The sequence below is a fragment of the Parviterribacter multiflagellatus genome, assembly GCF_056863265.1.
The window spans coordinates 163,557-209,833 of sequence record NZ_JBXPIZ010000013.1 but is presented as its reverse complement, the minus strand read 5'-3'; the positions used below and the strand labels follow the sequence as shown (position 1 = coordinate 209,833).

General features: G+C 74.5%; 42 protein-coding genes (1 of these 42 only partly in view). 18 read left to right on the top strand and 24 right to left on the bottom strand.

What is annotated here, in order from left to right; genetic code table 11:
- Both AC1UE5_RS26180 and AC1UE5_RS26175 read right to left on the bottom strand, forming a co-directional pair.
- Positions 1-1,142, bottom strand: a 1,142-nt coding sequence (locus AC1UE5_RS26180; RefSeq protein WP_482928885.1) for an AAA family ATPase, incomplete at its 3' end; no start/stop codon positions are given.
- A 27-nt stretch (positions 1,143-1,169) separates the two neighbouring features.
- Entirely contained in the window at positions 1,170-2,051 is an 882-nt protein-coding gene (locus AC1UE5_RS26175) for a hypothetical protein (protein WP_482928884.1), read from the bottom strand.
- Positions 2,052-2,152: 101 nt separating this feature from the next.
- Here AC1UE5_RS26175 and AC1UE5_RS26170 point away from each other — a divergent pair, with 101 nt between their 5' ends.
- Positions 2,153-3,343, top strand: coding sequence for an FG-GAP repeat domain-containing protein (locus AC1UE5_RS26170; protein ID WP_482928883.1), 1,191 nt, complete (start codon positions 2,153-2,155; stop codon positions 3,341-3,343).
- Here the strand turns inward: AC1UE5_RS26170 and AC1UE5_RS26165 are convergent, their stop codons facing one another.
- The 4 genes from AC1UE5_RS26165 to AC1UE5_RS26150 form a co-directional block, all read right to left on the bottom strand.
- Positions 3,344-4,240, bottom strand: a complete 897-nt coding sequence (locus tag AC1UE5_RS26165; RefSeq protein WP_482928882.1) for a peptidoglycan-binding domain-containing protein — start codon at positions 4,238-4,240, stop codon at positions 3,344-3,346.
- A 69-nt stretch (positions 4,241-4,309) separates the two neighbouring features.
- Positions 4,310-5,188: an SCO4651 family lipoprotein gene (locus AC1UE5_RS26160; protein WP_482928881.1), complete on the bottom strand. Its 879-nt coding sequence runs from the start codon at positions 5,186-5,188 to the stop codon at positions 4,310-4,312.
- Positions 5,189-5,244: 56 nt separating this feature from the next.
- Positions 5,245-5,631, bottom strand: coding sequence for a hypothetical protein (locus AC1UE5_RS26155; RefSeq protein WP_482928880.1), 387 nt, complete (start codon positions 5,629-5,631; stop codon positions 5,245-5,247).
- A 115-nt stretch (positions 5,632-5,746) separates the two neighbouring features.
- The gene (locus AC1UE5_RS26150; RefSeq protein WP_482928879.1) at positions 5,747-6,013 is read right to left on the bottom strand and encodes a hypothetical protein; all 267 of its coding nucleotides are present in this window, start codon (positions 6,011-6,013) and stop codon (positions 5,747-5,749) included.
- A 143-nt stretch (positions 6,014-6,156) separates the two neighbouring features.
- Between AC1UE5_RS26150 and AC1UE5_RS26145 the strand changes: the two genes are divergently transcribed.
- The 4 genes from AC1UE5_RS26145 to AC1UE5_RS26130 all read left to right on the top strand — a co-directional run bounded on the left by AC1UE5_RS26145 (position 6,157) and on the right by AC1UE5_RS26130 (position 10,870).
- A complete protein-coding gene (locus tag AC1UE5_RS26145) occupies positions 6,157-6,714 on the top strand; it encodes a hypothetical protein (protein ID WP_482928878.1) in 558 nt (185 codons plus the stop codon).
- An 82-nt stretch (positions 6,715-6,796) separates the two neighbouring features.
- Positions 6,797-8,680 carry a wax ester/triacylglycerol synthase domain-containing protein gene (locus tag AC1UE5_RS26140; RefSeq protein WP_482928877.1) on the top strand — a complete coding sequence of 628 codons (1,884 nt, stop codon included), beginning with the start codon at positions 6,797-6,799 and terminating at the stop codon, positions 8,678-8,680.
- A gap of 59 nt (positions 8,681-8,739) precedes the next feature.
- Positions 8,740-9,312 carry a hypothetical protein gene (locus AC1UE5_RS26135; protein ID WP_482928876.1) on the top strand — a complete coding sequence of 191 codons (573 nt, stop codon included), beginning with the start codon at positions 8,740-8,742 and terminating at the stop codon, positions 9,310-9,312.
- Between the two features lie 64 nt (positions 9,313-9,376).
- Positions 9,377-10,870, top strand: coding sequence for an RNA polymerase sigma factor (locus AC1UE5_RS26130; protein WP_482928875.1), 1,494 nt, complete (start codon positions 9,377-9,379; stop codon positions 10,868-10,870).
- Between the two features lie 2 nt (positions 10,871-10,872).
- Here AC1UE5_RS26130 and AC1UE5_RS26125 read toward each other — a convergent pair whose 3' ends face one another.
- From AC1UE5_RS26125 to AC1UE5_RS26075, 11 genes are all read right to left on the bottom strand, one after another.
- Positions 10,873-13,218: a putative bifunctional diguanylate cyclase/phosphodiesterase gene (locus tag AC1UE5_RS26125; protein WP_482928874.1), complete on the bottom strand. Its 2,346-nt coding sequence runs from the start codon at positions 13,216-13,218 to the stop codon at positions 10,873-10,875.
- A gap of 84 nt (positions 13,219-13,302) precedes the next feature.
- Positions 13,303-13,743, bottom strand: coding sequence for a hypothetical protein (locus tag AC1UE5_RS26120; protein ID WP_482928873.1), 441 nt, complete (start codon positions 13,741-13,743; stop codon positions 13,303-13,305).
- A complete protein-coding gene (locus tag AC1UE5_RS26115; protein WP_482928872.1) occupies positions 13,743-16,088 on the bottom strand; it encodes a putative bifunctional diguanylate cyclase/phosphodiesterase in 2,346 nt (781 codons plus the stop codon). Before AC1UE5_RS26115 ends, AC1UE5_RS26120 begins: the two co-directional genes overlap by 1 nt.
- A 108-nt stretch (positions 16,089-16,196) precedes the next feature.
- Positions 16,197-17,144, bottom strand: a complete 948-nt coding sequence (bla, locus tag AC1UE5_RS26110) for a class A beta-lactamase (protein WP_482928871.1) — start codon at positions 17,142-17,144, stop codon at positions 16,197-16,199.
- 45 nt (positions 17,145-17,189) lie between these two features.
- Positions 17,190-19,628, bottom strand: coding sequence for a M14 family metallopeptidase (locus tag AC1UE5_RS26105; protein ID WP_482928870.1), 2,439 nt, complete (start codon positions 19,626-19,628; stop codon positions 17,190-17,192).
- Positions 19,629-19,798: 170 nt separating this feature from the next.
- Entirely contained in the window at positions 19,799-20,182 is a 384-nt protein-coding gene (locus AC1UE5_RS26100) for a hypothetical protein (protein WP_482928869.1), read from the bottom strand.
- 39 nt (positions 20,183-20,221) lie between these two features.
- Positions 20,222-21,394 (bottom strand): serine hydrolase domain-containing protein, encoded by a 1,173-nt coding sequence (locus AC1UE5_RS26095; protein WP_482928868.1) that lies wholly within the window; start codon positions 21,392-21,394, stop codon positions 20,222-20,224.
- Positions 21,395-21,406: 12 nt separating this feature from the next.
- On the bottom strand, positions 21,407-22,528 hold the full coding sequence (locus AC1UE5_RS26090) for an ABC transporter ATP-binding protein (RefSeq protein WP_482928867.1): 1,122 nt from the start codon (positions 22,526-22,528) through the stop codon (positions 21,407-21,409).
- Entirely contained in the window at positions 22,521-24,023 is a 1,503-nt protein-coding gene (locus AC1UE5_RS26085; RefSeq protein ID WP_482928866.1) for an FGGY-family carbohydrate kinase, read from the bottom strand. Before AC1UE5_RS26085 ends, AC1UE5_RS26090 begins: the two co-directional genes overlap by 8 nt.
- On the bottom strand, positions 24,020-25,444 hold the full coding sequence (locus tag AC1UE5_RS26080; protein WP_482928865.1) for an L-fucose/L-arabinose isomerase family protein: 1,425 nt from the start codon (positions 25,442-25,444) through the stop codon (positions 24,020-24,022). The genes AC1UE5_RS26085 and AC1UE5_RS26080 overlap by 4 nt, the downstream gene beginning before the upstream one ends.
- A 13-nt stretch (positions 25,445-25,457) precedes the next feature.
- Positions 25,458-26,447 (bottom strand): LacI family DNA-binding transcriptional regulator, encoded by a 990-nt coding sequence (locus AC1UE5_RS26075; RefSeq protein WP_482928864.1) that lies wholly within the window; start codon positions 26,445-26,447, stop codon positions 25,458-25,460.
- A gap of 231 nt (positions 26,448-26,678) precedes the next feature.
- Here AC1UE5_RS26075 and AC1UE5_RS26070 point away from each other — a divergent pair, with 231 nt between their 5' ends.
- The 5 genes from AC1UE5_RS26070 to AC1UE5_RS26050 are packed head-to-tail and all read left to right on the top strand — an operon-like array spanning position 26,679 to position 32,951.
- On the top strand, positions 26,679-28,019 hold the full coding sequence (locus tag AC1UE5_RS26070) for an ABC transporter substrate-binding protein (protein WP_482928863.1): 1,341 nt from the start codon (positions 26,679-26,681) through the stop codon (positions 28,017-28,019).
- A 13-nt stretch (positions 28,020-28,032) separates the two neighbouring features.
- Positions 28,033-28,941: a carbohydrate ABC transporter permease gene (locus AC1UE5_RS26065; RefSeq protein WP_482928862.1), complete on the top strand. Its 909-nt coding sequence runs from the start codon at positions 28,033-28,035 to the stop codon at positions 28,939-28,941.
- On the top strand, positions 28,938-29,768 hold the full coding sequence (locus AC1UE5_RS26060; protein ID WP_482928861.1) for a carbohydrate ABC transporter permease: 831 nt from the start codon (positions 28,938-28,940) through the stop codon (positions 29,766-29,768). The genes AC1UE5_RS26065 and AC1UE5_RS26060 overlap by 4 nt, the downstream gene beginning before the upstream one ends.
- Complete coding sequence (locus AC1UE5_RS26055) at positions 29,765-30,427, top strand: hypothetical protein (protein ID WP_482928860.1); 663 nt, start codon at positions 29,765-29,767, stop codon at positions 30,425-30,427. The genes AC1UE5_RS26060 and AC1UE5_RS26055 overlap by 4 nt, the downstream gene beginning before the upstream one ends.
- Positions 30,411-32,951: a GH116 family glycosyl hydrolase gene (locus AC1UE5_RS26050; protein WP_482928859.1), complete on the top strand. Its 2,541-nt coding sequence runs from the start codon at positions 30,411-30,413 to the stop codon at positions 32,949-32,951. Before AC1UE5_RS26055 ends, AC1UE5_RS26050 begins: the two co-directional genes overlap by 17 nt.
- Before the next feature lie 7 nt (positions 32,952-32,958).
- On the opposite strand, the gene AC1UE5_RS26045 is transcribed toward AC1UE5_RS26050, so the two are convergent.
- Entirely contained in the window at positions 32,959-33,822 is an 864-nt protein-coding gene (locus tag AC1UE5_RS26045; RefSeq protein WP_482928858.1) for a sigma-70 family RNA polymerase sigma factor, read from the bottom strand.
- Between the two features lie 89 nt (positions 33,823-33,911).
- On the opposite strand from AC1UE5_RS26045, the gene AC1UE5_RS26040 reads away from it, so the two are divergent.
- Positions 33,912-34,382 carry a carboxymuconolactone decarboxylase family protein gene (locus AC1UE5_RS26040; protein WP_482928857.1) on the top strand — a complete coding sequence of 157 codons (471 nt, stop codon included), beginning with the start codon at positions 33,912-33,914 and terminating at the stop codon, positions 34,380-34,382.
- A 116-nt stretch (positions 34,383-34,498) separates the two neighbouring features.
- Here AC1UE5_RS26040 and AC1UE5_RS26035 read toward each other — a convergent pair whose 3' ends face one another.
- Positions 34,499-35,860 carry a dihydrolipoyl dehydrogenase family protein gene (locus AC1UE5_RS26035; RefSeq protein ID WP_482928856.1) on the bottom strand — a complete coding sequence of 454 codons (1,362 nt, stop codon included), beginning with the start codon at positions 35,858-35,860 and terminating at the stop codon, positions 34,499-34,501.
- A 165-nt stretch (positions 35,861-36,025) separates the two neighbouring features.
- On the opposite strand from AC1UE5_RS26035, the gene AC1UE5_RS26030 reads away from it, so the two are divergent.
- Positions 36,026-36,520, top strand: a complete 495-nt coding sequence (locus AC1UE5_RS26030; RefSeq protein WP_482928855.1) for a VOC family protein — start codon at positions 36,026-36,028, stop codon at positions 36,518-36,520.
- The gene (locus AC1UE5_RS26025; protein WP_482928854.1) at positions 36,517-36,726 is read left to right on the top strand and encodes a bleomycin resistance protein; all 210 of its coding nucleotides are present in this window, start codon (positions 36,517-36,519) and stop codon (positions 36,724-36,726) included. The genes AC1UE5_RS26030 and AC1UE5_RS26025 overlap by 4 nt, the downstream gene beginning before the upstream one ends.
- A 3-nt stretch (positions 36,727-36,729) precedes the next feature.
- Here AC1UE5_RS26025 and AC1UE5_RS26020 read toward each other — a convergent pair whose 3' ends face one another.
- Positions 36,730-37,770 carry a LacI family DNA-binding transcriptional regulator gene (locus tag AC1UE5_RS26020; protein ID WP_482928853.1) on the bottom strand — a complete coding sequence of 347 codons (1,041 nt, stop codon included), beginning with the start codon at positions 37,768-37,770 and terminating at the stop codon, positions 36,730-36,732.
- A 46-nt stretch (positions 37,771-37,816) separates the two neighbouring features.
- On the opposite strand from AC1UE5_RS26020, the gene AC1UE5_RS26015 reads away from it, so the two are divergent.
- On the top strand, positions 37,817-39,040 hold the full coding sequence (locus tag AC1UE5_RS26015; RefSeq protein ID WP_482928852.1) for an MFS transporter: 1,224 nt from the start codon (positions 37,817-37,819) through the stop codon (positions 39,038-39,040).
- 33 nt (positions 39,041-39,073) lie between these two features.
- Here AC1UE5_RS26015 and AC1UE5_RS26010 read toward each other — a convergent pair whose 3' ends face one another.
- Positions 39,074-39,595, bottom strand: a complete 522-nt coding sequence (locus AC1UE5_RS26010) for a MarR family winged helix-turn-helix transcriptional regulator (protein WP_482928851.1) — start codon at positions 39,593-39,595, stop codon at positions 39,074-39,076.
- A 101-nt stretch (positions 39,596-39,696) separates the two neighbouring features.
- Here AC1UE5_RS26010 and AC1UE5_RS26005 point away from each other — a divergent pair, with 101 nt between their 5' ends.
- Positions 39,697-40,644 carry an NADP-dependent oxidoreductase gene (locus tag AC1UE5_RS26005; RefSeq protein ID WP_482928850.1) on the top strand — a complete coding sequence of 316 codons (948 nt, stop codon included), beginning with the start codon at positions 39,697-39,699 and terminating at the stop codon, positions 40,642-40,644.
- Positions 40,645-40,666: 22 nt separating this feature from the next.
- On the opposite strand, the gene AC1UE5_RS26000 is transcribed toward AC1UE5_RS26005, so the two are convergent.
- Positions 40,667-41,134, bottom strand: coding sequence for a DUF8821 family protein (locus AC1UE5_RS26000; RefSeq protein ID WP_482928849.1), 468 nt, complete (start codon positions 41,132-41,134; stop codon positions 40,667-40,669).
- Here AC1UE5_RS26000 and AC1UE5_RS25995 point away from each other — a divergent pair.
- Complete coding sequence (locus tag AC1UE5_RS25995; RefSeq protein ID WP_482928848.1) at positions 41,133-41,507, top strand: hypothetical protein; 375 nt, start codon at positions 41,133-41,135, stop codon at positions 41,505-41,507. The genes AC1UE5_RS26000 and AC1UE5_RS25995 overlap by 2 nt on opposite strands.
- Here the strand turns inward: AC1UE5_RS25995 and AC1UE5_RS25990 are convergent.
- Entirely contained in the window at positions 41,504-42,400 is an 897-nt protein-coding gene (locus AC1UE5_RS25990) for a LysR family transcriptional regulator (protein WP_482928847.1), read from the bottom strand. The two genes, AC1UE5_RS25995 and AC1UE5_RS25990, sit on opposite strands and share 4 nt — an antisense overlap.
- Positions 42,401-42,474: 74 nt before the next feature.
- Here AC1UE5_RS25990 and AC1UE5_RS25985 point away from each other — a divergent pair, with 74 nt between their 5' ends.
- Together AC1UE5_RS25985 and AC1UE5_RS25980 are read left to right on the top strand one after the other, a co-directional pair.
- Positions 42,475-42,987: a cysteine dioxygenase family protein gene (locus AC1UE5_RS25985; protein WP_482928846.1), complete on the top strand. Its 513-nt coding sequence runs from the start codon at positions 42,475-42,477 to the stop codon at positions 42,985-42,987.
- A 12-nt stretch (positions 42,988-42,999) separates the two neighbouring features.
- Complete coding sequence (locus AC1UE5_RS25980) at positions 43,000-43,632, top strand: dihydrofolate reductase family protein (protein ID WP_482928845.1); 633 nt, start codon at positions 43,000-43,002, stop codon at positions 43,630-43,632.
- 83 nt (positions 43,633-43,715) lie between these two features.
- Here the strand turns inward: AC1UE5_RS25980 and AC1UE5_RS25975 are convergent, their stop codons facing one another.
- A protein-coding gene (locus AC1UE5_RS25975; RefSeq protein WP_482928844.1) for a vitamin B12-dependent ribonucleotide reductase crosses the window boundary here: on the bottom strand, positions 43,716-46,277 show its 3' portion. It continues 351 nt past the right edge of the window; 2,562 of the gene's 2,913 nt are visible here — the last part of the coding sequence; its start codon lies off the right edge, out of view; it ends in the stop codon at positions 43,716-43,718.

The following is a 46,277-nucleotide window of genomic DNA, read 5'->3' as shown; positions in this document are numbered from 1 at the left end:
CGGGCGCCGCCGGCGAGCGCGACGAGCGCGGCCGCGACCTCCTCGTCGGGGCCGCTCGCGGCGGCGGCGAGGTGCCACGGCCGGCGCGGGTCGTCGGCGTCGAGCGCCTGCGCGACCGCGGCGTGCGCGCGGCGACGGGCTTCGGGCGGGGCGCCGTGGTAGGCGACGGAGCGGACGAGTGGGTGGCGCACGGCGACCTTCACGCCGCCGAGCGCCACGAGACCGGCGTCCTCGGCGGGCCCGAGGTCGGCGAGCCTCAGGGGCTCGGGCGCGTGGGCCTTGAGCGCGTCGCCCAGCAGCCGCACGTCCGCCTCGCCCGCGGCGCCGAGCACGATCAGCGCCTCGCGGGTGCGGTCGGGGAGCCGCGCGAGCCGCTCCCCCAGCAGGTCCTCCGCGCGCGCGTGGGGCGGCGGCGGGCCGACGAGCGCCTCGCGGCCGTCGAGCTGCGCGGGCTCGAGGCGGCCGAGCAGCTCGTGGAGCACGAGCGGGTTGCCGTCGGCGGCGTCGAGCAGCTGGGTGGCGACGTCCTGCGGGAGGCGCCCGCCGCTGATCGTGGCGAGCAGCTCCCGCGCGACGTCGCGGTCCAGCCCGCCGACGTCGAGGGTCTCCAGCCCGCGCAGCTCTCCCGGCACGCGGCCGGCGCGCGCGGCGACGACGATGCCGACCGCCTCGCTCCCGAGCCGCCGCGCCGCGAAGGCCAATGCGCGCAGCGACGAGGCGTCGACCCAGTGCGCGTCGTCGACGACGCAGAGCACGCCGGTCTCCTCCGCCGCGGCGGCGAGGAGCGAGAGCGTGCCGGCGCCAACCGCGAACGGGTCGGGCGGGTCGCCGGCGGCGAGGGCGAGCGCGCGCTCCAGCGCCTCCTCCTGGACCGGCGGCAGGTCGGTGCGGTGCTCGAGGATCGGCCGCAGGAGCGCGTCGAGCGCGGCGAACGGCAGGTCGCTCTCGGCCTCGATGCCCGACGCGCGGAGGACCACGAGGCCGTCCGCGTCGGTGGCCACGCGCTCCAGCAGCGCGGACTTGCCGACGCCCGCGGGCCCCGTGAGGAGCAGCGCGCCGCTCGCGCCGGCGCCGACCGCCTCGACCAGCGCGCCGAGCCGGGCCAGCTCGGGCTCCCGCCCCACCAGTGCGTGCGTCGTCACCGCCACACGGGTGAGACTACGCGCCGCTCAGGCGCGCTCGTTGGCGCGCAGCAGGCGGACGGCGTGGTGCGTGATGTAGCCGCTCCAGTCCAGCGCCCCGGCGTCCGAGATCCGCGCGTAGTCGACGCTCCACCCGCCGTCGTCGTGCTGCTCGGCCGCCAGCCGGTCGAGGTCGCGGGCGATCACCGCGTCGTCGAGCAGCGCGCGCGAGGGCAGGCCGGGGAGCGGCGACAGGTCGAGCGGGCGGAGCTTCTCGCTCTCGGTCCCGCCCGCGACCGGCAGCTCGCCGCTCGCCGGGACCCACTGCCCGAGCCGCTCGATCAGCGCCGCGTCCTCGACCGCGTCGGCGAACCGCACGGCGAAGCTCAGGACGTACGCGTGCGGCTGCTCGGTGAGCGCCTCGATGGCGGCGACGCAGTACGCGGTCGCGCGCGCGAGCCACGGGTGGCCGCGCACCGCGGGGTCGCGGCGGGCGACGCGGTGGGCCATCGCTGCCGTGACCGCCGTGATCTGCAGCGACGAGGTCGTGGTGTCCGCGCCGGCCCACCACGGCGCCGTGGCGTGGTCGGAGGTGAGCGGGAGCGCGAACGGCAGCCCGCCGTCGGGGCGCGTCACGCCGTCGAGCCATTCGCACAGCTCCGCGGCGCGCGGCGACGTGGCGGGGCCGATCTCCTCGAGCACCTCGAACGCGTGCAGCGCGGCGCCGGGCTGCGACTCGGGCGAGCGCAGGTCGGGCTCCAGCCCCCAGCCGTAGCCGCCGTCGGCGTTGCGGTAGGCGTCGAGGGCGGCGAGCGCTCCGGCGACCGCCGCGTCGGTCGGGCCGTCGAGCAGCAGGTCGTAGCGGCGCCGGTCGAGCACGCGGGCGTGGCCGGCCATGAAGGCGGTGGCGGCGGGGAGGTCGATGCTCATGCCCGGGATCCTGCCGGGCGTCGGTCGCCGCGCCTTGGAGGAAACGGCCGCTGGGCGACCAGCGGCCGTAACATGGACGTCGATCGGTGTAGAGGTCCTGCATGCGGTGGACGATCCTCTTGCTGCTGCCGATCGTCCTGCTCGCGGGCTGCGGGGGCTCGACAGCCTCGGTGGCGGGTGGGGACCGGGTCGCGCCGACGCCCGAGCCGGTCGCCGGCGTCAAGGCGGCCCGTCCTGAAGGTCTCGTTCCGCTGGGCGACGTCGACGGCGACGCGGTGCCCGACGTCGCGCTCGCGCACCACGGAGGGCGGCTGCGGCTGCTGCTCAGCGCCGGTCCTCGCCGTCTCGTCGCGCTCGCGCACCCGTCTACCGTCGGTGGGCTGTTGCCGCCGCACGGCTCGGTGTTCCCCCTGGGAGACGTCGACGGCGACGGCCGCGCCGACCTCGCCGTGGCGGCCGACACGGCGGAGCTCGTCGTCCTGCACGGGCGCCGGTCGTGGCCGGCGCAGATCGACCTCCGCCGGCCCGGCGGGGACGCTGGCCGAATCGTGGGGACGGTGCGGACCGGCGCGCCCGACGTCATCGCACGCGACGGCGACGCGCTGCTCGTCGCGGGGTGGTGCGAGCGCCGGTGCCGGCCGGATCGGGCGTATCGCGTGCCCGTCCCGCGCCGCGGCGGCACGGCCTCGCTCGCCGGCGGGGAGATCGTGCCGGCGCCCAGTGTCGCGCGGGGCGAGCGGCTCGGCGGCGCGCACGGGCCGTGGGGGAGCGGGAGCACGGCGATCCGTGCGTGGCTGCTGGTGCAATCCGGTGCCCCGGCCCCGATGCGGCCCCTCGTGCAGGGTGCCGGCCGTACGACGTGGACGCTCGGCGACCGCACGCAGGTGCAGGCGCTGACCGCGCGCGCTGCGCTCGTGGTCACCTCGAGGGGCGCGCCCAACGAGGCGTCTGAGGAGCAGGTCGTCCTCCACCGCCTCGACGACGGCGGTCGGACGACGGCCATCCGGCTCACCGATCTGATCGACCCGTTCGACTACCGGACCGGCGGCACGCTCGCCGACGCCGGCCGGTGCATGATCGCTGCGACCTGGATGGCCGGCGCGCCGGGCACGAACGTGGCATCGGTGCTCGCGGTCGACCTCGGGCGGCAAGCGGTCGTCACCCGCTGGTCGGTGCCGTGGGCGTGGATGGTGACCGCGCAGCTCGCGGGCGACGACGTCACGTTCGTCGGCGTGGACTGGGCGGGCACGATCACGCGCGCCCGCGCGCCGCTGCCCGGCGCGTGCCGCTAGCTAGAGGCCGGGCGGGTGGCGGACGACGTAGCCCGCCGACGACCGCATCTTCGACGACCAGCGCGAGCCGCCCGGGCCGCGCATCGACGTGTCGAAGCGGCGGCCGTTGACGACCATGTACGTGTGCGAGCGGTTCGCGTAGATCGTGATCCAGCGGCCCTTGCCGGGCGACCCGTACGACATCAGCGCGGTGGAGTCGAGCGGCGACGACAGCGCGCCCGCGCCGCGCAGCACGTACGAGACGGTGCCCGAGCAGTCGTAGGCGGTGTCGTCGAACGAGCGGTGGCCGCCGCCGAGGCGGTACGGCTTGAACTGGATGCGGTTGCCCGCGCGGATCGCCCGCGTGACCCGCAGCGGCAGGCCGGAGCGCCCGCCCGCGCGCGACGAGCCGCCGCGGCGCTTGAGCACCGGGTGGGAGCCGCGGACGCCGAGCGCCCGCCACGTCGCCGGCCCGACGACGCCGTCGGCCGTGAGGCCGTGGCGCTTCTGGAACCGCTTGACCGCGCGGAGCGTGCCGGGCCCGAAGACGCCGTCGGCGGCGATGCCGAGCTTGCGCTGGAGCAGCCGGACGCTGGCGCCCGACGACGTCGTGCGGCCACCGCCCGCGCTCGACGTGCGCCGCGACGCGGCGCGGGCCCGCTTGAGCATCCTCCACGTCCCCGGGCCGGCGATGCCGTCGGCCTCGATGTCGTGGCGGCGCTGGAAGCGCTTGAGCGCCCGGACGGTCCCGCTCCCGAACACGCCGTCGGCGTGGATGCCGAGCAGCCGCTGGAGCTTCTTGACGGTCGGGCCGCGGTCGCCGCGCTCGACGGTCTTCTCGGCGAGCGCCACCGGCGGTGTGGTCGCGACCGCCGCGAACGCGAGCAGCGCGAGGATGAGCACGACGGACTTCCTCAAGAGCGCGGAGGACCGTAGCCCCCGCGCTCGTCACGCCCGCAACTTCCGTTGCAGATGCAGGAACTGCAGCTACTTCTGCGACGCGAGGGTCCGCGTGACCTCGTCGGTCACGTCGTACGTCTCGTCGCGCGGCGGCGGCGTGTCGTCGAGCTTCGCGCCGAAGCCGCTGAGGTCCATCGTGATCGACATCTCGCCCTTCGGGACGCCCTGCTGCGCGGGCACCGCGACGCTCTGCGTCATGCGGCGGATGCGATCCTCGCCGTCGACCCAGATGTCGAACGGCGCGGCCTCGTCGGCGCTCTCCGTCTGCTGCTCGAGCGTCTTCAGCGCCTCACGCGCGGCGGCCTGGCGCTCCTTCGGCAGCTGCGCGATGAAGTCGTCCACCTTCACCGAGCCGCGGTAGTGCGTCGTGTCGGCGCCGGCGACCTTCTCGCCGCCCAGCTCCTCCACGTCGTCGGCGGTGCGCAGGACGTCGAGCTGCTTGCCCGGGTCGAGCGTCATGATCTCGCCGAGCCCGCGCGCGTCGATGCCCATCGCCTCGATCGCCTTCGCCAGGTCGAGCGTGATCCACCGCGCGCCGTCCGGCAGCGCGATGCCGTCGAGCTCCGGCGGGTCGACCGCGACGTCCTTGCCGAGCACCTTCACACGCACGTCGCCGTCGCCGCCCTCGCCCATCAGCGCGAGCGCCGGGCCGAGGTCGAGCGTCAGGTCCATGTCGGGCGTCGCCAGCGCGGTCGTCCCGTGCCCGTCGATGCGCAGCGGCAGCGGGAGCCCGAAGCCCTTCGTCTCGACGACGAGGCGGACCTTCGCGGTGTCCGCCGCGCGCGTCGTCTCGGCGGCCTGCGCGATCGCGGCCGGATCGACGTCGTCGGCGCCGCAGCCGGAGGCCGCCACGCCCGCCCCCGCGAAGGACGCGGCGAGCAAGAGCGAAGAGATCAGCTTGCGCATGCGCAGGCCAAGCTACACGGTCCGCTGGACGTTCCGTGCCAGATCTCATCCATCCCTCACCCGCCCGCCCCGAGGAGCTGGTTTCGTCTGTCCTCGTGTCGAGCGAGCTCCTCCTCGATCTTCTCGCGTACGCCATCGGGCTCAGGTGAGTCGTTGATCTTGCGCAGCGTCCTGCTGACGTCGTCGCCGAGCTGGCGCGCGAGTACGGCTCGATCGCGCTCCGCCCGCGCCCGAGCGGCCGGGTTGGCGAGGGTCGCGTAGCCGGACGCGAACGTGGCGAGCGTCGCGGTGCACCATGAGATCCACGGCGCCAGGGAAGTCGGGATGGTGACCGACGTGAAAGCGGCCAGCGCAGTGCTCGCCGCCGTCAGCAACTCCGCTCGCCGCTCGTGCCGGCTTGCCGCATCACATGCGCTGCAGTGCTCGCGGTAGGCCTGCTTCAAGATCTCGACTCCGGCCGCGTACTGCGCTCGCAGGGGGCCCGCGTGCGGCTCGACGGCATGGGCCCACGGTCGCGGCGGGCGGGCGGCGGGGCCGCGGCCGATGAGACGTCGCACGTCAGCTGTCCTCTGCCGCGTCCTTGACCATCTTCGTGAGGACGAAGCTCCGCAGTCGTCCTCTGCCTTCACGCGAGAGCACCACACGCCCTCGCAGCTGCTGCTCGGCGTCGTGCAGATCCTGCTCGACGTCTGCGAGCACCGCCGGCGGTGCGTGGAACGTCTCGAATTCCTCCCACGCGCGCTCGACGAGCTCGTCGTCCTCGTAGCGGTAGATCTCGTTGCGCAGCTCGTCCCTCAGACGAGCAGCCGACTTCCGCGGCTTCATGGTCCGGACCTCGAACGTGTCTAGATGCTCACGGGAAGCTATCCGTTCCCGAGAACTCGTGACGAAGGTAACTTTCTCTCATCTCCCAATCGACCAGGAAGCCGGGTGCCGGAGAGGGCCGTGGAGCGGGCGCGGCGGGGCGTGTGCTCGGCGATCTCGCGGCGGCGCGGACGCCGGACGCGCGTGCGCTCGACGTTCTACGGCAAGAGCTCGCGGCGTACATCCGGATGCGCTTCCCCGACGTCGAGGTCGACGACATCGTGCAGACGGTCATCGTGCGCCTCCTCAGCCGGACGACGGGAGCTGCCGCGCGGGACGTCACGAACCCGTGGGCGTACGTCCGCCGTGTGGGGCACAACGCCGCCGTCGACGAGATCAACGCGCGCCACCGGCATGAGGAGACCTCGTGGGACGAGGCGGAGGATGCGCCGGGAGAGCACGACCCGGTGGCCGCGCTCATCAGCCGCGAGACGACCCGCACGCAGGTGGTCGTGGCGCTGCGTGCATTCGTCGTGCGCCAGGACGTCACGACAGTGCACGTGATCACGCACTGGCTCGATCTCGCCGAAGAGCTCGGTCGTGCCCCGTCGACTCGTGAGGTGGCGCCGGGCGTGGGGGTCAGCCACACGCGCGTCGCGCAGGCCCTGCGTGCGTTCCGTGACGAGGTGGCCTTTACAGCGGACGGCCCGGCGTCGTCTTAAGCAGAGACCGCGCCCAGCCACCTGACGATCGGGATCCCGACCGGCGTCTTTCCCGGTGACCGCTGCGTCCGAGGAGACCACCATGCATGACCGAACCACCGTTCCCGCCACGTTGACCAACGAGCTGGTCGCACGACTAGGCAGGCTCAGCGGCCAGCCTGCCTCCGTCGCAGAGGTGGCCCTGAGCGCTCTGAGCTACGGATCGCTCGCCTCGCTCCTAGCGCACGGCATCGTCTCCGACGTCGACCTGGATGGCGACGTGGCGAACGAGCTCGCGGTCACGCCGTACGGCTGGGAGGTGATCGGCGCATGTGCCGACGCGGCTGCGAGCTCCGCGTCACCGCTGTCGCCGGGGACGGTCGAACGTCTCGGCCGGCTGGCTGGCCTGAACGACGACATCGCCGCGACGGCGCTCAGCGCTGCGCCATACGAGGTCCTCCGTGAGCTCGATGAGCATGGCGCCATCCACGCGGTGCGTCTCGATGGCGACGAGGCGGCCGAGATCGTGCTGACCGAACGCGGTCGCGAGCTGATCGAGATCTGCGCCGCAGCGCAGCTCGACGGTGGCGATGCGGCGCGGATGGGGTCCACGACCGTAACGCTCACCGAGCTCACGCGACTGCTCGGCGATGGTCGCAGCGTCCCCCTCCAGATCGGTACGGTCGCCCGCTTCGACGGCCCGGCTCCTCCGTTCGACGAGGTGCTCGCCCACGTCGACGCGCGGCTGGCGCTTGTTCCGAGGTGCCGTCAGAAGCTCGCCGGTCCGCTCGCATGGGCAACACCGACCTGGTGGACCGAAGACGCGGACTTCGATGCTCGCCGCCATGTCCGCTGGACCCAGCTTCCCGCTCCGGGCGGCGAACGGGAGCTCCAGGACGTCGTGAGCGCGATCTTCGCGGAGCCCTTGGATCGCGACCGGCCCTTGTGGGAGCTGTGGGTCGTCGGAGGCTTGTCCGCCGACGGGTTCGCGTTGGTGTGGAAGTGTCACTTCGCCCTCGCCGACGACCTGACGGGCGTGGAGATGCTTACCACGCTTTACGACCTGACCCCGGAGCCGATCGCTGGCGGACCTGGACCAGGCCCGTCCGCGGCCGCGGACGCGTCCACGCTCGACCTGGCGGCGACAGCCGTCGGAGACGCACTGCGCACCGCTGTGCGGGTCTCGTTCCGGGTCGGCTCGAACCTGCTCCCGTGGCATGCCCTCTCGACCGCGCGGGACGTCGTCGAGAGCGTTGGGCACGTCGCCTGGGCGAGCCTCCATCCGAAGCCTCGATCGCCGTTGAACGGCCCGGTCGGGCCGAACCGGCAGGTCGCGTTCGCCGACGTGTCGCTGGCCGATTTCCGCGCGGTGAAGCAGGGACTCGGTGGGTCGGTCAACGACGCGGTGCTGGCGTCGGTTGCGGGCGGACTGAGGGCGTACCTGCTCGAGCGGGGGCACGACGTGGACGAGCTGCCTCTGAGAGCCGTCGCGGTGACGACGCGGGGCGTTCGGGACGAGGGGGCGTTCGTCGGGCGACTGACCCAGCTCCTCACTCCTCTTCCGGTCGACGTCGAGAACCCCGTCGAGCGCCACCGCACGATCGTGAGCTCCACGGAGGCCGCGCACCCGTCGCTCGCCGAGGACCGTCCCAACGCGCTGGAGCAGGTGCTGCGCCTCAGCCTCGCCACGCGGGTCGCGAACGTGATGATCGCGAACGTGGCCGGATCGCCACTCCCGCTGTTCTTCCTCGGTCGGAGGATGCACAGCCTGCATCCCATCCCGTTCCTCACGGCTGACCACGAGCTTGCGGTCGGAGCGATGTCGTACGACGGGCGCGTGCACGTCACCTTGATCGGCGATCCCGACGCGGTGCCGGACGTCGAGTCGATCGCGCCCGCGCTGCGGGCGGGGCTCGATGAGCTGCTCGCGGCCGCTCGAGGGATTGGCATGCGTGGGTCGGAGGTCCTGCGGCTGCACGTTCCGTGACGTCGCGTCGGGTGAGGGGAAGGTGCGCCACGGGCGCCGCGCCCGTGCGTCAACCGGGCATGAGCAACCGACTCCTCCTCTCCGCCGCCGGCGCGCTCGCCGGCCTCGCCTTCGCCGCGCCCGGCGCGAGCGCCGCCGACCGCGACCCGTGGCAGTGCGCCGCGTCCGGCGCCAAGCCCGGGTGGTGCCAGGTCGCGAGCGTCGACACGATCGAGCTGCGCGACGCGGCCGGTGGCGTGATCGCGTCCGCCGACTGCCGCACCGGCCGCGCGCCCGACCCGTCCGACACGTTCACCGGGCTGTGCGCCGACTGGGGCTTCGACCAGTCCGAGCGGATGCTCGGAAGCGCCCGCGCGGCCGGCGCGGCGACGATCGTCAGGCACCTCGTCAACCCGTCCGGCGGCGACCGATGGTGGTCCGTGACGGTGCCCGCGCCGGGGGCGACCACGACGAGCATCCGGTTGACGAGCCGCGGCGGCACGTGGTCGCCCGCGTTCGACCTCACGACGACGATCCAGACCACCGGCCCGAACGCGGGGATGACCGCGCGCCGCATCCCGCTGCTGACGCAGAGCGAGCGCCGCGCGCGGGGCGCGAAGGCCAAGGCGGCGGCCCGGCGGGGTCACCGTTAGGCCGACACGGATCGGCGGCCCGGCCTCACGGCCGGGCCGCCCCGCGCGTAGGGTCGACCCGCCCGTGGCCACCGACACCACCGCCGCGCCGCACGCGCCCGCGCCGGAGGGAGAGCAGCTCTCGCCGCGCGCCGCCGACGCCTCCGCCCTGGCGGAGCTCTTCGCCGTGCACGGACGCCGCCTCGAGCGGCTCGCCGCGTCGCTGCTGCGCGGCACCGGCATCGCGCCCGAGGACGTCGTGGGCGATGTGTTCCTCCGGCTCGCCGAGCTGCTCGCGGTGCGGCCGCTCCCGGCCGACGAGCACGTCGGCGCGTACCTCGCGCAGATGGTCCGCCACCGCTGCTTCGACCTGCGCCGCCGCCAGGCGCGGTGGGGCGACGCGGAGGCGATCGACGAGGAGCGCGTCGGCGCGGGCGGCAGCGCCGAGGACGCGGCGCTGCGGCGCGAGCGGCTCGACGCGCTCGTGGAGGACCTCGGGCTGCTGCCCGAGCGCCAGCGCCGCGCGCTGCTCGACCGCTGCGTCGGCGGCGTGTCGCACGCGGAGATCGCCGCGCGCCAGCAGGTGACCGAGCAGACGTCCCGCTCGCTCTTCAGCCGCGCGCTGACGAACCTGCGTGCGCTGAACGCCGCGCGGGAGGCGCCGTGCGAGGTCGTGCGGTTCGACCTCGGCGTCGCGCGCGCCCGCGGGCACCGGCCGACTGAGGACGTCCGCCGCCACCTGCGCGTGTGCGCGCCGTGCCGGCTGGCCGACGCGCGGGCGCGGGGCGCGGGGCTGCGCGACCGGGCCGTCGCCGCGGTCGCCGGGTGGCTGCAGATGCTGGCCGAGCTGCTCCACGGCGCCGCGATGGCGCCGGTGACGAAGACGCTCGCGGTCGGGGCGGCGGCCATCGCGCCGAGCGCCGGGCCGCTGACGCCGGCGCCGGAGGGCGCGCCGCCGGAGCGGCCTGCCGCACGCGTCGCGCCCGCCCCGGTCTCCGCGCGGGTGGCGCCCGTGCGGGTGGTCGTCGTGCCGGAGCGGGGCGTCGCCCGGGCGAAGGAGGCGCGCGAACGCCCGGCCGTCGTCGCGCGGGCCGTGCCGCCCGAGGAGCCGCGCACGGCGACGTACCGCCGCGTGCTCTCGCGCGCGAGCGCGGGGAAGGCGCTCGACCGCGACGACCGGGCCGCGCTCACGCGGTACTGCGCGGCGTTCGGGGCGAAGGGCCTCGTCGGTCCGGAGGCGCTCACGTCGCGCTGCGACCCCGCCGTGCTCGACACGCCGCAGCGGCGCCGGAAGGTCGCGCGGGTGGAGGAGGCACGCGCGCGCACCCGCGCTCGCACGGAGGCCGAGCGGCGTGCCGCGCAGCAGCCTGCCCCTCCGCCGCCCGCGCCGGAGCTGGCCCCTCCGCCGCCCGCGCCTGCGTCGGCCACACCGGAGGCGGCTCCTCCGCCGCCCGCACCCGCGCAGGACGTCGCCCCTCCGCCGCCCACGCCGGCACCGCCCCCACCGCCCGCGCTAGAGGTCGCCCCGCCCGCCGCGCCGCCGCCCGCCCCACCCGCCGGCCTCCCGGCCGGTGCGTGACGTCAGGCGGTCTCGCGGTCGAGCAGCGACTGCGAGAGCAGCGCCGGCACGTCCGCGGCGGCGACCGGGCGCGAGAAGAGGTAGCCCTGGCCGTGGCCCGAGCCCATCCCGCGCAGCAGGCGGGCCGCGTCGGCGTCCTCGATCCCTTCGATGACGACGCGCAGGTCGAGCGTGCGGCCGATCTTCACGATGCCCTGGACGAGCCCCGCGCGCTCGGGGTCGCCGGTGATGCCGGTGACGAACGAGCGGTCGATCTTCAGCACGTCCACGGGGAACCGCTGGAGGTAGGCGAGCGACGAGAACCCGGTGCCGAAGTCGTCGAGCGCGAGCCGCACGCCCAGCGCCTTCAGCGCGCCCAGCTCCGCCTGCACGGCGTCGCCGTCGTCGAGCAACACCGACTCGGTGATCTCCAGCGTCAGCCGCTCCGCCGCGACGCCGGTGTCGGCCAGCACCCGCGCGACCGCCGCCGCGAAGCCCGGCTCGCGCAGCTGCGTGGTCGACACGTTCACGTTCATCGTCAGCGCGCGCGCCGCGGGCACCCGCGCCTCCCATGCCGCCAGCTGCGCGCACGCGGTCGCCAGCACCCACTCGCCGATGGGCACGATCAGCCCCGTCGACTCGGCCAGCGGGACGAACCGGCCCGGCGGGATCGCGCCGCGGCTCGGGTGCCGCCAGCGCAGCAGCGCCTCGACCGCGACGACGGCGCCGGTGCGCAGGTCGACGATCGGCTGGAAGGCGAGCGCCAGCTGGTCGCGCTCGATCGCGCGCTCGAGGTCGGCGGTGAGCCGGAGGCGGTCGTCGAGGTGCTCGCGCATCGCGGGCGCGAAGGCGACGACCTGGGCGCGCCCGCGTCGCTTGGCCTCGTAGAGCGCGAGGTCGGCGTCGACGCGCGCGGTCTCCGCGTCCGCGCCGCCCGCCAGCGGCGCGACCCCGATGCTGGCCGTCGAGCTCACGCGCTGGCCGTCGATCGTCAGCGGCTCGGCGAGCGCGGCGCCGACCCGCTCCGCCATCGCGAGCACCGCGGACTGGTCCTCGACGTCCTCGACGAGCACCGCGAACTCGTCGCCGCCCATCCGCGCCGCCGTGTCCTCGGGCCGCACGGCCTCGGTGAGCCGCTCCGCCGTCGCGCGCAGCAGCGCGTCGCCGCCCGAGTGGCCAAGCCCGTCGTTGACCGCCTTGAAGTCGTCGAGGTCGACGTAGATCAGCGCCGCCTGCAGGTCGTGCCGCCGCGCGCGGGCGAGCGCGCGGCCGAGCCGGTCGTCGAACAGCGCGCGGTTGGGGAGCCCGGTGAGGCTGTCGTGGAACGCCTGGTGGCGCAGCTGCTCCTGCAGCGCCTGCCGCTCGGTGACGTCACGCAGGTTGAGCAGGACGCCCGCCAGATCGGGGTCGTCGCGCAGGTCGTCGGCCACGACCTCGACGTCGCGGAAGCTCCCGTCGGCCGCCGCGAGCCGCAGCGTCGCGGTCGCCGGCCGGCCCTGGCCGGACGTCGTCGCCGCCACGAGCGCGGCGAGCTGCTCGCGGTCGTCGGGGTGGACGAGCGCCGTCACCGACGTGCCCACGAGCGTTTCGGGCGCCCGGCCGAGCAGCGTCCGGACCGGCTCGGCCACCCAGCCGATCGTGCCGTGTCCGTCGGAGATCGCGACGACGTCGGAGGAGTGACGCACGAGCGCGGCGATCCGCCGCTCGGCGCGCCGCTCGTGCTCGCGCGTGCGCGCCTCGACCGCCGCGGCGCGCCGGATCCGATGGCCGGCCAAGCCGAGCAGCGCGAGCAGGACGAACCCGACCGCGAGCGCCCCGGCCGACGCGATGCGCGAGCGCCGCTGCGCCCGCGCGGCCTGCTCGCCCTGCGCGTCGGCGGCGGCGTCGACCGTCGCGCCGAACTCCCGCATCGCGGGGCCGAACCGCTCGGTGACCAGCGCCCGGGCGGCGGCGACGTCGCGCAGGTACAGCGCGTTGGCCTCCATCCCGGTCTCGGACAGCTCGCCGAGCTCGCGCTCGATCGCCGCCATGCGCTCGCGCGGCGCGCCGAGCCGGCGCAGCGCGCGCAGGTCGCTCAACAGCCGCTGGTAGATCGCGAACCCCGACGCGGCCGAGCGGGCGGCCGCGGTCGGGTCGCCGTGGCCGGTCGCGATCGCGCCCCAGGTCAGCCCTTCCACGCGCAGGCTCTCGCCGCGCAGGTGCTGCAGCACGACCTGCACCTCGCGCGCGCGGTCGGCCTTCGTGCTCGACGCGACGGCGACCCAGGTCATGACCGCGATCACGGCCAGAGCGCCGGCCAGCAGCGGCCACAGGCGCCGCCGGCCGAGCGCGCGCCGGGCGGCGGCGTCGGCGGCGGAAGGGGGATGCATGTGGTTCGCATCGACCCGTCCGCACGGCCGGGCGAGAGGCGATGGCCGTTCGTCCGGCCGACCGACGCGCCAGCTTCCGGCGCGTCAGCCGGTGAGGTCGACGACGAACCGGTTGTCGACCAGGTCGCCGGTGCCGACGAGCTTGACGCGCCGGCCCTTGAGCCCGCGCGCGGCGCCGTCCACGCTCGTGACCGTCGCCGTGCCGCGGAACGTCAGCTTCGCGTCGGTGATCCGCACCGTCACGTCGCCCGCCGCGCGCAGGAAGCCCTTCGAGCCGCGCAGCGCGATCACCATGCGCGCGGCCCGCGCGCCGGTCAGCGTCGCGCGCCCGTCGAGGCGGCCGGAGCCGAGCGGCGCGCCGCGGAACGTGCCGCGCTGGCGCACCTCGGTCGAGCCGCTGTCCTCGAGGATGCGGGCGGTGCCGTGGACGTCGACGCGGGCGGCGGTCGCGCCGGTGGCGAGCGCCGGAAGGGCGGCGGCGACGGCGGTCGCGGCGACGGGGAGGAGAAGGCGGAGTCGGGGCATCAGGCGGTGGCGGGTTCGAGGAGGGGCTGGACGAGGAGGCGCGGCACGCCGTCGGCGGGGACCGGGCGCGAGAACAGGAAGCCCTGGCCGTGCACCGACCCCATGCGCCGCAGCAGCTGCGCGGAGTCGACGTCCTCGATCCCTTCGATGACGACGCGCAGGTCGAGCGTACGACCGATCTTCAGGATGCCCTGGACCAGGCCGGCGCGCTCGGGGTCGTCGGTGATGCCGGTGACGAAGGAGCGGTCGATCTTCAGGACGTCGACCGGGAACCGCTGGAGGTAGGCGAGCGAGGAGTAGCCCGTGCCGAAGTCGTCGAGCGCGAGCCGCACGCCGAGCGCCTTGAGCGCGGCCAGCTCGGCCTGCACTCCGTCGCTGTCGTCGAGCAGCACGGACTCGGTGATCTCCAGCGTCAGCCGCGAGGGCGCCACGCCGGTGCGTGCGAGCACGTCCGCCACGCCGTCGGCGAAGCCCGGCTCGCGGAGCTGCGGGGTCGAGACGTTGACGTTGATCGTCAGCGTGCGGGCGCCGGGCAGCTCACGCGCGTCCCACGCGGCGAGCTGGCGGCACGCCCGCTCGATCACCCACCGGCCGATCGGCACGATGAGCCCGGTGTCCTCGGCGAGCGGGACGAAGCGGTCGGGCGTGATCGCGCCGCGCGCCGGGTGCTCCCAGCGCAGCAGCGCCTCGACGGCCGCGACGGCGCCGGACTCCAGCTCGACGATCGGCTGGAACGCGAGCTGCAGCTCGCCGCGGTCGATCGCCCGCTCGAGGTCGGCGGTGAGCTGGAGGCGGTCGTCGAGGTGCTCGCGCATGACCGGCGCGAACGCGACGACCTGCGCGCGCCCGCGCCGCTTGGCCTCGTAGAGCGCGAGGTCGGCGTCGACGCGCGCGGTCTCGGCGTCCGGCCCGCCGACGAGCGCGGCGACGCCGATGCTCGCCGTCGGCACGACGCGCTGGCCCTCGACGAGCAGCGGCTCGGACAGCTCCGCGCGGATGCGCTCGGCCATCGCCACGACGGCGTCCTGGTCCTCGACGTCCTCGACGAGCACGGCGAACTCGTCGCCGCCCATCCGCGCCGCGGTGTCCTCCGGCCGCACCACGTGGGTGAGGCGGTCGGCCGTCGCGCGCAGCAGCGCGTCCCCGCCCGAGTGCCCGAGGCCGTCGTTGATCGACTTGAAGTCGTCGAGGTCGATGTAGATCAGCGCGGCCTCGAGCCGGTGGCGGCGGGCGCGGGCGAGCGCGCGGCCGAGCCGGTCGTCGAACAGCGCGCGGTTCGGCAGCCCGGTGAGCTTGTCGTGGAACGCCTGGTGGCGCAGCTGCTCCTGCAGCGCGTGGCGCTCGGTGACGTCGCGGAGGTTGAGCAGCACGCCCGCCACGTCCGGGTCGGCGCGCAGGTCGTCGGCGACGACCTCGACGTCGCGGAAGCCGCCGTCGGAGGCCGCGAAGCGCAGCGTCTCGGTCGCGGGATGGGACTGGGCGGAGGTCGCCGCGGCGAGCAGCGCGGTCAGCCGGCCCGCGTCGTCGGCGTGCACGAGCGCGGTGACCGAGGTGCCGATCAGCGCGTCGGGCTCGCGGCCGAGGAGCGCGCGGACGGGCTCGGCGATCCAGCTCAGCGTCCCGTGCGCGTCGGCGATGGCGACGACGTCGGACGAGTGGCGGACAAGCGCACGGATGCGGTGCTCGGCGCGGCGCTCGTCCTCGCGCGTGCGCGCGTCGAGCGAGGCGGCGCGGTGGATGCGGTGTGCCGCCCAGCCGAGCAGCGCGAGCACGAGCAGGCCGAGGACGAGGGCGCCGAGCGAGCCGATCGTCGCGCGCTCCTGCGCCTCCGCGGCCGTGTCGCCCTGCGCGTCCGCGGCGTCGTCGACGGTGTCGATGAAGCGCTTGAGCGCGGGGCTGAACTGCGTCTCGGCGATCCGGCGCGAGCGCGGCAGCTCCGTCGTGAGCAGCCCGTTGGCCCGCATCCCGGCCTCCGACATGCGGCCGAGCGCCCGCTCGATCGGCGCCCGCCGCTCGCGCGGGGCGCCGAGGCGGCGCAGCTCGCGCAGGTCGCCCAGCAGCCGGTAGTAGATGGCGAAGCCCGACGCGGCGGCCCGCGAGGCGGCGATCTTGCTGCCGCTGCCGGTCGCGATCGCGCCCCACGTGAGGCCCTCGACGCGCAGGCCCTCGCCGCGCAGGTGCTGCATGACGGCCTGGACCTCGCGGGCACGGTTGGCCTCCGCGCTGGAGCGGACGCCGACCCACGCCATCACGGCGATCACGGCCAGGGCGCCGGCCACCAGCGGGCCGATGCGCCAGACGAGCGGCGCACGGCGGCGTTGGTCGGTCGGGGCGAGACGGAACATCCAGTTGCTGCCATCGGACGCCCCGCGCGCGTGAGCGACGCGCCTGGCCGGATGTCGGGCCAGGGCGTCCCGGTTGGCGCAGAACGGTCAGCAGGCCGACATCCCGGCTCAAGATCGCGCCAGCGAGCGCAACGCGATCGCGGTCGCCTCGGCGAGCAGCGCGTCGTCGTACTCGGCCTCCGGCATGGGACGGTTGGTGAAGATCGCGACCACGACCGGCGCGCCCTCCGGCGGCCAGAGGACCGCGATGTCGTTGCGCGTCCCGTAGACGCCGCCGGTGCCGGTCTTGTCGCCGACGACCCAGCCGTCGGGCACCCCGGCGCGGATCAGGCCGTCGCCGGTGGTGTTCCTCCGCAGCCAGCCGGCGAGCTGCGCGCGGTCTGCGCGGTCGAGCACGTCGCCCAGCACGTACGCGCGCAGGTCCTGGGCGAACGCGCGCGGCGTCGTCGTGTCGCGCCGCTGGCCCGGAACCCACGCGTTCAGCTCCGGCTCGCCGCTCTCCATCTGCGTCACGTCGTCGCCCACTCGCGCGAGCGCCGCGTCGAGGCCGCGCGGCCCGCCGACCTCGTCGAGCAGGAGGTTCGCCGCGGCGTTGTCGCTGTAGCGGACGGCCGCCGACGCCAGCGCCGCGAGCGTCATGCGCCCGCCGACGTGGCGCTGGGCGATGGGCGAGTACGCGGCCGCGACCTGCTCGGCGGTGATCGGCAGGGTGCGGCGCATCTCCTGCGGCGTGAGGCGGCGCAGCACCTCGCCGGCCAGCAGCGCCTTGAACGTCGAGGCGTACGCGAACCGCTCGCCGGCGCGGTAGGCGACCTCGCCGCCGCTGCCGGTGTCGATCGCGTACAGGCCGAGCCGAGCGTCGAACCGGCGCTCGAGCCGGCGCAGCGCGTCGCGGTACGGCTTCACGCGCGCGGGCGGGGCGTCCTGCGCCTGCGTCCGCGTCGCGGCGCTGGCCGCCGTCGTGGCGGCCGCAGGGCGGGACGGCGCGTCGCTCCCGCCGCATCCGGCGAGGACCGCGGCGAGGGCGACGGCGAACGGAAGAACGAGGCGGGACACGCGGGCGCACCGTAGTGGAGCGCGCCCGCGTGCCCGCTCAGCGTGTCAGCGCGCGGCCACCTTCGGCTTGTGCCGGCTCTGGCACACGCGGCCGACGTCGACCGACTCGCCGCGCCCGACGACGACCTCGCGCGAGGAGCGCTCGCGGCCGCCGAGGCCGGTGCACGTGAGCGTCCACGCCTCCGGCTCGTTGACGACCGTCGGCGTCGGGCTCTGGAACCGGATCTCGCCGGTCCAGTCGTCCCACTCCGTCTCGGGCCGTCCGGCCTGGTCGTAGTTGACGACGATCGCGCGGTACTCGCCCGGCGGCGGGTCGAGCAGCGCGGCGTCCTCGGTCGCGTCCCCGAAGGCCGCGGACTGGGCGACGATCTCGCCGTCCGGCCCGAGCACGTAGAGGTCCCAGTCCACGTCCGGATCGGTCCACTCGATGTGCACGGTCAGCCGGCCGTTGTCCACCGCGGGCGGGCCCTGGACGGTGAACGGGATCTCCTCGTACTCGCCCTCCTCGTAGGACGACACGTACGGGTTCTGCGCCGGGATGCCGGGCGGGTTGGCGAGCGGCGCGTTGGCCTGCGGCGGTCCGGTCGGGTCACGCCCGAGCCGGCCCGCGACGATCGGCCGCGTCGACGGGTTCACGTGCCAGGCGAACCTGCCGCCCCACGTCCGCAGCTGGTAGCGGAGCGTGTCCGGGAAGCGGATCGGCTCACCGAGCGCGGTCCCGAAGTTGTTCAGCCACAGCGGGTCGTGCGTCTGCGTCATGAACGTCTTCGACAGCGTCAGCGTGTGCAGCGGCGGCGCCTGGCCCGTGATGACCGAGTGCGTCGACGCGTCCGCGGTCGCCTCGAGCATGTCGAAGTACGCCGCGCGGTTGCCGCCCTTGCCGGCGCCCGCCGCCGGCGCGCGCCCGAGGTACTCGCCGACCACCGCGTTCTCGAACGCCGGGTGGAACCCCTCGTCGCCGATCTCGAACGTGTAGCCCAGCGAGCCGGCCGTCCAGTACGTCCAGTCCTCGGTCGAGCCGGTCGTGTCGTACAGGCCGTAGGCCGGGATGTTCGCGTAGCTGTTGCGCGACGCCATCCGCGCGCCCAGGCTCGCCAGCAGCGGCTCGTCGAGCGGCGTGCCGACGTCGATCGTGCCCGGCGGGCGCAGCAGCAGGTTCGAGTAGGTGTGGTTCGTGATCAGGTGCGTGATCGTGCGGCTCGCCTGCAGCTCGCGGATGTTCTGCACCTCGGGCTCGGAGAACGGCGCCGCGCCGCGGTACGTGTCCTGCGGGAACTCGTTGACCGCCGCGCCCGGGCCGCCCCACAGGCCGCCGTAGTTGCGGTTCGGGTCGACGCCCTGCAGGCGGCCGAGCACCGGGTTGTTCGCGCAAGGCCCGTTCGGGTCGGGCTCGCAGTTCTTGCGCTTCATCTCGTAGTCGAAGAGCGAGAAGTCGTCCGCCGGGTCGCCCGGGTCGGCCTCGCGCGAGATGTTGAAGCCGTCGGGGTTGACGACCGGGACGACGATCGTCCGCGTCTGGTTCACCAGCCGCGTCGTGCGCGCGTCACGGCCGTAGCCCTTGAGCAGGTCGTAGGCGAACTCCATCGCGTTCTCGGCCGACGGCCACTCACGCGCGTGGTGCGCGCCCATGTTGAGGAAGATCGGCTTGCCGTCGTCGACGTTCCACGCCCCGCGGGTGATCTCGATGCCGTGGACGACGCGGCCCTCGTGCGTGCGGTGGTTGAGCGCGATCGGCTTGGTCAGGTGCGGGTAACGCTGCGCGAGCGCCCGCAGCTCGGACTCGTAGTCGGCCAGGCGCCGGTACTCGGTCCGGCCGCTCGGCAGGTCGGAGCGCTGGCGGCGCGCGAAGCGGCGGTCCGCCGCGCGGTCCTTCTGCGCCTGCGCCTTGAGGTCGGCGATGCGGGTGCGGAACGCGAACCCGGCGTCACGCAGCTTCCGCTCGTCGGCGTCGCCGTACAGGACGACGTCGATGTGGCCGGCGTCGCCGTGCTCGGTCAGGTCGAGCCCGAGGCCCTGCAGCCGGCGCTTGGCGGCGCGGTCGGGCGTGTCGACCTCGACGACCTTGACGGTCACGTCCGCGGCACGGCTCTTGGCGGCGATCGCCTCGGTCGCCAGCTCCGCGGTGGCGTCGTCGCCGCGGTAGCGGCACGCCTGGACGAGGATCTCGGTGCCCTTGCCGACGAAGCCGGACGCCACCTCGATGCCGCCCTGGCCGCTCGACGCCGCGACGAGCTCGCCGCTCGCCCGCTCGAACAGCGCGACGTCCCAGTCGCCGCCGGCGCGCAGCTTGGCCTTGACCAGCCCGGCGTCCGCCGCGGTGAGCGTCGTCGTCGCGACGCCCTTGGCGCCGGCCGGCGCGACGCGCGCCTGGCAGTCCCTGGCAGCCGCCTCCCGTGCGGTCACGGTGGCGGCGCTCGCGGTGCCGGTCCCGGCAGCGAGCAGCGCGCCGGCCGCCAGCACGGCGGCGCCTACGCGTTCTCTCACGTCCCCTCCCGAAGGTCGTCGCCGGTCCCCTGAGCCGGCGGAACGTCGTGCACAAGATCACAAGGCCGACCGCGAGTCAAGCCCCGTGGGAGGTGCCTGAAGCTGCGCGCCGCTCCGGTCGGCGCGCAGCCGTTCAGCGCGCGGGGCGGGACCTCGGCGTCACGACGGCACTAGGCCGGCACGGCGTCCGAGACGCTCGAGGGCGCGATGATCAGCCCGTCGAGCGAGACCTGCCGGAAGGCCATCCCCGCCAGCTCCACCTGGAAGAACTGGTCGACGGTGAGGTTCAGCGTGCCGCCGCCCTGGTAGCGGCCCACGACGGACATCTCCTGGTAGCAGATGAGCACGCCCCACTGCCCGACCGGGTCGTCGCCCGGGATGTGCGTGTCGCCGAGGTCGAGGAACCCGACGCGGCCCATCGGCCCGTCGATGAAGAACGTCTGGCCCTGGGGCCCGCCGCTGAACTGCCACTGCCCGCCGTTCGGCGCGATCGGCTCGCCGTCCGAGGCGGTGAGCGTCGCGCTCGAGTTGTTCGTCAGGGTGACTTCGAACATCCGCACTCCTTGCGTGGTGGGGAGGACCCGGAGCCGCCATCATCTCCGATCGCGCGCCGCCGCGCCAGCGGCGCCCAGGGACGCGAGCACCGCCGCCTCGAGCGCCTCCGGATACGCGCCCTCCATCCCCGCGATCGCGGTGTTGCTCGTCGAGACGACGCTCACCTCGGCCGCGGGGTCGACGAAGAACGTGCCGCCGTACACGCCGCCCCAGCCGAAGCTCCCGCGGCCCCGCGCGACGCCGGCGGCGACCGGGTCCCGCACGACGGCGAAGCCGCAGCCGAACCCGATGCCGGGCCCGGCGGCCTCGACGCTCATGCCCGGCACCTGGTCGGTCGTCATCAGCGCGGCCGACGCGGGCGTGAGGAGCGGCGCCCCGCCCGTGCGGACCGCCTCCAGGAAGCGCAGGTAGTCCCGCGCGGTGCCGACCATCCCCGCGCCGCCGGACGCCCAGGCGGACGGGTCGGTGGCGCGGCCCGGCGCGTAGCGGATCTCGCCCGCGTCCTCGAGCGGGACCGCGTCCGCCGCCGCCATCCGGCGCGGCGGGCCGCCCGGCTCCCGCGCGTCCGCGTAGGCGACGGCGAGGCGCGCCGGGTCCGCGGCCAGGAACGCCGTGTCGCGCATGCCGAGCGGCTCGGTGACGTGCGCGGCCACCAGCGCCGGCAGCGGCTCCCCGGTCGCCGCCGCGAGCGCCGCGCCGAGCACGTCGGTGGCGATCGAGTAGCACCACGCGGCGCCGGGCGGGAAGAGCAGCGGCACGGAGCTGATCCGCCGCAGGTTCTCCTCCAGCGCGACGCCCGGCCAGTCGATCCCGTCCGACACGCCCGCCGAGGCGTAGGGCTCGTTCCCCGGCAGGACGAACCCGTACGCCAGCCCCGCGGTGTGCGTCAGCAGGTGCCGCACGGTCACCACGGGCTCGGCGCCGTCGGCGGTGCGCGGCCGGAACGTCGGCAGCAGCGGCCGGACGTCGTCGTCGAGCCCGAGCACGCCCCGCTCGGCCAGGCGCAGCGCCGTCGCGGACACGAGCGGCTTGGTCATGCTCGCCAGCCGGAAGACCGTGTCCGCGCCGACGGGGACGCCCGCCTCGCGGTCGGCGAACCCCGCGTGCTGCTCGTGCACGACCGTCCCGCGGTGGGCGACGAGCACCGAGACGCCGGTGAGGCGGCCCGCGGCGACCGCCTCGTCGACGACCGTCTGGACCGCCTCGAGCATCGGCACCGGAGGCTAGGCGGCGGGCCGGATCGCCTCGCCGTCGCCCGCGCCGGCGAACAGGTGCAGCTGCGCGAGGTCGACGCCGACCTCCACGCGGTCGCCCGGCCGCACCGGGCTGGAGCCGGCGAACCGCGCGACGACCGGCTCGCCGCCGGTGGCCAGGTGCGCGTAGACGTCGGAGCCGACCGACTCCACGAGCTCGACCCGCGCCGCCACGGCCGCGCGGCCCGGGCCCTCCACGCGGCGGTCGTCGAACGCCTCGGGCCGGACGCCGACGACGACCGAGCCGCCGTCGCCCCCGGCCGCGGGCCGCTGCGCCGCGAGCGCGCTCCGCAGCGCGTCGGGGAGCGTGAACGTCCCCATCGGCGTCTGCACCGCCGCGCCGTCGCCGATCACGCGCGCGTCCATCGTGTTCATCGCGGGCGAGCCCATGAACGTCGCGACGAAGAGGTTGGCCGGCCGCGCGTACAGCTCGCGCGGCGTGGCGACCTGCTGCAGCACGCCGCCGCGCATCACGGCGACCCGGTCGCCGAGCGTCATCGCCTCCGTCTGGTCGTGCGTGACGTAGATCGTCGTGGTGGCGAGCCGCTGCTGGATGCGCGCGATCTCCACGCGCATCTGGACACGGAGCTTCGCGTCGAGGTTGGAGAGCGGCTCGTCCATCAGGAAGGCCTTGGGCTCGCGCACGATCGCGCGCCCCATCGCCACCCGCTGGCGCTGGCCGCCGGAGAGCTGGCCGGGCCGGCGCTCGAGGTGGTCGACGAGGTCGAGGACCTCGGCCGCCTCGCGCACGCGGCGGTCGATCTCCGCCTTGTCCACGCTCGCCATCCGCAGCGCGAACCCGAGGTTGCGCGCGACCGTCATGTGCGGGTACAGCGCGTAGTTCTGGAAGACCATGGCGATGTCGCGCGCCTTGGGCTCCAGGTCGTTGACGCGCGCGCCGCCGATGCGCAGCTCGCCGCTGGAGATCTCCTCCAGCCCGGCGATCATCCGCAGCGCGGTCGACTTCCCGCAGCCCGAGGGGCCGACGAGGATCAGCAGCTCGCCGTCGGCCACGTCGAGCGTCAGCGCGTCGACCGCGACGGTGCCGTCCGGGTAGCGCTTGGTGATGCCCTCCAGGGCGATGTCAGCCATCCGCGTCCTCCTCGTCGACGGCAGCCAGGTGATGGACGATGCCCGCGGTCGCGGGGTACAGCTCCAGGTAGCGCGCGTACAGCCCGTCGTACCGGGCGGCGCGCGCCGGCTCCGGCTCCACGTGCGCCTCCACGCGCGTCCAGTCGGTCTCGGGCGGCACCGCGCCGCACGCGATCGCCGCGAGCAGCGCGTCGCCGTACGCCGCGCCGACGCGCTGCGCGGGGACCTCCTGCACGACGCCGCTCACGTCGGAGACGATCTGCGCCCACAGCGATGCCTTCGTCCCGCCGCCGACGGCGACGACGCGCGCGGCCGGGCCCGCGGCCTGGGTGAACGCCTCCAGGTTGTGCCGCACGCCGAACGCGACGCCTTCGTACACCGCGCGCGCGAGCTCCGCGCGCCCGTGCGAGAGCGTCAGCCCCGCGATCACCCCGCGCGCGTGCGGGTCGCTGATCGGGCTCCGCTCGCCCGCGAAGTACGGGAGCACGAGCACGCCGCGCGCGCCCGGCGGGACCGCCGCGGCCTCGGCCGCCAGCGTCCCGAAGTCCACGTCGCCGCACAGGTCGCGCAGCCAGCCGGTCAGCGACCCCGACGTGGCCATGCCCGCGGCCAGCGACGTCGTGCCCGGCTCGACGCCGGCCGTCGCCCACAGCGCCGGGTGCCGGACGTCGCCGGAGCCGGTCACCTCGACGAGGAACATCGTCGAGCCGTACATGAGCATGAGGTCGCCGGGCCGCCGGACGCCGACGCTGAAGGCCTCGGCCCACGCGTCGATCGTGCCGGCGGCCACGGGCGTGCCCGCGGGGATGCCTGTCTCGCGCGCGCCGGCGGCGTGCACGACGCCGACCTGCTCGCCCGGCCACGCGAGCCGCGGGAGCGGCACGCCGGGCGCGACGGCCTCGGCCCAGTCGTGCGCCCAGTCCTGCGCGGCCAGGTCGTAGAGCGGGTCGCACTGGCTCGCCGAGTGGTGGTCGAGCACGTACTCGCCGGTGAGCCGCGCGACCGCGTACGAGCTGGCCATGTACCAGCCCGCGGTGCGCGCCCACACGTCCGGCTCGCGCCGGCGCAGCCACAGGAGCTTGGGGCCGAGCGCCTGGCTCGACAGGGCCGAGCCGCCGCGCGCGGCGATGGCGTCCGCGCCCAGCTCGGCCTCCAGCTCCGCGACCTCCGCGCCCGCGCGCGAGTCGATGCCGTAGAGGATCGCCGGGCGCAGCGGCCGCAGCTGCGCGTCGGCGGGCACGACGCACGGGCCGATGCCGGACACGCACACGCCGCGCAGCCGGGCTACGACGCCGGGCGGCGCGAGCAGCTCCGCGCACAGCGCACGCACGTCCGCCCACCACACCGCCTCGGCGTCGTGCTCGGCCCAGCCCGGCCGCGGCAGCGCCAGGCCGTGCGGCCGCTCGGCGCGCGCGACGACCTCCCCGGCGAGCGTCGCGAGGACGCCCTTGGAGCTGGCCGTCCCGACGTCGATGCCGAGGACGAGCTCGCTCACGCGCCCGCGGCTCCGAAGCCGTCGAAGTCCACGTCGAGGAAGCGGCACACGTCGCGCAGCGCGCCGACGTGGTCGCCCGGGATCGCGTGGATGTGGTTCGAGCCGTAGCGCGAGAGCACCTCGTCGGCGGGCGCGTCGATCCGCGCGAACGCGTGCGGCCACACGTAGGTCGAGGCGCGCATCAGCCGCTCCTCCGTCTCGTCGCCCAGCTCCTCGAACGCGCCGTGCAGCACCTGCATCCGGTAGCGGCCGTCACGCCGGGACAGGCGCGCGAAGGTCATCTCGCCGGGGGCGGCGCGGTGGTGGATCGAGGCGCCTCCGGCGGGGAAGAAGAAGTCCTCCGGGTACAGGTGGACGTGGCGCAGGTTCTCCGCCGGGTCGTCCGAGCGCCGCGCGAACCACGTGGCGTGCTGGCCGGAGTTGCACAGGTCCCACACGTCGAGGTCGGCGTGGTGGCAGCGCATGTCGGCGAACAGGACCGGCTTGTCGCCACCGAGCGGCTTGAGCAGCTGCATCGTCAGCGCCGCGTCCATGTCGGCCTCGGTCGAGCAGACGATCGAGCGCTTGCCGCCCTCCCAGTCGTACGGGTCGTTGAGGAACGCCTCGGCGACGTCCATCGTGCACTCGTGGTCCGTCATCTCGGGCTGCCCCTTGATGCCGCAGAAGTCGAGGTGCAGGTCGTCGACGAGGTCGCGCATCGCGTGGTAGGTCGCGATCTGCCGCTCGAGCAGCTGCGGGGTGAGCCGGTCGCCGTCGTAGTGCACGCCCGCGGCGTGGTGCTCGAGCCACTCGCGCCCGGCGCGCAGGCGGGCCGGATCGACGTCGTTCGCGCGGCGGATCAGCTCGTACTGGTCGACCTCCTCGACGTCGACCCCGAACTGCGAGATCCACTGGTCCGAGCTCGAGACCGCGGTGTACATGCCCATCGGGCGCCCGCCGATCCGCCCGAACGTCGTCCCGCGCAGGCCGCGGACGGCGGCGCCGGAGCGGGCCAGGCCGTCGAGGCGCGCGCGCACGGCGGGGTCGGCGACGTCGCCCCACGCCCGCGCGTGGGTGATCCCGAGCGCGTCGAGCGCGCCGCCCGCCGCGAGCATCCCGACCATGCCGGGCTGGCTCGGGTCGACGTTGGAGAAGAGCGCGAGCGGCCCGTCGGTCTCGCGCGCGGCGATGACCGTGAAGTGGGGGAACGCCCACACCGGGATGTTCACGAGCGTCAGGTCGGGCCGCCGGTCGGCCGCCCACCGCGCCGTGCGGACCGCGACGGCGTTCGAGGTGATCGGCTCGGCGGCGACGGGGACGTCGTGCCCGAGCTCGCGCAGGGCGTTGGCGATGCGCTCCTCGACGCCGAGCGCGAACTCGGCGATGCCGGCATGGACGGACGGCCGACCGTCCGACACGGTCATCACGGCGATGGTGGCCATGGGTCTCCTGGGGTCAGGGCGTCCCGCACGATGCGCGGACGCGAAGCTCGACGGGGTGCACGACGCGCCGGGGCGACGTGCGGCCCTCGTGGACGCGTTCGAGCAGCAGCTCGATCGCGTCGGTCGCCATCCGGCGCACCGGCTGCGCGACGGTGGTCAGCGGCGGGGTCATGTGCCGCGCCCAGAACGGGTCGTCGATGCCGACCATCGCCACGTCGCCGGGCACGCTCAGGCCCGCGTCGCCGACGGCGCGCAGCGCCCCGATCGTCATGAGGTTGTTGCCGACGACGAGCGCGGTCGGGCGCGGCTCGCGGGTGAGCAGGCCGGCGACGACCTCGTGGGCGCCGTCGATGCGGAAGTCGCCGTGCACGACGCACGTCGCGTCGAGCCCCGCCGCGCGCATCGACAGCTGGTACCCGTCGAGGCGCTCGGCGCCCGTCTCCACCGAGTCGCGGCCGCTGACGTACGCGATGCGCTCGTGCCCGAGGGCGAGCAGGTGCTCGGTCGCCAGCCGCGTCGCGCGCACGTTGTCGGCGAGCACGGCGTCGGCGCGCGGGTCGGCCACCTCGCGGTCGAGCGCGACGACCGGGATGCCCTCGTCGATCAGCTGCGTGACGTCGTCGCCGCCCGGCGCGGACGGCGACAGGATGACGCCGCTGACGCGCTCGTCGGCCAGCGCCTCGAGGTACGTGCGCTGCTTCTCCGCCGTCTCGTCGGTGTTGCAGACGAGCACGTGGTGCCCGCGGCCGTGGGCGAGGTCCTCGATCGCGCGGACCGCCTCGCTGAAGTGCGGGTTCTCGATGTCGGGGACGACGATCCCGATCGCGCCGCTCTGCTGGCGGCGCAGGTTGCGCGCCAGGCGGTTCGGCCGGTAGCCAGTCTCCTCCACGGCCTTGAGCACGCGGCGGCGGTAGCTCTCGCCGACGGTGGGGTCGTCGTTGAGGACCCGGGAGACGGTCGCGGTGGACACGCCGGCGCGGCGGGCGACTTTCGCGATCGACATCAGCGCTTGAGAAATCGGTTACTCGGCACGACGGCGGCGATGGTAGGGGTACGGCCGTCGCAGTGTCAAGCCCGTAGACGGTCTGAGGTTGGAATCCCTTGACAGCGTCTTGCGGCGTCATCTACGGTTCCGCACCGTCCATCGAGAAACCGATTACTGAGTAACCGATTTCTCATCAGTCATGCGGTGGCTGCGGCCCGGAATGCGCCACACCAAGGAGGAGGTCACAACATGGGTTTCGGCTCAGCACGGGACGCGGACGTCGGACCGCTGGAGCGGCGCATCTCGCGTCGTGAGGCGCTGCGCCTCGGCGGCAGCAGCGTCCTCGGGATGAGCGCGCTGTCGCTGCTGGCGGCGTGCGGTGGCGGCGGCGGGAGCGACGACGCGAGCACGCTGACCTTCGTCTACCTCGGCACCGCCGAGCAGCAGAAGCAGTGGAACGACCTGTTCGCGCAGTTCCGCAAGGAGCAGGCGAACATCACGCTCAAGGCCACCGGCGTGCCGGTGGACAACTGGGCCGCGTTCTTCGACAAGGTCAACACGCAGATCGGCGGCGGCGTCACGTACGACGTCATCCAGGTCGCGACCGAGGGCCGCGAGCTGTTCGCGGCGAACTCGCTCCTCCAGCCGCTCGACGACTTCATCAAGGAGGACCAGGACGTCGTCGACGAGTTCCTGAAGGACGTCCACCCGAACCTCATCGAGTGGAACACCCAGACCGGCTCGCCGGACGGCAAGACGTACTACCTGCCGGGCGACTTCAACACGATGGTCATGTGGGTGAACACGAAGACGCTGCAGAAGGCCGGCGTCGACACCCCGACCGACGACTGGACCTGGGACGACTTCTACGCGGCCGGCCAGCAGGTCAAGAAGCGCACCGGCGCGTTCCTCTACCCGGCGACGGCCGAGTACTTCATCGGCGTCATGCCGTGGCTGACCACGAACGGCGCCTCGACCATGAGCGCCGACTGGAAGACCGCCACGTGCGACACGCCCGAGGCGATCGAGGCCGCGGAGTTCGCGCGCAAGCTCGTCAAGGACAAGCTCAGCCCGCCGCCGGGCGGCACGTTCGACCGCTTCACGCTCGCCGTCCAGGGCAAGCTCGCGATGTTCGGCGGCGGCCGCTGGCCGATCGTGAACATCCGCCAGCAGAACGCGGTCGAGGACTTCGAGCTCGTCGCGTGGCCGCACCAGGGCGCCGAGCGCGGGTCGCCGGTCGGCTGGGCCGGGTACCCGATCTTCCGCTCGTCCAAGAACCAGGACGACGCGTGGGCGTTCGTCAAGTTCCTCATCTCCGAGGCGGGCGAGCGGTTCTTCGCCACGCAGGGCGGGACGATCGTGCCGGCGCGCCGGTCGGTCGCGACGAGCCCGGACTTCCTCGACAACGCGCCGAAGGGGACCGAGAAGCTCTACGAGGCGCTCGAGTACGCGACGCCGATCCCGTCGCCGCCGAAGAACAACCTCATCCAGCGGGCGATCGAGGACGTCTGGGGCCAGATCCTGACCGGCAACACCGATCCGGCCGCCGGCATGAAGAAGATGCAGGCGCAAGTCGCCGAGAACGTCTGATCCCCGGAGGACCGTGGCCACCGACATCGCACATGCCGGCGGGAGAGGAGGGCGCCTGGGTGCACGCCTGGCGCCCTACCTGCTCCTCTCGCCGGCGCTCGTCCTGTTCGTGACGTTCGTCGTCGCCCCGGTCATCGGGGCGATCGCGATCAGCTTCCTGAACTGGAACCTGCTCAGCACGTCGACGTTCGCCGGGCTGGACAACTACGAGCGCCTGCTGCACGACGAGGAGCTGCACAGCGCGCTCGGGCACACGCTCGTCTTCACCTTCTGGTCGATCGTGCTGCACGTCGTCGTCGGCCTCGGCCTCGCGCTCGCGGTCAACCGCCCGATGCACCGCGTCACGCGCTACGTGCTGCGGACCACGTTCTTCTTCCCGTTCCTCATCTCGTGGGCGGCGGCCGCGCTCATCTGGCAGTACGCCCTCGACCCGACCTTCGGCGTCGCGACGTACTACGGCTCGAAGATCGGGCTGCCGGACGACTGGCTGCTGAGCACGTCGCTCGCGCTGCCCGCGCTGATCCTCGTCGACCTGTGGAAGACGATCGGCTTCGCGTTCGTCGTCTTCCTCGCCGGGCTGCAGGCGATCCCCGCGCACCTGTACGAGGCCGCGCGGGTGGACGGCGCGGGCACGTGGCACCGCTTCTGGAACATCACGCTGCCGATGCTCTCGCCGACGATCTTCTTCATCGTCGTCATCAGCTTCATCGGCGCGTTCCAGATCTTCGAGCCGATGTTCATCATGACCCGCGGCGGGCCGGACGGCTCGACGGTGAGCATCGTCCAGTACCTGTACGAGACGGCGTTCCGCGACTTCCAGGTCGGCTACGCGTCGGCGATCGCGATCCTCGTCTTCGTCGTGATCCTGCTCGCGACGCTCGCGCAGTTCGCGCTGCGCAAGCGGTGGGTGTACGAGCAGTGAGCGTCGTGTCGCGCTTCGGCGGGCGGGCCCTGACCGCCCTGATGGTGCTGCTCGGCCTGCTGATGGTCGCGCCGGTGTTCTGGGTGCTGGTGACGTCGGTGCTGCCGGCGGCCAAGCGGTTCGACCTACCGCCGACGTGGATCCCGACCGAGATCGACCTGCACAGCTTCGACCGGGTCTTCGACCTCATCCCGTACGGGCAGATGTTCCTCAACAGCCTGCTCGTCACGTCGCTGATCACGATCGGCGCGCTGACCACGAGCGTGCTCGCGGCCTACGCGTTCGCGCGGCTGGAGTTCCGCGGGCGCGACGGCCTGTTCGTGCTCTTCCTGTCGGGCCTGATGGTCCCGCAGCAGATGACGGTGATCCCCGTGTTCATCGCGATGCGCGACCTCGGGCTGGTCAACTCGTACCCGTCGGTGATCCTGCCGTTCCTCGTCAACGCGCTCGGCATCTTCCTGCTGCGCCAGTACATGCTCGGCATCCCGCGCGAGCTCGACGACGCCGCGCGCATCGACGGTGCCGGGCACCTGCGCATCCTGCGCCACGTCATCGTGCCGCTGTCCGGGCCCGCGATCGCGGCGCTCGCGATCTTCCTGTTCCAGACGTACTGGAACGACTTCTTCTGGCCGAACGTCTTCCTGTCGACGCCCGACAAGATGACGCTGCCGCTCGGGCTCGTGCAGCTCCAGGGCGCGCAGGGCGAGAGCGAGGCGGTCGTGATCTTCGCGGCCATCGCGTTGATCGTCGCGCCGCTGCTCGCGCTGTTCCTCGTCTTCCAGCGTGCGCTGGTGGACTCGATCGCCTCGACGGGGATCAAGGGATGAGCCCGGCGGTCATGGGCGACCTGCGGGTCGCGTGGCGCGGGCTGCCGATGCTGCTCGTGGCGGCGCTGCCGCTGCTCGTGGCGGGCGGCGTCGCGGCGGTCGCGGCGGCGTCGGGGAGCTGGCTCGTCGTGGCCGCCGCCGGCGGCCTCGGGTTCGGCGCGGGATGGCAGAGCTGCTGCGACGTGGCGGTGCGCGTGCGCGCGGGCGACGTGCTCGGCCCGCGGGCGCTGGCCGGCGCGGTCGGCGCGGGGCTCGGGCGCGGGGCGGTGCTCGGCGCCGGCCTCGCGGTGCCGGCCATCCTCGCCGTCGCGGCGCTGGAGGCGACGTCGATGCCGGCGGCGGTCCGGCTGCCCGCGCTGTTCTGCGACCTCGTGCTGCTCGGCCTCGCGCTGCTCGGGGCGCCGTTCGCGGGCGCCGCGCAGGCGCTCGGTCTGGCGGAGGGCCGCGGCGCGTGGCGCGCCGGGCTGGCGATCGCCGGCAGCGCGCCGCAGGCGGTGCTGGCGGCGCTGACGCTGCTCGCGGTCGTCCCGCCGGTCGTGATGCTGCTCGGGCCGGTGCCGCTGTGGGCGGCCGCGGGCCCGCTCGCGGTCGTCGCCGCGGGTGTGGCGGAGCGCGTGGCCGACGGTGTGCGGGAGGTGCGCGATGCGCGTCAGCGGTGACGCCCGGCGGGCGGTGGCGCTGCCGCTCGGCGGCGTCGGGGCGGGCCAGGTCGCGCTGGCGGCGGACGGCACGCTGCGCCAGTGGCAGCAGCTCCCGCGGCCCAACCACCGGGGCTTCGTGCCCGACAGCTTCTTCGCGCTGCGGGTGAGCGGCATCGAGCCGCCGCTCGACCCGCGCCGGGTGCTGCAGACGGCGCCGGTCGCGCCCGCCGCGGAGCCCGCGCCGAACCAGAGCGACGACGAGGTGCCGGCGCAGAACGCGCCGCCGACCGCGACGTGGCCGGCGATGGCGGCGAGCACGTTCGAGGGCCGCTACCCGTACGCGCGGGTCGGGTTCGACGACCCGGCGGTCCCGCTCGACGTGACGCTCGAGGGGATGACGCCGTTCGTGCCGCTCGACGCCGACGCGAGCGGGCTTCCGCTCGCGCGGTTCGCGGTCGCGCTGCGCAACCGCGGGCCGATCCCGGTGCAGGGCTGGCTCGTCGCGACGCTCCAGAACAGCATCGGGTGGGACGGGACGACGCCGATCGACGGGCCGCGGTGCGGGCTCTACGGCGGCAACGTCAACCGGGTCGTGCGCCGAGGCGACACGACCGCAATCGTGATGGACAACCCGTCGCTGGCCGAGGACGACCCGCGGTTCGGCGAGCTCGCGCTGTGGACGTCGGCGCCCGCGGCGGTGCTCCCGCGCTTCTCGACCGCGGCCGACGCGCTGCGGTGGGCGGACACGCTGAACCTGCAGGGGCCGAGCCAGACGCTCGACTACTCCGAGGCGTCCGTGCGGCGCTCGCTGAAGGAGCTGGTCCCGCGGATGGTCGCGCCGGTCGGGCCGTCGCCGGGCGGGCAGACGTGGGGCGGCGCCCTGGCGCTGCCGTTCGCGCTCCAGCCGGGCGAGGAGACGACGCTCGAGGTCGTGCACGCGTGGTGGCTTCCGGGCCACGACGTCGACTTCGACCAGTTCGGGCCCGAGCGCGGGCTCGCCGGCAGCCGGCTGCGGCTCGGCCGGTGGTCGGCCGACCGGCACGGCAGCGCGCTGGCGGTCGTCGACCGGTTCGACGCCGAGCGCGACGCGCTGCTGGGCGCGTCGGCGGAGTGGGCCGCGGCGACCACACGCAGCGACCTGCCCGACGCGGTCCGCGAGCTGCTCGACGTCCAGGCCGCGCACGTGCGCTCGCCGACGTTCTTCCGCACGTCCGACGGCCGCTTCTACGGCTTCGAGGGCGGGCTCGGCGCGTCGACGCGCAACTGGAACGGCGACGTCGGCGGCTCCTGCCCGCTCACGTGCACGCACGTCTTCAACTACGAGCAGGCGCTGTCGCGGCTGTTCCCGTCGCTGGCGGTCACGCAGCGCGAGGTCGAGCTGCACCACGTGCTCGGGCCGGACGGCTCGCTCCCGCACCGCGTCGTGCTGCCGCTGTGGATGCCGCAGCTGCACGGCCAGCCGATCGGCGGGCCCTCCGAGCCGGCGCTCGACGGGATGCTCGGGGCCGTGCTGAAGACCTACCGCGAGGCGCGGCAGGGCGCGGGCCTCGACTGGCTGCGCGAGCAGTGGGAGCCGCTGCGCCGCCTCATGGCGCACGTCACCGCGACGTGGGACACCGAGGGCGACGGCATCCTGCGCGGCCGCCAGCCGGTCACCTACGACATCGACCTGCACGGCCCGAACATGTTCGTCGGCGGGCTGTGGCTTGCCGCGCTGCGCGCGATGGAGGAGATCGCGAGGCTGCTCGGGGACGGCGGCCTCGCGGAGGGGTACGCCGCGCGGTTCGCGGTGGCGTCGGCGGCCTACGACGCGCTGCTCTTCAACGGCGAGTACTACGCGCAGCCCGACACCGGCGCGGCCTACGACTTCGGCGCCGGCTGCCTGAGCGACCAGCTCCTCGGCCAGTGGTGGGCGCACCAGCTCGAGCTGGGCCACCTCCTGCCGGCCGAGCACGTGCGCAGCGCGCTGCGGGCGCTCGTCACGCACAACCTCCGGCGCGGGTTCCGCGGGTTCGAGCACGGCTACCGCGTGTTCGCCGACGCGGACGACACCGGCCTGCTCGTGTGCACGTGGCCGCGCGGCGGGCGCCCCGAGGTGCCGGTCCGCTACTGCGACGAGGTGTGGACCGGCGTCGAGTACCAGGTCGCCGCGCACTGCCTCATGGAGGGCCTCGTCGACGAGGGGCTCGAGCTGGTCGAGGCGGTCGCGGGCCGGTACGACGGCACGCGCCGCAACCCGTACAACCACCTGGAGTGCGGCGACCACTACGCGCGCACGCTCGCGGGCTGGTCGGTCCTGGAGGGCCTGACCGGCCTGCGCTACGACGCGCTGCGCCGCCGGCTCGCCGTGGCGTCGCGACCCGGGACGTTCCCCTTCGTGGCCGGCTCGGGCTGGGGGACGATCGCGGTCGCCGCCGACGGCGCCGTGACGGTCGCGTGCTCGGGCGGTGTGGTCGACGTGGACGTCCTGGCGGTCGACGGGCGCGAGCGCGCGTTCGGCGGCGCGCTCGCGGCTGGCGACTGGCGCGTGGTCCGCGCGTAGGCGGCGCTCAGGCGACCGCGGACAGGTCGAGCGCGGCGACCCGAGCCGGGTCCGCGAGGATGTCGAGCGCGACGATCCGGTCGCCGGCGATCTCCACCGCCATGACCGAGAACGGGCGGCCGTCGCGGAACGTGACGGCGCCGGGGACGCCGTTGACCAGGGCGCGGCGCATCTGGAGCGTGCGGTCGCGGCCGAACATCCGCGCCTGCCCGGCGACGTTCTCCGCGCCGCGCAGGAGCTGCACGGCGCCCGGGCCGAGGTCGGCGCGCAAGACGACGTCGGGGTCGAGCACCGCGAGGAGGCCGGCGAAATCGCCCTCCCGCCCGGCGGCGTGGAAGGCGTCGAGGATCTCGCGCCGGCGCGTGCGGTCCGCCTCGTCGCTGGGCGTCCCGCCGCGCACGCGCCGGCGCGCGCGGCTGGCGAGCTGGCGGGTCGCCTCGGGCGTGCGGTCGAGCAGCGTCGCGATGTCGCCGAACGGGACCGCGAAGAGGTCGTGGAGGACGAACGCGACGCGCTCGGCCGGCGACAGGGTCTCGAGCACGACGAGCAGCGCGAACCCGACGCCCTCGGCCAGCTCGGCCTCGGCGTGCGGGTCGTCGGCGGCCGTGACGACCGGGTCCGGGACCTGGTCGACGAGCTCCTCCCGCCGCGCGGCGCGGGCGCGCAGGACGTTGAGGCACACGCGCGAGACGACGGTCGTCAGCCAGCCGCCGAGGTTGTCGATCGTCGCCGGGTCGGTGCGGCTCAGGCGCAGCCAGGTCTCCTGCACGGCGTCGTCGGCCTCGGCCTGCGAGCCGAGCATGCGCTGGCCGATCGCACTCAGCCGGGCGCGGTGCTGCTCGAACTCCTGGGCCAGATCGATCTCGGTCATGTCGATGTCACGTTCCTCGTCGGGGGTGGGTCATGGGGGTGACCCGCCCACGCCGTGTCGTGTGACACGGCCTTCCGAAGGAGAGCATCATGGAGACCACCGCCCTCGAGTCCCGCACCGGCCACCCGGTGTTCCTCGTCCCCGGCGCGATGGAGGCGCTCCAGGCGCTGCACAAGGCGATCTCCCGCGTCCGCGTGTCGCCCGGCCTGCTCGAGCTGATGAACCTCCGCGCGAGCCAGATCAACGGCTGCGGCGTCTGCGCCGTCCAGCACCCGAAGATCGCCCGCAAGCTCGGCGAGAGCGACGACCGCCTGTTCGCGGTCGCCGCCTGGCGCGACGCGCCGTTCTTCACCGAGGCCGAGCGCGCCGCGCTCGCGCTCACCGAGTCGCTGACCCGCATCGCCGACAGCGCCGACCCGGTCCCGGACGAGGTCTGGGACGAGGCCGCACGGCACTTCGACGAGCAGGAGCTGGCGGCGCTCGTCCTCTCGATCGCCGGCATCAACGTCTGGAACCGCGTCAACGTCGCGACGCGTCAGGTCGCCGGTCAGGAGTGGTGACCGGCTCCGCGGCGGCCGGCGGCTCGGACGAGCTGCCGGCCGCCCTGCGGAGCCAGCGCTTCAGGAGGGCGGCGAGCGCCTCGAGCCGGAGCGTGTCGTCGGGGAACACGGCGAGCTCACCGCCCCGCGACCGGCACCGCCGCGCCGTGCGGGGCGACCGCCTCGCGCAGGACGCGCAGCGCCTCGACGAAGATCTCCGAGAACGTGGGGAACGGCTGGATCGTGTCGCGGAGGACGTCGAGCGGGACGCGCGCGCGGATCGCGAGCGTCGCCTGCTGGAGCCACTCGCCCGCCTCCGGCCCGAGCGCGTAGGCGCCGGTGAGCCGCTCGCCGTCGCTGAGCAGCGTCAGGAAGCCGTTCGACTCGGCGTACGCGTGCGTGTAGGTGGCGGTCTTGGCGACCTCGGCCAGCCGCGCGGTCGCGCTGAACGGCGCGTCGGTGGCGCCGACCGCCGCGGCCTGTGGGTCGGTGAAGACGACGCGCGGGACGGCCTCGTAGCTCGCCTCGCGCGGCTCGCCCAGGATGTTCGCGGCGACGACCTCGCCCTCGTACTTGCCGACGTGGGTGAGCGGCCAGACGCCGGTCACGTCGCCGATCGCCCACAGCCCGTCGCCCGCGCTGAGCCGCGCGTCGACCGGGACGCCACGCGGGTCGGGTGTGATGCCGACGGTCTCCAGGCCGAGGTCGTGCACGCGCGGCCGGCGGCCGGTCGCGACCAGCAGGCGCTCGCCCCGGACCGTGCGGCCGTCGGCGAACGTGAGCACGTAGTCGCCGCCGTCGCGGTGCGCGCGGGTCGCCGTGGCGCCGGTGACGATGGCGATGCCGTCGCGGGCGAGCGCGTCGGTGAGCGCGTGGCCGAGCGGCGCGGCCTCGCGGTCCAGCACGCGGTCGGCGTTGGTGACGAGCGTGACCTCGCCGCCCAGCCGGCGGGTGGCCTGGGCCAGCTCCACCCCCGCCGCGCCGGCGCCGAGGACGACCAGGCTGCGCGGGACCTCGGTCATGCTCGTCGCCTCGCGCGTTCCCCACACGCCCTCCAGCTCGCGCAGGCCGTCGACCGGCGGGACGAACGGGTCGGCGCCGTTGGCGAGCACGACGTGCTCGGCGGTGTGGCGCACGCCGTCGACGTCCACCGCGCCCGGGCCCGCGAGCCTGCCGTGGCCGCGCAGCAGCGCGATGCCGTGGTCGGCGAGCCAGCGCTCCTGCCCGGCGTCGGTGTGGCCCGAGACCATGTAGTCGCGCCACGCGAGCGCGCCGGCGACGTCCACCTGCGCGCTCGCACCCGCGTCGCGGGCGGCCTGGACGGCCTCGCCCGGGCGCAGCAGCGACTTGGACGGGATGCACGCCCAGTAGGAGCACTCGCCGCCGACCAGCTCGCGCTCGACGACGGCCACCTTCAGGCCGCCCGCGGCCAGCGCGCCGGCCGTGTGCTCGCCTGGCGAGCCGCCGCCGAGCACGATCACGTCGTAGTCCTTGCTCATCGCTGACCTCCGTCGGTTGGGGGGGACGGGGACAGCGTGCGCCGCTCGGGGGCCGCATCGCACCCGGGGATGCCCGGGTCCAGACCCGGGAGTGCACGGGTGCGAGTGGATCCGCGGCGCGGCAGGGTCGGTCCACGAACGTCCCACCCTTCCGATGGAGGCACCATGAGCGGCAGCGCCACGCAGGACACCACCACCGTCCCCGAGACCCGGGTGCGGGACATGAAGCTCGAGGTCGTCGTGCTCCCCGTCAGCGACGTCGACCGGGCGAAGGAGTTCTACCTCGGCCTCGGCTGGCGCGAGGACGCGGACCTGGCGACGAGCGAGGACTTCCGCGTCGTGCAGCTCACCCCGCCCGGCTCGCCGGCCGCGATCATCTTCGGCACCGGCGTGACGAACGCCGCGCCGGGGTCGGTCGAGAGCCTGATCCTCGTCGTCGACGACGTCGAGGCGTCCCGCGCCGAGCTCGCCGCGCGCGGCGTCGACGTGAGCGAGGTCTTCCACGACGAGGGCGGCATCTTCCACCACGCCGGCACCACGGCCCGCGTGCCCGGTCCGGACCCGGAGCGCCGCTCGTACGGCTCGTGGGCGTCGTTCGAGGACCCCGACGGCAACGGGTGGCTCCTGCAGGAGATCACCACGCGCCTGCCCGGGCGGTGAGCGCGGTGGACGTCGCCGCGCTGGCCGAGCTGCTGCGGGAGACGGCCGAGCACCACGACGCGTTCGAGAAGGCGACGCCGGCCCACGACTGGTGGGACTGGTACGCGCCGTACCTCGCGGCGCGCCAGCGCGGGGCGTCCCCGGAGGAGGCCGAGGTGGCCGCGGACGCGTACATGCGCGACACGCGGGGCGTCGTCCGCGCCTGACGGTCAGCCGGGCGGGGCGGCGCGGGCGGCGCCGGTGGAGCCGGTGGCGCCGGTGGAGCTGCGGCGCACGAGCCGCCACGCCACGTCGCCTTCGACCGCCTCGCCCAGCGCGATCCGGGCGCACCGCGCGCCCTGGTCGCGCAGCGACTGCGCGACGGTCGTGAGGCCGGCGGCCGCGGCGGCGTCCGAGTCGTCCCACCCGGTGACGGCGATCTCCGCGCCGGCGCGCGCCGCGGCGTGCAGGACGCCGATCGCCAGCTCGTCGCTCATCGCGGCCACCGCGTCGGGCGGGTCCGGGCCGGCGAGCAGGGCGGCCGCGGCGTCGTGCGCGGCGGCGGCGGTGTTGCGGGCGCAGACCGCGACGCGGACGTCGTCCCAGCGGCCCCCGCGGTCCTCCCACGCGGCGCGGTAGCCCTCCAGCCGCTTGCGCGTGACGCGGAACCTGGCCGCGGCGGGGTCGGGACCGGCGACCGTGCCGGTCGTCCGCTCGCGGTCGACGGGGAAGCTCACGACGGCGGGCCTGGCGGCGTGCGCGAAGGCCTCGGCGGCGACCGCCCGGGCCGCCGCGCGGTCGTCGGCGGCGACGAGCGGGAGTCCCTCGCGTTCGGGCCCGCCGTGGATCGCCGCCGGGCGGCCCGTGGCGGCGATCGCGTCCACGACCGGGTCGTCGTCGGCGGTGGTCCAGACGACGAACCCGTCGACCGCCGCGTCCGCGATGCGCTCGCCGTCCTCGGGCGCGCCGGTGAGCGGGAGGATGGTGAGCGCGAGCCCGTGCTCGACGCAGACCTCGGCGACGCCGGCGAGGAACCGCGCGGCCTGCGGGTCGTCGAACGCGTACGTCAGGTGCTCGCCCAGCACGACGCCCAGGGCGCCCGCGCGACCGCGGCGCAGCGAGCGCGCGACGGGGTGCGGCCCGGGGTAGCCGAGTTCGCGCGCGGCGGTGCGGACCTTCTCGCGCGTGGCCTCGGAGACCCGCTGCGGCTGGGCGTAGGCGTACGACACGGTCATGGCCGAGACCCCCGCCGCGCGTGCGACGTCCGCCATCGTGGGTCGCCGTTTCGGGACGATCGTGTAAGGATACACCTGGACTGTGTATCGGTACACAAACCTGCGGGCATACGTCGTGTTCGCGGCGTTCGGCGCGTTCTGGGGAACGTGGGGCGCCTCGGTGCCGGCGATCCGCGACCAGACCGGCCTGTCGGAGGGGGAGCTGGGGACCGCGCTGCTGTGCGTCGGGGCGGGCGCGCTGCCGGCGATGCCGATCGCGGGGCGTGCCGTCGACCGCTGGGGCGACCGCGTCGCCGCGACCACGCTCGTCCTGCTCGGCGTCGCGGGCGTGGCAGTGGCGCTGGCCGCGCGCGATCTCATGACGCTCGCGGCGGGACTCGTCGTGCTGGGCGCGACGTCGGGCGCCGCGGACGTGGCGATCAACGCGACCGCCTCGGCGGCCGAGCGCACGACCGCCCGCCCGGTCCTCACCCGCGCCCACGGCGCGTTCTCCGCGGCGGTCGTGGTGTCCAGCCTCCTCGCCGGCGCCCTCCACGGGGCCGACGCGCCGCTCGCGCTGCCGTTCGTCGTCGCCCTGGCTGTCGCGGCCCTGGCGGCCGCCGCGCTCGTCGCCACGGCCACGCCCGCCGCTGCCGATCGCCCCGCCGCTCCGGGTCGCCGCCCCGCTCCTCCCGCCGTCGCGCTCCCGCTCACGGCGCTCCTCCTCGCCGGCGGCCTCGGCGCGCTCGCGTACGCGGTCGAGAACGCCCACCAGAGCTGGGGCGCGGTCTACCTCGCCGACGTCCTCGCCGCCGATCCGGCGGTCGCGGCGGCCGGGCCGGCGGTGTTCGCGGGCGTCGCCGCGGTGAGCCGGTTCGCGGTCAGCGCGGTGCGGCTCGGTCCGGTGGTCCTCGTCGTCGCCGGCGCGGGGACGGCAGCCGGCGGCTCGGCGCTCGTGGCGGCCGCGGGCTCGGTGCCGGTCGCGCTCGCGGGTCTCGCGCTCGCCGCGGCGGGGACCGCGGTCGTGTTCCCGACGCTGCTCGCGGCCGCCACGGCCCAGGTCGGCGAGGGCGCGCGCGGCCGCGCGACGTCCGTCGTCACGACCGTCGCCTACCTCGGCTTCCTCGCCGGCCCGGCTTACGTCGGCGCCTGGGCCGCGGCGACCAGTCTTCCTGGCGCGATGCTCGCGGTCGCCGGCCTCGCCGCGGCGCTCGCGCTCCTCACCCCACCCGCAGCCGCCCGGATCCGGGCCGCCGGACTCGCAGCCCGAGCTCCGGCCGGGGCTCCGGCGCCACCGACGGAGCGCGCGCGAGCGCGTGGGACCTGACGCCTCGGAAGCGGCGCTGAGCGACGGCGACGCTCAGCGCTTGCGCGTGCTGCCGCCGGTGCGGCGCCGTGCGGCCGAGCGCGGCGGGGTGGAGCGCATGTGGTCGCGCACCGGCCCGAGCAGGGCGGCCAGCGCCTCGACGTCGCGGTCCGACAGCGGGTCGAACAGGAGCTGGTTGATGACCTCGATGTGGCCGGGGAACACGCGGGCGAGCCGCTCGCGCCCGGCCTCGGTGATGGTGACCGTGACGCTGCGCTCGTCGTCGGGCGAGGGGGAGCGCGTGACCAGCCCGGCCTTCTCCAGCAGCCCCGCCTGGTACGTCAGGCCGCTGCGGCTGTAGACGACGCCGTCGGCGAGGTCGGTCATGCGGTGGCTGCCGTCCGGCTGGTCGCCGAGCCGGGCCAGGAGCTGGAACTGGACGTAGCTCAGGTCGCCCGCCTCGCGCAGCTGCTGCTCGACCGCGTGCTTGAGCAGGCTCGACACCTCGATCAGCGCGAAGTACGCGCCGAGCTGGGCGGGGTCGAGGGTCGCCGGCCGGTCGTCGTCGGAGGGCATGCCCAAGATCGTACTTGCTTCGAATTCGAAGCGGTGCTACGTTGGTCGCCATCAGGTGCTTCGAATTCGAAGCACACGGTCCGATCAGAGATGAGCAAGTCATGAAGGCAGTGCGTTTCCACGAGTACGGCGACACCGACGTCCTCCGCTACGAGGACGCCGAGACGCCGGTCCCCGGCGCGGGCGAGGTCCGCATCCGCGTCGCCGCGACGACGTTCAACCCCGTCGACGACGGCATCCGCGGCGGCTACCTGCGCGAGGTGTTCCCGGTGACGCTCCCGCACGTGCCCGGCATCGAGGTCTCCGGGACGGTCGACGCGCTCGGCGAGGGCGTGGACGGCGGCCTCGCGGTGGGCGACGACGTCATCGGGTTCCTGCCGATGGTCGCCGCCGGCGCGTCCGGCGAGTACGTCGTCGCGCCGGCCGAGGTCCTGGCGCCCGCGCCGGCGAGCATCCCGCTCGCGGACGCCGCCGCGCTGCCGATGGTCGGCCTCACCGCGCGGCAGGCGCTCCTCGACGACGCCGGGCTGACGGCCGGTCAGCGCGTCGTGATCAACGGCGCCGGCGGCGCGGTGGGCGGCTACGCGGTGCAGCTCGCCAAGCGGGCCGGCGCGCACGTCATCGCCACCGCCAGCCCGCGGAGCGCCGAGCGCGTCCGGGCCGCGGGGGCGGACGAGGTCGTCGACCACACCACCACCGACCTCGCCGCGGCGGTGGGCGAGCCGGTCGACGTCCTGCTCAACCTCGCCCGCATCGCGCCCGAGGATCTGGCCGCGCTCACGGCGCTGGTCCGCGACGGCGGCGTCGTCGTGAACACGGTGCCGACCATCCCGACGCCGGCCGACGAGGCCCGCGGCGTGCGCGCGGTCGGGGTGTTCGTCCGCAGCGACGCGGCGCAGCTGACGGAGCTGGCCGACATGGTCGACCGCGGCGAGCTGCGCGTCGAGGTCGCCGAGCGGGTCCCGCTGGCCGAGCTCGCGTCGGTCCACGCCCGCGCCGCCGCGGGTCAGCTGCGCGGCCGGACCGTCGTCCTCGTCGCCGCATCCTGACCGCGAGACCGAGCTGGCCGGGTCAGTGCTCGTGCTTGATCACGAAGAACGAGCCGCGGATCGTCCCGGCCAGCTTGGACTTCTGGCGGGCGAACTTGAACCCCGCCGCTTCGAGCTCCTCGGGGATCTCCATGCCGTCCGCGAGCTTGAAGCCGACCGCCCGCTTCCCGGCGGGGTCGAGCGCGTACATGACGTTGATCGCCAGGCCGCTCTCGTAGAAGACGTACGCGAAGCGGATGCCGTCGACCTCGAAGGCCGAGGCCTCGAGCGGCCGCGAGGCGATGACCAGGTCCCGCTCCTCGGCGAGGATCCGGTGCACCCACTCGACCGTCTCGGCGGCCTCGCTCGCCGGCTCGACGGTGAAGACGTGGTCGTACTTGTTCTTGAAGTACCGCGCCTCGTTGGCGCGCAGCCCGGCCAGCGCGTCGGCGTGGGGCGACGAGTCGAGGCCGGCGGTCGAGACGGTGGCGAAGTCCACGGTGGAGGTCATGGACGCGAACCTACGCGGCCGTCCTCCGCTGGGCTTCTCGAATCCTGACGACTTCCTCGCCTGCCTCATCACCGGCCTCGCGGCGCCAGCTGCCGTCGCCGCCGCCGTGACCGGTCACCTCCCGCCCGCGGCAGCCCCCGCCGTCCTCGCCGCGCTCCTCGCGCTCGGCCTGCTCCTCAGCGTGCCCGCGCGGCTCGCTCCGCCGGACCACCGCGAGCCGGTTCGCCTGAAGGTCAAGGCGTCCGGCGAGGACGCGCGCGACGTGGCCGTCGCGGTCGCCGGCGCGCGCGTCGCGCTGTGGCTCGGCCGCAAGATCCTCGCGGTGGAGTGGCTCCTGCTCTCGTGGCTGACGCTGCGCCGCGTGCGCGCCTAAGCGGGCCGCTGTGCGGAGGCGGTTGCCGTGGCGGCCGCCTCCGTCAGCGCCTCCACCAGCGCGGCGGTGGCGGGCGGGTCGGGCGGCTCGCCGTAGGTCGCCGCGTAGATGTGGCGCTTGATGTCCGGCAGCTCGGTCGCGACGACGCCGTCGATGTGGTGGGCGAGCAGCGACAGCCCGGTCTGCGTCGCGACCCCGAGCCCGGCGGCCACCCATGCCTGCATCACGACCATGTCGTCGGAGCTGTAGGCGATGCGCGGGTCGAACCCGGCGTCGGCGCACACCGCCAGCAGGTGCCCGCGGCACCGCTCGCACCCGGCGATCCACGTCGCGTCGCGCAGGCTCGCCAGCCCGCCCTCCTCCGGTCGCGTCGACAGGACGTAGACGGCGTCGTCGAGGAGGTGGTGGAGGCGCACCTGCGGCGGCTCGGGCTCGGTGTCGTCGTAGCGGAAGATGATCGCGACGTCGACCTTGCCGGTGCGCAGCAGCTCGAGCGCGTCGCCGGGATGCGTGTCGGTGAGCTGGATCTCCAGGCTCGGGTACCGCGCCGCGAGCGTCGCCACCGCGGCGGGGACGAGCGACCCGTTGGCCGACGCGAACGCCGCCAGCCGCACGCGGCCCGCGTTGAGGCCGACGTGGGCGGAGAGCTCCGCGCCCGCGGCGTCGATGCGGCCGATGATCTCGGCGGCGCGGTCGGCCAGCAGCTGCCCGGCAGGCGTGAGCCGGATGCCCCGCCCGACGCGCTGCAGGAGCTGCGCGCCCGTCTCGGCCTCGAGCCGCGCGAGGTGGTGGGTCACCGACGGCTGCGAGTAGTGCAGCTCCCGCGCGGCGGCGGTGACCGAGCCGTGGCGTGCGACGGCGTCGATGACGCGCAGCCGCCTGACGTCCAGCATGGATCAACCCTATCTATCGGTCACCGTCGAAGTTGGCATTGGACGTATGGGCGCGCCGTCGGGAAGCTCGACGCATGCCTGCCACCGAGATCCGCTCCACCAGCCGGCTCGGGCCGCTCGTCGCCGGTGTCCGCGCCGCCGTGGACACCCACGCCGACTGGGCCGAGACCGCCGGGCTCGTCGCCGACGAGCTGCGCCGGCACCTGCCGACCCCGGACGTCCTGACCGCCGAGCAGCGGCTCGGCTCGCCCGACGACTACGTCGCCCACGTGCTGCACGTCGAGCCGGACGGCTCGTTCTCGATCGTCGCGCTCGTGTGGCGGCCCGGCCAGGTCACCCGGATCCACGACCACGTCACGTGGTGCGTCCTCGGCGTCATCCAGGGCGTCGAGCGCGAGGAGCTGTTCGACGCCGACCTGCGCCTGATCGGCCGCAGCGAGAACCACGTCGGCGACGTCGGCGGCTTCGCGCCGCCCGGCGACATCCACCGCGTCCGCAACACCGGCGACACGACCGCCATCTCGATCCACGTCTACGGGACCGACGTCACCCGCGTCGGCTCGTCCGCCCGCCGTTACTACGACTGAAGGAGCCCGGCCATGTCCCTCGCACGCGTCCACAACTTCGCGATCTCGCTCGACGGCTTCGGCACCGGGGAGGGCCAGAGCCGCGACCTGCACTTCGGCCACGCCGGCGACCGGCTGCACCAGTGGATGTTCGCCACCCGCTGGTGGGAGCCCGGCGGCAGCGGCGGCGTCGACGACGCCTTCGTCCAGCAGCACGATCCGGGCATCGGCGCGGAGATCATGGGCGCGGGCAAGTTCGGCCACCCCGGCTGGCACGAGGAGCCCGACTGGCGCGGCGCGTGGGGTCCGAACCCGCCGTTCCACACGCCGGTCTTCGTCCTCACCCACCACGTCCGCCCGCCGATCGAGATGGAGGGCGGCACGACCTTCCACTTCCTCGACGCATCGCCGGCGGAGGCCCTCGAGACGGCCCGCGAGGCCGCGGGCGGCAAGGACGTTCGCATCGGCGGCGGCCCCACGGTCGTCCGCGACTTCTTCGCCGCGGGCCTGATCGACCACGCCCACATCGCCGTCGTGCCGATCCTCCTCGGCCGCGGCGTGCGACTGTGGGACGGCCTGGAGGGCGTCGAGCAGGACTACGCCGTCGAGGCGACGTCCTCGCCGAGCGGGGTCACGCACGTCACGTTCACCCGCTCGGCGCGCTGACGCGCCGCGCGGGCCGCCCCCGAGAACGGCGAAGGGCGCCCGACGGGCGCCCTTCGCTCAGCTCTTGCGGTGTGGCTGGAGGATCAGCCGCAGCCGGTGGTGCTGCCGCAGGACGAGCACGTGTAGCACGAGCCGGTCCGCTGCATCATGCCGCCGCACTGGCTGCACGCCGGGCCGAGGTCGAGGCCCACCATGCGGGCCGGCACGACCGGCGGCGTGTCGGTCAGGGCCGACGCGGCCGGGACCGTCGTGGCCGGCTGGGAGCCCGCGACCGTCGGGAGGCCGGGGGTGCCGGCGGCGGCCTGCGGCTTCGCGGCGCCGTTGCCGTTCGTCGGGGCCGGGGTGGCCGGGCCGGCGGTGTCGGAGGAGATCGACAGCGCGGTGTCCTGCGCCATCTTCTTCGCCCGCACCTCCTGGGTCATGATCCCCAGCTCCTCCTGCGTGTCCGCGTCGAGGAAGCGCGAGGCGAGCCAGCGCATCATGTAGTCCGGCATCGACTTCGCGAACGGGATCTCCGGGTTCTGGGTGATCCCTTCCGGCTCGAAGCGCATGTACGCGAACTTCTGCACGAGCGTCTCGAGCGGCACCCCGTACTGGAGCGCGATCGAGATCGCCGTCGCGAAGGAGTTCATCATGCCGCGGAGGGTCGAGCCCTCCTTGCCGACGTCGGTGATGAAGATCTCGCCGACGGTGCCGTCCGGGTACATGCCCGCGGTGATGTAGCCCTCGTGGCCGCCGATCGAGAACTTGTGCGTGATCGACTGCCGCTCGACCGGCATGCGGTTGCGCGACGGGGCCAGCTCGAGCTTCGTCTTCGTCACGGCCTCGAGGACCGCGGCGTCGAGCTCGGCCTTCGTGTACTCGGCGCCCGGCTTGGCCGGCTCGTCGCTCTGCGCCTCGGTGCGCAGCGCCTGCGCCGTCTTGGAGCCGTCGCGGTAGATCGCGAGCGCCTTGACGCCCAGCCGCCACGCCTCGGTGTAGGCCTCGGCGATGTCGGCGACGGTGGCCGTGTTCGGCAGGTTGACCGTCTTGGAGATCGCGCCCGACAGGAACGGCTGGACCGCGCCCATCATCTTGATGTGGCCCATGTGCGAGATCGCGCGGTCGCCGACGGCCACGTCGAACACGGCGAGGTGCTCCTCGGCCAGGCCCGGGGCCCCGACGATGGTCGCGTTCTCGTTGACGTAACGCTCGATCTCGACGATCTGCTCGTCGGTGTAACCGAGCGTCTGCAGCGCCATCGGGATCGTGCGGTTGACGATCGTCATCGTGCCGCCGCCGACGAGCTCCTTGAACTTCACGAGCGAGAAGTCGGGCTCGACGCCGGTGGTGTCGCAGTCCATGAGGAACGAGATGGTCCCCGTCGGCGCGAGCACCGACGCCTGCGCGTTGCGGTAGCCGAACGCCTCGCCGGCGTCGACCGCGTCGTCCCACACGCGGCGCGACGCTTCGAGCAGGGCGGTGTCGACGGTCGCGGCGTCCGGGATCGCGTACGACGCGTCGCGGTGCATCCGCATGACGCCGTTGTGCGCGTCGCGGTTCTCGGCGTACTTCTCGTACGGCCCGAGCGCCGCGGCGATCTTCGCCGACTGCAGGTACGAGCGGCCGGTCATGAGCGCCGTGATGGCGGCGGCGGCCGCGCGGCCCTCGTCCGAGTCGTACGGCATGCCGTTCGACATCAGGAAGGCGCCGAGGTTGGCGTAGCCGATGCCGAGCTGGCGGAACGCGCGGGCGTTCGCGCCGATCTCCTCGGTCGGGTAGCTCGACGGGCCGACGATGATCTCCTGCGCGAGGAAGACGATGTCGACGACGTGCTCGAAGGTCTCGACGTCGAACGAGCCGTCCGGACGGCGGAACTTCATGAGGTTCAGCGACGCGAGGTTGCAAGCCGAGTCGTCGACGTGCATGTACTCCGAGCACGGGTTCGAGGCGTTGATGCGCCCCGAGTTCGGGCTCGTGTGCCACTGGTTGATCGTCGTGTCGTACTGGATGCCCGGGTCGGCGCAGCGCCAGCCGGCCTCGGCCATCGCGTTCATGATGTCCCGCGCGCGGACGGTCTCGACGACCGAGCCGTCGGTGCGGGCGATCAGGTCCCACGTGTCGTCGTTCTCGACGGCCTGCATGAACTCCTCGGTGACGCGCACCGAGTTGTTCGCGTTCTGGTACTGGATCGACTGGAAGCCCTCACCGTCGATCGACATGTCGAAGCCCGCCTTGGCGAGGGCCTCGGCCTTGTCCTCCTCCTTGGCCTTGCACCAGATGAAGTCGAGGATGTCGGGGTGGTCGACGTCGAGGACGACCATCTTCGCCGCGCGGCGCGTCTTGCCGCCCGACTTGATCGTGCCGGCCCACGCGTCGGCGCCGCGCATGAAGGAGACCGGGCCCGAAGCGGTGCCGCCCTTGGACAGCTGCTCCATCGAGCCGCGGATCTTCGACAGGTTGATGCCCGAACCCGAGCCGCCGCGGAAGATGCGCCCCTCGCGCGTGTTCCAGTCGAGGATCGACTCCATCGTGTCCTCGACCGAGAGGATGAAGCAGGCCGAGCACTGCGGCTGCTCCTCGAAGCCCACGTTGAACCAGACCGGCGAGTTGAACGCCGCCATCTGGTGGAGCAGGATGTGCGTCAGCTCGGCCTCGAACGTGTC

Excerpts from the sequence above, each read along its gene's own strand:
- AC1UE5_RS26175 (WP_482928884.1), bottom strand. The coding sequence starts at position 2,051 with ATGAGCATCGACCTCCCCGCCGCCACCGCCTTCATGGCCGGCCACGCC.
- AC1UE5_RS26170 (WP_482928883.1), top strand. The coding sequence starts at position 2,153 with ATGCGGTGGACGATCCTCTTGCTGCTGCCGATCGTCCTGCTCGCGGGC.
- AC1UE5_RS26160 (WP_482928881.1), bottom strand. The coding sequence starts at position 5,188 with ATGCGCAAGCTGATCTCTTCGCTCTTGCTCGCCGCGTCCTTCGCGGGG.
- AC1UE5_RS26150 (WP_482928879.1), bottom strand. The coding sequence starts at position 6,013 with ATGAAGCCGCGGAAGTCGGCTGCTCGTCTGAGGGACGAGCTGCGCAAC.
- AC1UE5_RS26140 (WP_482928877.1), top strand. The coding sequence starts at position 6,797 with ATGCATGACCGAACCACCGTTCCCGCCACGTTGACCAACGAGCTGGTC.
- AC1UE5_RS26135 (WP_482928876.1), top strand. The coding sequence starts at position 8,740 with ATGAGCAACCGACTCCTCCTCTCCGCCGCCGGCGCGCTCGCCGGCCTC.
- AC1UE5_RS26125 (WP_482928874.1), bottom strand. The coding sequence starts at position 13,218 with ATGCATCCCCCTTCCGCCGCCGACGCCGCCGCCCGGCGCGCGCTCGGC.
- AC1UE5_RS26120 (WP_482928873.1), bottom strand. The coding sequence starts at position 13,743 with ATGCCCCGACTCCGCCTTCTCCTCCCCGTCGCCGCGACCGCCGTCGCC.
- AC1UE5_RS26115 (WP_482928872.1), bottom strand. The coding sequence starts at position 16,088 with ATGTTCCGTCTCGCCCCGACCGACCAACGCCGCCGTGCGCCGCTCGTC.
- AC1UE5_RS26100 (WP_482928869.1), bottom strand. The coding sequence starts at position 20,182 with ATGTTCGAAGTCACCCTGACGAACAACTCGAGCGCGACGCTCACCGCC.
- AC1UE5_RS26095 (WP_482928868.1), bottom strand. The coding sequence starts at position 21,394 with ATGCTCGAGGCGGTCCAGACGGTCGTCGACGAGGCGGTCGCCGCGGGC.
- AC1UE5_RS26090 (WP_482928867.1), bottom strand. The coding sequence starts at position 22,528 with ATGGCTGACATCGCCCTGGAGGGCATCACCAAGCGCTACCCGGACGGC.
- AC1UE5_RS26080 (WP_482928865.1), bottom strand. The coding sequence starts at position 25,444 with ATGGCCACCATCGCCGTGATGACCGTGTCGGACGGTCGGCCGTCCGTC.
- AC1UE5_RS26075 (WP_482928864.1), bottom strand. The coding sequence starts at position 26,447 with ATGTCGATCGCGAAAGTCGCCCGCCGCGCCGGCGTGTCCACCGCGACC.
- AC1UE5_RS26070 (WP_482928863.1), top strand. The coding sequence starts at position 26,679 with ATGGGTTTCGGCTCAGCACGGGACGCGGACGTCGGACCGCTGGAGCGG.
- AC1UE5_RS26055 (WP_482928860.1), top strand. The coding sequence starts at position 29,765 with ATGAGCCCGGCGGTCATGGGCGACCTGCGGGTCGCGTGGCGCGGGCTG.
- AC1UE5_RS26050 (WP_482928859.1), top strand. The coding sequence starts at position 30,411 with ATGCGCGTCAGCGGTGACGCCCGGCGGGCGGTGGCGCTGCCGCTCGGC.
- AC1UE5_RS26045 (WP_482928858.1), bottom strand. The coding sequence starts at position 33,822 with ATGACCGAGATCGATCTGGCCCAGGAGTTCGAGCAGCACCGCGCCCGG.
- AC1UE5_RS26040 (WP_482928857.1), top strand. The coding sequence starts at position 33,912 with ATGGAGACCACCGCCCTCGAGTCCCGCACCGGCCACCCGGTGTTCCTC.
- AC1UE5_RS26035 (WP_482928856.1), bottom strand. The coding sequence starts at position 35,860 with ATGAGCAAGGACTACGACGTGATCGTGCTCGGCGGCGGCTCGCCAGGC.
- AC1UE5_RS26030 (WP_482928855.1), top strand. The coding sequence starts at position 36,026 with ATGAGCGGCAGCGCCACGCAGGACACCACCACCGTCCCCGAGACCCGG.
- AC1UE5_RS26020 (WP_482928853.1), bottom strand. The coding sequence starts at position 37,770 with ATGGCGGACGTCGCACGCGCGGCGGGGGTCTCGGCCATGACCGTGTCG.
- AC1UE5_RS26010 (WP_482928851.1), bottom strand. The coding sequence starts at position 39,595 with ATGCCCTCCGACGACGACCGGCCGGCGACCCTCGACCCCGCCCAGCTC.
- AC1UE5_RS26005 (WP_482928850.1), top strand. The coding sequence starts at position 39,697 with ATGAAGGCAGTGCGTTTCCACGAGTACGGCGACACCGACGTCCTCCGC.
- AC1UE5_RS25995 (WP_482928848.1), top strand. The coding sequence starts at position 41,133 with ATGGACGCGAACCTACGCGGCCGTCCTCCGCTGGGCTTCTCGAATCCT.
- AC1UE5_RS26000 (WP_482928849.1), bottom strand. The coding sequence starts at position 41,134 with ATGACCTCCACCGTGGACTTCGCCACCGTCTCGACCGCCGGCCTCGAC.
- AC1UE5_RS25990 (WP_482928847.1), bottom strand. The coding sequence starts at position 42,400 with ATGCTGGACGTCAGGCGGCTGCGCGTCATCGACGCCGTCGCACGCCAC.
- AC1UE5_RS25985 (WP_482928846.1), top strand. The coding sequence starts at position 42,475 with ATGCCTGCCACCGAGATCCGCTCCACCAGCCGGCTCGGGCCGCTCGTC.
- AC1UE5_RS25980 (WP_482928845.1), top strand. The coding sequence starts at position 43,000 with ATGTCCCTCGCACGCGTCCACAACTTCGCGATCTCGCTCGACGGCTTC.